This is a genomic window from Novosphingobium sp. CF614 (genome assembly GCF_900113255.1).
GTDB lineage: Bacteria > Pseudomonadota > Alphaproteobacteria > Sphingomonadales > Sphingomonadaceae > Novosphingobium.
Window position 1 is genome coordinate 392114 of sequence record NZ_FOOR01000001.1, and the last position, 57671, is coordinate 449784.

The following is a 57671-nucleotide window of genomic DNA, read 5'->3' on the forward strand; positions in this document are numbered from 1 at the left end:
CCGAGCGTCTTTGAGCCGATGGTCGAGATATTGGTGATCGCGCCGCCGCCGCTCTTGCGCATGAACGGCACCACGGTGCGCGAGGTGAGCCACTGCGAGCGCAAGTTGATGTCCATCATTAGCTGCCAGCCGTCGATATCCAGCGAGAGAGGATCGGCATCGACATGGTTGATCGCGACGTTGTTCACCAGGGTGTCGATACCGCCCATGGCGGCGGCCGATTCCTCGATGAGGCGAACGCAGTCATCGGCGTTGCCGACATCGGCGGTGATGACATGCGCGGTGCCGCCCGCCTGGCGGATGATCTCGGCGGTAGCCTCCGCGCGTGCCATGTCGCGATCGACGCAGCACACTTCGGCGCCTTCGCGCGCGAGGAAAGTCGCAATGGCGCGGCCGTTGCCCAGGAGATCGCTCTCCGGCTGCCCGGCGCCGACGACGACCGCCTGGCGGCCCTCCATCCGGCCGCTCACAGCGAAGGGCCCTTGAAAGCGTCGCACCGTATCGGATCGAGTTGATTTTCCAGCATTGGCATCCTTCCTCCTGAACTGTTGGCACGGCGGGGGCCGCACCGAATTGGGTCATACCCTCGCCGAGGGTGATTCTCGATTCATGCCGTTCCCGGGCCCGTGCAGGGATCGGTCCCATGACCGATACGCGCGATGAAACGGCCGTCATTGGCGGGAACATGGAATTCGGCCGTATTGAACGTACAGACCCGGCCCACGTCCGCTCCGACGCGCCACCGCGCGGTCACGCGCATTTCGGCGAAGACGTACCAGTCCTCGGCGATGCGGTCGAGCGGCTGGACCGACAGGACTTCGAAGGTCTCGAAGAAAGCGCGATAGTAGGCCCTGTGCGCCTCGATACCCTCCAGCATGGCGAGCGTGCCGGTCGGGTTCACATAGTCGCGGACCGCCGATGCGACGCCGGGGTTGAGCGTTTCGGCGATCGCTTCGGCGTCGTTGCCGCACAAGGCTTCGACGTAGCGGACATGCAGCTGAAACACCTGCTCCCGCTCGGCCGTGCCCGGCGGGCCGGAAACGAGTGCCCGCAACGGGTCCGCATCGACCGGCGGGGGCAGCACCCCGTCGCGCGCGCCCAGCATTTCACGCGGTTTACGCGCCCAGACCAGTTCGCCGGTAATGCCCGAATCCTGTCCGGTCGGAAACAGCGCCAGCGTCTGCGAAGCGCCATACCGGCCATTGTGGCGAAGCCGGGTGCGCGAGATGCTGTCCTGGAAGGTGTACCATTCGCCCCGCACCTCGGTCAGCGCCGAGACGCTCAGCAGTTCCGACATGCCGCGGATCATCTGATAGGCATCGCGAATCTGCTCGCGCGTGGTCAGGACCGGGAGCCTTACGCTCCCGTCGGGCCGAACCTCCGGCAGGATGGTGTAGGCATATGGCCCTTCCGGGCTGAGTGTTTCCATCAGCTCGGGAATCAGGCCGGCGATCTCGCCCTCGATGTGAATCCGCGTCTGTTCGCTGGCGTTGAACGATGCCTCCGCCACCTGCTCCAGCAGTTCGTCGCCGATCGCTATCAGTGGCATGAACCCGTCCCTTGCTCCCGACGCGCAAACGTCAGGCTGGTGTCGCGCCGATCGCGAATGCCATGAGCCGGCACCCTTGCGGACCGGGGCGCAGGCCGTGCGACGTGCCCGCCATGACGACGCAGTCTCCGGCCTGGACCGGATGCGCGCCATCGCCCAGCATCATGTCCCCACCGCCTTCCAAGAGGAAAATCAGGTCGATCGCATTGCGATAGTGCAGCTCCGTGGCTGCGGTCTCCTTCTCTCCGGGCCCGTAGGGCTCGTGATGGATCACATACCAGCTGACATGGCCCGGCGCGAGGCTGTCGGCGATCTTCTTGCCTTCACCCGGAGCAGAGGCCTGCGGCGGGCTTTCGCTCGTGCCGAACAGGCGCGCGATCGTCGTTCCCGGGACACCGGGAATGACGCTGAAATCAAGACTGTCCCGCTGCTCCGAAACGCACGAACGACCTTCGGCATCGACGCCGAGAACCAGAAGCCTCATCGCTTCACATCGCCCGTTCGTAAGTCGGAAGATCGGCGATTTGCTTGAGGAAGGCGTCGAGCACCTTGTTCGGGGCGTGGATCTTGCGCAGCGTGCGCGCCGGCCCGCCACCCTCGACGTAGGGCCGTCCGTGCTGCGCGAACATGTTGTCCCAAATCACCAGGTCGCCCGTGCGCCACTGGTGAGCCATGATGTTCTCGGGCCGGTACATGTGCTGGAACAACTGATCGAGCAGCGCGTCGCTCTCGGCCTTGGGCAGGCCGACGATCTCGCGCGTCTGCTGCTCGCAGATGTAGAGCATGGTCTCACCCGTGCGCGGGTGGGGCGTGGCGATAGGCTTCACCGTATCGCGCAGCTTTCCCCACTGCGGCTGGATCAGTTCGCCCTCGTATTCGGTGTCGCCCCGCCCCTGCTGACCGCTCTCGTGCCGGGCGCTGAGCCCTTTCAGGCGCTCCTTCATATCTTCGGGAAGCGTCTTCCATGCATGGACGGTATTGACGAAAATCGTCGGCGTCGCCGGCTGCTGCGCTTCCACCGCATAAAGCGAAGGCGTCTGGAACGCGATGTCCGACCACATCATGTCGGCATGGAAAAGCAGGCGGCCATAAGGCGCGCCGCCTTTCTCCTCCTTGTTGGAAACATAGGAGAAGCGTTCCGCATCGATGCCCTCGGGCGCCGACGTATCACCGCCGGCGTGGAGGATTTCGACGATCTCGTGCTGCCGCGCTACCGACAGGTCGATATTGCGAAATGCCAGCATGCCGCGTTCGTCGAACGTCTTGCTGAGCAGATCCCAGGTGTCCTGGTCGATTTCGGCATTCGGGTCGAAGCCGATGATTTCCGCGCCAACGGTCGGGCTCAGCTCACGGATTTCAAGCTGTTGCATAACTATGCTCTCCTCCCCCTGCGTCATTGGCAGAGGCATCGTTTGATCTCTGGGCGCTCGCCCTGGTCAGGCGGGCACCATAGCCCGGTTGCGGACGATCGCTTCGCCGACGGTGTGGGAGAAGCTGACCTTCGGCAGCTCGTCCGGCGTCACCGCAGTCGCCACTTCCTCCACCGTGGGGCCTACCCGGTCGGCGATCTTCTGCAGCTTTTCGAGATCGAAGCCGTAGAGCTTCGCCGCATTGAGCGAGGTCATCCGCCGCACTTCTTCTTCGGGCAGATCGTGGAAGAGCAGGCGCAAGGCGAGCTGGTTGTAGGGGAAGCTACCCTCGTGATGGGGATAGTCGGCGCCCCACATGATCCGATCGACGCCCAGTTCGTGGCGAACGTCCAGATCCTTCCGGACGAGCAGCGAAGGCGCGATATGCATGTTGGCATGCCAGTATTCCGACGGCAGCTTGTCCATCGTCTCGACCGCGCGGTGATAGAGCGGATAGGCGATCTCGCCCTTGGTCCGGCCCAGCCGCACCGACCAGTCGAGACGCTGCAGCTCCTGCGGGATCCAGGTGCAACCCACCTCGGTCATGACGAACTGGAGTTTCGGGAAGCGCTGGAAAACGCTGCCGAACATCAGGTGCGAGAGCGTGCGATAGAAGAACGAATACGTCTCATAGGCGCCAACGGCGATCGCGGCCGGGCCGGTTTCCTCGGTCTCGGGCGGGCCCACCGCGATCGAGTGGCGGTGGACCGGCATCTCCAATTCCTCGCAGACCGCCCAGAACGGATCGAGCCGGCGCTCGTAGAGACTGTGGAGGTGCAGCGCATGGTCCGAAGGGATCAGCACACCCGCCAGGCCCTGCTTCTTGGCCCAGCGCACTTCGGCGATGGCATCATCGAGATTGTTGAGGAACACCTGGACGAGGCCGGCGCGGCGACCCGGCGCCTTGGCGCAGAAATCCACCATCCAGCGGTTGTGCGCCTGCACGCCAGCCCATTGGCGGCGGTAGTCCTCCGCGCTGGTCGGCGCCGGCGCGGTCACCGCGCCCGAGGTGTAGAAGGGCGGCACGGTGTTGGGGAAGATGACCTCCGCGACGATGCCCTGCCCTTCGAGGATCTCGATCCGCTGCTCGCTTTCCCAGTTATAGGGAGAGGATGCCGAGGACACGCCGATGCGCAGTCCTTCATCGTCGGTATCGGCCAGTTCCTTGTCGAAATCGGCCCAGGGATCGTGGAATTCCTTGGCCCAGACTTCGAACTCCTCATGGAATTCCTTGGCCAGATAGGGTTTGTAGTCGCGGATGCTCGCGCCGGCATGACCGTCCGACGAGATCAGAAGATAACGACTCGACCCTGAACTTTCCGTTCCCATAACCTCTCCTCTATCGCGTTTCGCGCGATCTCCGCCTCCCGCAACCGAAGCTAATCGCGCGATGCTCCAGCCCCGGCTCCGAGTCCCGGGCAATGTCCGCATTCCAGTTTATAGTAATCGCTATGCATCGTGTGTCAAGCAATACGGATGGGCTCGCGCACCGTCACGGCGCTTGATGCCCTGGCCGATACCACGCTTGATAACCGGACCTCAGGTGACTTTCATTCCACGTTTTTGCGCTTCTGCGCGAATCGTTGCGGCCACGCCCTGGATCAGCAACCGGCGCTGAACCGCAGCCGCGTGGACGCCCGTCCTGCCCATCGGTTTGTTCAACGCGCCTTCGGGGAGCTTCGCGATGCGCCGCGTAAACGCGCTAGAGATCAGGAACCCCCGGAGAGCCAGGAACACGTAATAGACCAGATCCGGATCCGCGGCGACATCGCCGATCGCCTTGGCGACCAGGGGCTGGGCAAGCCGATCGAACGTGCCGCCGTTCTCGCGGTCGATCACGCGCTCGGCAAGCGCCGACATGCGCGGGTTCGCGGAAAGTTCGAGCAGTATCTGCATCTGGACGAGGTAGACATCCCCCTCATAGGTTTCGGCGAGAACGTCGAGGATATTCTCAAGCCGCTCTTCCAGCGTCCCGCCATCGACCCTGGCGGCGCCGACCGACGCCTCCATCTTGCCGGCAACGTAGTTGACGACATCCAGCATCAGCTGGTCGCGCGAGCCGAACAGGTGCTGGATAGTTCCCCAGGTCACGCCCGCGCGGCGGGCGATCTCGTTCGAGCTGGCCTTGTAGTATCCGATCTCGATCACGGTCTGAAGAACGACATCAAGAACCTTGCGCCGGGTATCCTCGGCGCTGTTCCGCCGCCGCACCGGCGGTTTAATCATGTTCAAGGCAGCGCCCCTTTGTTCCATTGCCATAGAAAGTCCGCGCATTCCCATTCGTAAATCGGGCCCATTCGTAAATCGGGCTACCCTAAGGACCGAACCGCGCATCGCACAAGCACAGAGTTTGCCGGCAGCTTCCGTCCATCGCGCCATCGCACGCTTATGCTTGACAGATAAACCATAGCGAGTACTATGCCAAACATAGTGATCGCAATGGCGATTCATGCCGGGCCGTGGGTGCGAAGGCGCCAGCGGCGAGAACGCAACTGACAGAATCATAACGGTGGAGGAACAGGCCATGGCAGAGTTGGTAGTCCGCGAACTGACCCCGACATTTGGCGCCGAGATCACGGGACTCGCTCCCAGCATCCCGCTCGACGACGAAACGCTGCGGCGGCTCAGGGAATTGTTCGACGAGAAGAGCCTGCTGGTCTTCCGCGATTTCCACATCGACCGGGCGTTCCAGTACTATCTTTCCTACGCCCTCATCGGCAAGGAGCCGCCGGCACAGGACCCGACGAACAATCCCAAGCGCGAATCGCTCATTTCCAACAAGGAAAAAGGCGCCATCGCACCGTTCGGCCGGCTGCTGTGGCACAGCGACATGATGTGGTGCGAAGACGCCTGCGAACTGCTTTCGCTCTACGGCCTCGACGTGGGGCAGCCGGCGCCGCCGACGCTGTTCGTCAGCGCCGCGCAGGCCTGGAAGACGCTGCCGGCGGATCTGCGCGCGCGGGTCGAGGGTCGCATCGCCGAGCATGTCCACGACATCAGCTACGAACGGTCCGGCGGCGATACCGATGTGCTGACCGCGAAGTTCGACGATGACGATTGCACGCGCCTGCCGGTCGCCCGTCGCCATCCGAGGACGGGCCAGACGCTGCTCTACGTCTGCCAGCAGATGACCAGCGCCATCGCGGACATGCCCAAGGCGGAAAGCGACGAATTGCTGGAGGCATTGTTCCAGCATCTCTACGATCCCCAGAACGTGTTCGAACACGCCTGGCGCAAGAACGATCTGGTGATCTGGGACAATCTGGCACTCCAGCATGCCCGCCCGAACGTGCAGGTTGAAGGGCCGTCCCGCACCTTGCGCAAGACTTTCGCGCCGATGCCGGATTCGCTCAAGACGAGGCTGCCGCAGTTCGCCAACGCCGGCGCGGTGTGAACCGATCCCGGCCGCTCCCTACCCGGTAGCGGCCGGTTCGAAATCGGGATAGCGGCTAAGCAGGGCGATGAGCAGCGCGGCGATCGCCACCGAGGGCAGCGTCGCCCAGATCGCCAGCGAATAGGACTTGGTCACGTCGTAGACATAGCTCGCGAGCACCGGGCCGACTCCGGCGGAAATCGCCGGTGCGATGCTGACGGTGCCGAACAGTGTGCCGAAACTCTTCGGCCCGAAATGGCGACTGACGAGGTAGACGATCCCGGAGTATTTGACTCCGCTCATCACGCTGCCGAACATGACCACGGCAAAGATCAGCGGGATGTTCCCCGGCTGCGTGATGTAGATCACCGGCACCGCCAGCGTGCACAGGGTCGCGCCGCAGACCAGCCACTTCGCGCGCATCCTGTCGAGCGCCCATCCGCCCATGAAGCGCCCCGCGATGCCGGACAGGCCTTGCGTTCCGGCGATGGCGGCGGCCTGCGCGGCGGACAGGTTGAACGATATCAGGATCGGAATGGTGTTCGCGGCCATCGCCACCCAGGCCACCGAACTAATCATCATGCTGCCGACGATGATGTAGAAATTCGGGGAGCAAAACCCTTCGCGTACCGTCATGCCAGGCAGGTCCACGGGGCCGCCGCCGGCCGACGCTTTTTCATGCGGGCGCTCCTCCGCGCCGTGCCAGGCGAACAGTGTCAGCGGCACGGTGATCGCGGCGAAGATCGCGCCGACCACGAAATAGGCAGCGCGCCAGCCATGGTGTTCCAGCACGTAGTTCGCAATGATCGGCAGCATCGTGCCGCTGATTCCCGTCCCGGCCAGGGTAATCGCGATCGCCAGCCCGCGGCTCTTGTCGAAACGGCCGGACACGGGCGTCAGCCAGACGGTCCCCGTCGCGGTCGCGGCCAGCGCGTAAAGCGTCCACAGGAACCACCAGTGCCAGATGTTGTCGGTGGTGGTTCCCAGCAGCATCAGAACGCTGCTCATCGTGACGGCGACGGCAATGCCGATACGGCGCGCGCCGATACGGTCTATCGCATAGCCGGCGGCGGTGGACAGCAGCAGTCCCAGAACGGAAACGATCAGCGATCCCGAGGAAATGCGCGCGCGGCTCCAGCCGAACTCGCGTTCGATCGGAACAATCATCACGCCCTGCATGATAATCATCGCCGCAGCCAGGGCCATGCCCATGCTGGCAGTCAGGACAATGGGCCAATGCGCGCGCAGTTCGCCGGCCGCCGAACTCTTGCCCTGGCTGTTCATCGACATGCCGCCTTCTGTTCTATTTCACTGGGAAGCGTGACGGCGATTACGCTTTCGCGATGGCCCCAATGTCAATGAGAGCCGATTTCGCCGCGCGGCGCAAGCGGCCACCGCGCGGCTGGAATCATTCCGAGCGGAAGACCACGGCCTCGCTACACCTTGTCGCAGGCGACGATGGCGCCGCGCAGTTCGTAGCCCTGGGTCTGCACGCTGAGCACCATGTCCGGCTTCCGCACCATCCGGATGCCCGGGACCCGCATCAGCCGGTCGAGGAACACGCGCGATTCGTGAAGCGCCACTTGCGAGCCCGGGCAGCGATGCGGCCCGTCGCCGAAGCTCATCCAGGAACCGGCGGCCTTCATGCGCTTGGGGCGATCGGGATCGAGCTGGTAGGGACATTCGCCGACCACGCTGGGGTCGGTATTCACCTCCCGCAAGTTGATGGCGAACACTTCGCCTTCGGTTACCGGCGTGCCGCTTACCGACGACGGAAGGTCGATGGTCGATTGCCGGTAGACGAAATTCGCCACTGGATCGAGCCGCAGGATTTCCTCCAGGATCGCGAACTGGTCCGCCTCGTCGCCCTCCAGGAAACGCTTCATGAGATCGGGGTGGTCGAACAGCTGCCAGGCGGCCAGGACGATGAACTCGCGCGTCGTCGAAACGCCCGCGCCGGCATAAGTCTGGCATTCGATAATCATGGCCTTCATGGAGTAGTTCTCCTTGACCATGTGCGACATGACGTCGTCCTTCGGCTCCTTGCGACGCGCCTCGGCGGCGGGGACGATATGATTGTAATAGAGATCCATCGTCAATTTCGCCCGCCGCTTCTCGTAAAGGCGCATGAGCAGCGGCTTGAGCAGCAACCGGGCGAACGGCGGCATGCGCAGGAAGAAGTTCGAATTCATCAGGTCACGGATGACCTGGGTCAGCTTCCGGTTATCGCTGTTGGTCAGGCCGACGATTTCCATCGCAACGTTGGAGGCAAGCTGCAGGCTCATCTCGTCAAGCACGCGCGAACCCTTGGCCTGCAGATCGGCGATCAGTTCGTCCATGGTGCGGTCCATCAGCGGACGATAGCGCGTGACCACCGCCTTGGGCGTGAAATAGGCCGCTACCGAAGCCCGGCGCTTGCGATGCCGTTCGCCGTCGAGAAAGAAGAACGATTCGTGATCGGGATTGTCCACGTTGGGTGCTGCCACCCCGGGACGGCCCTGGTTGATGCCCACCGTGCGCAGGATCTCGCGCGCGAAGGCGAAATCGCGCGCGATCCTGGTGACCTTGAACGGCTTGAGCTTGCTGGTGATGAATTCCGCGGTTTTGCGATCGTCCCGGCCGATCTGGCCAGCTCCGTTCGATATCCTGACTTCTGCGTTCATTTTCGTTCCACTCCCTCGACCATCGCGTTTCCTGCCGGACTCCGCATCGTCGCCTTGGGGAAGCGAGGGTATGCGCGTTCGACGGAGCCGCTATTCGCGACCGGCAAATTCAGGATCATGCCGCTACCTTGCGACGAGCATCACGACTGCGATCCTGATTGTCCATCGTAGTTTGGATCGCCGTCGCCATCAACTTATATTGTAACTGCTATGGAATTGCGCATTCCCCGGGACTCGCCATTTCGAGCCGATTCCTGCCGCCCGCGCCGTCCCCGGAACTGTCCGCCCGGCACGTTACATAGTTTCTACTATTGCATCGAAAACCAGGCAGGCTAGGATACCCGGCAAGCGCACGATCACGGGGCGCAGGGACGGGCGTCAGGCGTCGGCCGAACAGGAGAGGTGAGCGGGATGGAAGAGCAATCGCTGAACGAAGAGGCTGTTACCCATGCCCGCCTCGCCGAGCGGGCCGCCGAGCTGAGCTGGAAGCACATCTTCGCGGAATATACGCAGGACCCCGTCCAGATCGCCGCCACGCTGGCCACCGACGGGCCGATCGCCTGGACGCTGGCGCGCGAATCCGCCGCCGATGGCGGCGCCTATCGCTTCCTTGCCGGCACCACCGTCGATGAAGTGCGCGGCCAGTACGAAAACCTTCGCCAGGAACTGGAAATCCGCGGCTGGGAACCGCTGCTGGAAATCCGCTCCGGCTGGTACACGATGTGGTCCGGCGCCTCGAACATCAGGGTCGTGGCGAACGGATCGCAGCATAAGGGCCAGACCGTGGTCCTGTTTCCGATCGGACGTGACGGCATCCTGGGCGAACTGCAGATCGCAACCGTCGGCCGCCTGCCAGACGGCACCGCCCCGGCCGACGACGGACGCGTTCCGGAGCGCCGGCTGACCGCGCTTCACGAGCACGAAGCCCACCTCACCGCCTTGCGCGCGGGCGATGTCGACAGGATCGTGGCGGCCCACCGGGACGATGCCGCCGTCGCCATCCGCAGCTACCTTACCGACGAATCCAGCCTCCTGAACGTGGGCGGGACGCAGGCCATCCGCGATTACTACACCAGCCTGTTCGAACGCTTTCGCGTGATCGACCTGCAAGTGGTGAACCGCGCCGTCGACACCTGGTATCTCTTCGCCGAGCTGCACTGGATCGTCGAGGAGCGCGCGTCGGGCCGCCGGTGCGAGTTCTGCACCGCCGATCTCACTTCGATCGATGCCGATCGCAAGTACTGGGTACGCACTGGAGCGGGCACCGACCCCGTCGCGTGCAGGGGCCCCGCGTCCACCTCCACGCCGATCGGCGTGGAGGCCTTCGCCGGGTGACAGACCCCAAATCCCCGGCGGCCGACAGCGGCGGCGTGCGCTTCCTCGACGACGTGCGGGTGCTGGAGATCGCCAGCCTCTCTCCTACCCAGCTCGGCATGCATCTCGCCGACCTCGGCGCCGAAGTCATCAAGATCGAGCCGCCCGAACGCGGCGATGCCACCCGTCTGATCGGAACCCGGCCGGGATACACGGATTCGGGCCTTCATCGCCGCTGGAACCGAGGCAAGCGCAGCCTCGCGCTCGATACGCACAGTTCCGCCGGGCTTGACCTGCTGCGACGGCTGATCCCCACGATGGACGTCGTCATCGAAGGCCTGCGCCCGGGAACCCTCGCCAAGATGGGCCTGACCCGCGAGCTGCTGACTGAACTCAAGCCCAACCTGGTCACGGTCTCGCTGTCGGGCTACGGCCAGACGGGTCCATACCGCGACCTGCCGGGCCACGGCGTCGGCTTCGACGCCGTGGCCGGCCTCGCCGGTATCGAACAGGATGCGGACGGCCAGCCTTGCGTACCCTCGCGGCACGTCTATTTCGGAGCCTTGGTGGCGCCGCTGCTCGGCGCATCCGCGACGCTTGCCGCGCTATCATGGTGCCGCCGCACCGGGCAACCGGCGTTCCTCGACATCGCCCAGTCGGATGCCGCGGCTTTCGCCAACTATGCCATGGAAGAAGCCGTCGCCGAACAGCGCGCGGCCGCGGCCGGGACGGTAGCCCCTCCACCTGCTTCGCCCGCGGCAGCGGGTGAACGCGCGCGCGGCTCCACCATGCAGGCCTATCGCACCCGCGACGGCAAAGTGCTGATGGTCATGGCGCTGGAACGCAAGTTCTTCCTGCGCCTGGCCGAGGCCACCGGCCGCCCCGACCTGGCCGTGCATGCGGAGGGGAGCGGCCATGTCGTGCGCGGATCGCCGGAGATCGACGCGGCACTGATCGCGGCGATCGCCACCAGGGACATGGCCGATTGGATGGAAATCTTCGCCCGCGCCGACGTGCCGGTCGTTCCGGTCAACGAAGGCGCGGCAGTGGCGGACGATCCGCAGATGCTGGCCCGGATCGAATGGATCGAAGCCGATCAGGGCACCGTCACCATGAAAAGCCCCGTGCGTAGCGATCCGGCCATCGCGGCTCCCGCTCCGGCCCCGACGCTCGGCCAGGACACGGCGGAAGTGCTTGGCGCGATCAAGCTCGACCCCGCCGACCTGGATCGACTCGCCGCCGAGGGGATCATCCACATCGATGGCCCGGCCGGATCGCCATGCCGGACATCTTCACCGGCAGCGGATCTGGCCGGACCTATTCAAGCCACCCCTGACAGCAACCGAAGGAGAGAGCGATGGCCATCATGAAGACCCGCGCGGAAACGACCATCAGCAGGCCCGCCAGCGAGATCTGGGCCCGCATCGGCAATTTCGCCGACATCAGCTGGATTCCGGGCACCGAGCCGCACAACTGCCGGATGGACGGCAACATTCGCACCGTCACCAAGGACGCCTGGGACTTCAACCTGGTGCAGCGGCTGATCGAGCATGACGACACGCGCCACACCTACAGCTACGACCTTCCGCACGATGTGAGTTTCGAGGCGCTGGCCGGCCCCGGCAAGATCGCCAAGGTGCTCAACGGCACGCTCAAAGTCACGGAGACGGGCCCGTCGCAATCGACCGTGACCTGGGATCTGGAAACCGAGGATTTCATCTTCAAGGGCGCTTCGGTCGAATACCAGCACGCGCTCGATACGCTGAAGGCCGACATGGAGGGCTAAAATTATTGGGAAGGCTGAAATTGCTGGCCCCTTCGCTCGGAGCGAAGGGGCGGGCCCGGGGAAGGCGAAAACTATGCCCCGGGGACGCGCAGGACGAGGCCGTCGAGATCCTCGGTGACCTTGATCTGGCAGGACAGGCGGCTTTCGGACCGGACGTCTTCCGAGAAATCCATGGTGGCGATTTCGATGTCGGTCGGCGGGCCGACGCGATCACGCCACATGGCATCGACGTGAACGTGGCAGGTGCCGCAAATGCAGGCGCCGCCGCAATCGGCGGCAATGCCCGCGATTCCGACATTCCTGGCCGCCTCCATCACGCTGATGCCGACATCGGCATCGACCACCCGCCCATGCTCCTGCCCCGCTTCGATAAATGTAATCTTTGGCATTGCCTCTCAATTCCTTGCGTTTGACCGGCGCGTCTCGACGGCAACCGGCGACGGATCGCGTGATATCATCAGCCCGCACAGGCCCTGCCCCGCCCCCCGGATGAAGGGCGCGGCGACATCTTCAAAACCGCGCGTCATGCCAAACCTCATTGACCGGAACTCTTGTCCTCCTTCCTTTCGTCGTTGCGAACCGCCGAAGGCGATGTGGCAATTCAGGGCGTTTTGGTGCCGCCCTGGATTGCTTCGACGGTTTCGCCGTCTCGCAACGACGAAGGGAGAAGAGGAACCTCGGTCCGAGAGATCTGGTATTGCGAAATCTGATATCATACCAACGGTCTTAACTTCTGGTCTCTCTTCGTCATCCCCGCGAAAGCGGGGTTCCATCTCCCGGCCTTGCGTCAGGCCGGTCGCTCGAGAGATGGGTTCCAGCCTACGCGGGAATGACGAGCGATTCCTTTGAGCCGTTGATATCAGATATGAGCGGGCAGGGTTTCCCATCCCCGCACGGTCGCGGTCGAGGACATCTCCGCCCTGTCCATGTCGACTTCCCAGTCCGGGAAGCGCTTGAGCACTTCCTCCAGCGCGATACGCCCTTCGACCCGCGCCAGCGCATTGCCAAGGCAATTGTGGAAGCCGTAACCGAACGTCAGATGGGGGTGCCGCGCGCGGTGAATGTTGAACGTGTCGCCATCGACGAACTTCTGCTCGTCGCGATTGGCCGAAGCGACCAGCGACAGGACGATGCTGTTGGCGGGCACTTTCACACCGTGGAATTCCACTTCGCGCGCCGCAGTGCGGCCGATGTACGGCCCCGGCGATTCGTAGCGCAGGACTTCCTCGATCGCATCGGGAATCAGGCTCATGTCCTCGCGAATCGCACGCCGCTGATCCGGATGTTCGGACAACAGCTTGCCGGTCCAGCCGATCAGGCGATTGGTGGTTTCATTGCCGGCGCCGAACAACAGCGCGACCATGGTGAGGATCTCGGCACGGGTCAGCGTCCGGGTCACGCCGTTGGCGTCTTCGAACTCCGCCCGGATCAGGTCGGACATCAAATCGTCGGTCGGGTTCTTGATACGCGCGTCGACAAAATCCGCATAGGCTTCGCCGGTCATGCCCTTGCCCGATTCGGCAAGCGGCTGGCCCGGCTCGGTCCGCATATTGTCGTCGACCACGCGCTGCGCTTCCTTGAGGTGTTCCTCTGGAATGCCCAGCAGCATGCCGATCACCCGCATCGGCATTTCCGTACCGAGGTGCACGATGAAATCAAACTCCTTGCCACCGACCAGCGGATCCAGCGCCTGGGCACAGAAATCGCGGATTTCCGTTTCGAGCGCGCCCATCCGCTTCGGCGTGAAGATACGCGACAGCAGCCGGCGATGGATCGTGTGAAGCGGCGGATCCTCATAGATGAACATGCCCGAGGGCGCGCTCGCCTGCTGCTTCATGAACTCCAGCACGCCGCCTTTCGATGAAATGAAGTCATCCCGATTTCCCAGAACGCTTACACAATCATCGTAGTGGCTCAAGGCGTAAAAATCGAACTCCTCGTTATGATATACTGGCGATTCTTCCCGCAGACGGCGGAAAACCGGATAAGGGTTCGAAAAATAGGTGACATTATAAGGATCCCAATGAACGGGCTTCTGCTTCACTTCATCATCCGTGAAAATAGCTTCTGCCATTTTCTGTCTCCTATTTCGTTGGAACTCGCCAAATATACGTTCATAATTCACGCTGCGTGCGAATGAAGGCCCCACACCGTTTCACCGCGATCTCCGGCTTGCGCGCCATGCGCCGCCCGCGAACACGCGCCTCTCCGAATCTGACACTCGACCGTCATATGCATCTCGAATACCATAAATGAGCGAATATCAACAGACAAGTGACGTTCGCCCTGCGATTTCAGATTTGCGCCATGCCGCCATCCACTTGCAGATCGACGCCGGTGATGTAGCTCGATTCGTCCGATGTCAGGAAGAAGGCCGCGTTGGCGAGTTCTTCGGGAGTGCCCATCCGCTTCAGCGGCGTTAACGCCAAAGCGGCTTCGCGCGCCGCGTTGGCGATCGTCTGGGTGGCGAACTGGCCATCGAAAATCGGCGTGTCGGTGGAACCCGGGCTCAGCGCGTTCACCCGAATCCCCCTGGCGCTGAGATCCGGCACCAGGGCGCGGATCAGCCCGCGAGCGCCGGCCTTGCTGGCCGAATAGATACCCAGCGACGTAACGCTTTTCGAGATGCCGACGATCGAGGTGTTGACCAGGATCGAACCGCCCCGCGTCATCAGGGGCAAGGCCTTCTGGATGGTGAAGACCACGCCCTTCAGGTTGACGCCCATGATCCGGTCGTAATGCTCTTCGGTGATCGCATCGATCCGCACATGCTCCACCGCGCCGGCATTGGCGAAGACGATGTCGACCACGCCCTTTTCGGCCCGGACGGTCTCGTAGAGCCGATCGAGGTCCGCAAGGTTCGCGACATCGCCCTGGACGGGCGTGACGTTGCGGCCGATCTCGTCCCGCGCCTTGTCGAGTTCCGCCTGCCGGCGACCAGTGATGAAGACATGGGCGTCTTCATCGACGAATCGCTTGGCCGTCGCCAGGCCGATTCCGGTCGACCCACCGGTGATGACGGCCACTTTTCCATCCAGCTTCGACACTTTCTTCCTCTCCCGATGTCCGGCCTTTGTGGGTGCCTTAGGGGTGCCTTGTACCTACTTCGTGACCGTCTCTACTCCAGCTCAGCCAGCACTTCCTCGGTATGCTCGCCGACCAGCGGGGCGCGCCTGATCGCCTGCGGGATCGCCTCTCCGGCGAAAGGCAGGCCCGGATAGGTGAACGACCGGCCCAGCTCGGGATGCTCGACTTCGACCGGATAGCCTCGGAAGCGGAAATGCGCATCCGCCAGGGCCTCGTCCGGTGCATAGACCGCGCCGCAGGCGATGCCCCGCTGCTGGGCCTGGACGAAGAATTCGGGCGTCGTCAGCTGGGAAGCGATCAGGTACAGCGCCTCGCGCCCGGCGCGGTAGATTTCCGTCGCCTCGACATCCTGGCCCAGCACCTTCAACGAAACACCGCCGCGATCGATCCCCATCTGCAGGAAGAACGCCTCGGGGAATTGGTCCTCCAGCCCCAGTTCCCGCAGCCAGTCCAGCACCGCCTGGTAATTGCCGGCGGTGGTCAGGCCCAGCGGGTTGCTGGCATAGCCGCCGTCGCCGGTCATGGTCTGGATGCCCATGGTGTTGTGCTCGCTGGCATGACGGCCGGTCTGGCGCTGGTTGGTCGCGCGCCGATAGAGGAAATCGACCGAACTGACCTCCGTCGTGACATTGGTGGCGGCCAGCATGCTGACGTCGACATGCTGGCCAATGCCGGAGACATCGCGGTGAACCACCGCGGTGAGAGCGCCCATGACGGCAAAGGCGCTGGCCGTGTGCTGGGCATGGCCGCCGCTGGGGCGCACGGGAGGCAGGCTGTGATCGTCATAGCCGCAGTTCCATACGAGGCCGCCGGCGGCCAATATGGTAAGATCGGTGGTCGGCTCGTGCAGCTCCGGGCAGCGCCTTCCGTTCGGCGTGACCGATACCCACACTAGTCCCGGCAGATCGGCGCGGATCTGGGTATGATCGATGCCCAGCGCATCCAGCACGCCCGGATCCTCGCCTTCGAGCACGATGTCGGCGCTTCCGGCCAGGCGCCGGAAGTCCGCGCGGCCTGCTTCGGTGGCAAGATCGAGTACGACGCTACGCTTGGAGGTATTGTAGTTCCACCACCACAGGCAGCGATCGGGATCCGCCTTGTCGTCGACGAAGGGCCCATACCCGCGCGAGGCGTGTCCGCCCGGCGCTTCCACCACGATCACGTCGGCGCCCAGATCGCCCATCAGCTTGCCGGCATAGGCGGCACGGTCGCTGGCGAGTTCGACGACCCTGAGACCGCCAAGCAGCGCGGGCATCGCCGCGCCGGTCTTCGTCTGTGTTGCATCGGCCATGGTCAGATCACCTTCCGCGCTTTGAAGCCCGCGATCTCATCGACCGAAAGGCCAAGCAGCGAGCCGTAGACAAAATCGTTGTCATGTCCGAGGCACGGTGCCCCGCGGGCGATCGACCAGTCGGTTTCCGACATATGGACCGGGATGCCCTCCACGCGGACTTCCCCGATCTCGTCATGCTGGACTTGCGGCCACAAGCCCCAGGCCCGGGTGCGGGGGTCCTTTTCGATCCGGTCTTCCGGCCGCGCCACCTGGGCCACGGGGACACCCGCCGAGCGCACCAGCGCCTCGACCTGTTCGCGCTGCAATCCGCTGGTCCATGCGCCAAGCCGGCCATCGATCTCCTCGCGGCGCGCCATGCGTTCGGTGAACGCGCCCAGCACCGGATCGAGCGCCCAGGACTCGCCGATAGCCTCGGCAAGGCGCTGCCAGTCCGCGTCGCTGCGGCAGGCGATGGCGACCCAGTTGTCGCTCCCCGCCGCCGGATAGACGCCGTGCGGCACCATCGGCGGGAAATTGTCACTGTTCGAATTGGGCTTGCCCGGGCGGCGCATGGGCCGGCCGTTGACGGTCGAATCCAGCAGTTCGGGTCCGGCCAGGCCGATCCCCGCCTCGGTGCAGGAAAAGTCGATCCACTGGCCCTGACCCGTGCGGTTGCGGGCAATGATCGCACCCAGCACCGCGGTGGCCATCATATAGGCGCCATGGTGATCCATATAGGCAAAGCCCCAGCCGGCCGGGGGCTGGTCCGGCAGGCCCGAAACGAAGCTCAATCCGCTGACCGCCTGGACCACTTGTCCCACCGACTTGAAATCGGAATAGGGCCCGCTTTTGCCGAAGCCGCTGTTGGAAACGTAGATGATCCGTTCGTTGACCGAACGCAGCCAGTCGTAGCCATAGCCCAGGCGCTCCATCACATGCGCCGAGAAGTTTTCAGTCACCACGTCGGACACGGCGACCAGCTTCGCCAGCAGTTCCTTGCCTTCCGCGCTCTTGAGGTCGAGCGTGATGCTCAGCTTCTCGACGTTGTGGTTGTTGAAATTGCCGCCGAAATTGATGCCGCTACGCTGGCCGTCGGGGGAGAATCCGCCGCGCAGGAAGTCCCAGCGGTGCTTTTCGTGCGCGGGCTGCTCGACACGGATGACCTGCGCGCCGAAAGCGGCGAGGAAACGTGTCGCCCCGGCACCCGCGAGCAGGCCGGTAAGATCGCAGATGCGAATGTGCGAAAGCGCATTCGATCCCGATCGGGGCTGCGGAACATCGGCGGCCTGCGCCGCCTCCATCACACCTTGCGCCGTGTTCATGCCGCTCCTCCCATCACCGCTTGATTGGTCTTGACCGGTTGCCCGGGGCGTATTTCGCGATGCAGCCATTCAAGCCTGAGACTGCTGAGCCGCCAGGCGTCGCCCCGCTTCTCGTAGGTATTATGATAGTGGCCATAGGCATCGACCGACGAGCCGTCGGGTGTCTTGGCGAAAAGATGGACCGCCCAGATACCCGTCGCCGTGGTGGGCGATGTCAGCTCGATCTCCGGGAGCATCGCATGATGGACGGTCACCGCCGGGTTCGTGCCGACCCGGGCGATGAAGGCTTCGATCCCGGTCGTGGCGCCCTTGCCGCCGGCACCGGTATCGCAATGGAAACCATCCGTGACGGTCGGCCTTAGAAGGTCCCAGTTCCTGGTGTCGGCGGCCCTGCCATATTGGCCCTGGACCCGTTTGATCGCCTCGATATCGTCCATCGTTCTCTCCCGATAGCCTGCGCTTGTTTCAGCTCATGTTTTCAATTCTTCGCCACCTGTGCTCCAATGGCCAGGCCCATGAGACGGCAGCCGCCGGCATCGGGCCTGAAAGCATGTTCAGTGCCGGCCATCACGATGCAGTCGCCCGAACGCACCTGATGCGCGCCATCACCAAGCACCAACTGCGCGCTACCCTCGACGATCAGGATCAGATCGACGACGTCGCGATAATGAAGGTCTTTCGCCTGAGGCATCGGCAGATCCTCATCGCGCGGTGCATGGTCTATCACATACCAGTCGAGATGCCCCGGCGGAAGTACGCCGGGCCGATAGCGGCCAAGCCCCTTTGCCACCGGCGGCGGCGGGCTCTGGTCGATCGCGAAGAGCCTCGCGATCGACGCCCGCTCGAATCCCTCGATCGCGCTGGTGGCCACGGCGCCCGATTCGACGATGCAGGATCGCCCGCCTTCGTCGACTCCGAGCACCAGGCGCCGCATCGCCCTCAACCGGCCTGGATGTGACTCTTGAGGAATGCCACGGTTTTCGGCCAAGCTTCCTTCGACGAGGCTTCGTGATAGGAACTGCGGTCATTGCAGTGAAAGCCGTGATCGGCCTCGGCATAGCGGTTGACCTCGGTCGCCACACCGGCCTTGGCCGCCGCCTCGCGCAGCTGTTCCACTTCGGGAGTGGGGATCGACTGGTCGAGATCGCCGAAATTGCCCTGCCAGGGCGACTTGAGGGTCGGCGCCAGTTCCAGCATCGCCGGCAGGCCGAAACGGCCCTGCACGATACCACCCCCGTAATACGTCACCGCCGCGCCCAGTTCCCACTGCGCGCCCGCGAAGAACGAGATCGTTCCGCCCATGCAGAAGCCGATGATCCCAACCTGTCGGCCCGAAAAACCCAGCCCGGCCAGATAGTCGAAACAGGCCGTGAGATCCGCTTCGACATCGGTGCGGTTGAGCGCCATGATGTGAGGCATGACGTCCTTCATGTTCTCGTAGGAGATCAGCGGATCCCCGCTGCGGTGAAATACGTGCGGCGCCACGGCAAGGAAACCTTCGGCCGCGATTCGCGCGCAGATATCCATGATATGATCGGTAATGCCGAACGCTTCCTGGATGACGATCACCGCGCCCTTGGCCGCCCCTTCGGGCTTGACCTGGTAAAGCTTCATCTCGGCGCCGGCGCTGTCGACAACCACGGTTTCAGGCATCTCGATCCCCTTGCTTGCATTCACTTGCGAGTGACATAGTGCATACTATTTCAGTGCTTATAGCAGCCACTATGCTCGGCCCGTCAAGAGCCAAGTTAAACATTCGCCGCCTGACGAACATCGCTTGACGAAATCCCAACGCGGCCCCGAAAAAGGCGATCGAGAAAGGTGCCCCAAAAGCCCGTCCGCACCTGGACGGCGCGAAATGCACCTTCCGGGCGGGAGAGGCCATGACCTATTTCGAGGAACTACGGGCAAACTGGCGTCCGCTGCTTGCTGCGATGATCGGCCTGAGCACCGGCTTCACGGCCCTTGCCTTCACCAATTCGATCATGGGGCCGTATCTGCTTCGGGCCTTCGGCTGGTCGAAGGCGGACTTCGCCCTGCTCGGCATGCTAGGCCTGATGACGCTTGTGGGACTTCCCATCGCCGGACGGCTGGTGGACAGGTTCGACGTGCGGCGCACCGCCCTTGTCGGATTCGTCACCGGCCCGATCAGCTTCCTGGCGCTGAGCCGCATGTCGGGCGACTTCCAGTTCTATATCGCGGTCGTGGTCATCCAGAACCTGCTGTGCATGACCACGACATCGACGGTTTTCACCCGCACGGTGGTGCAGCATATCCACGGCGCGCGCGGGATGGCGCTGGCGATCGCGGCATCGGGGCCAGCCGTGACCATCGCGGTCGCGGGGCCCATGCTGAACAACTTCATCACCGCGCACGGCTGGCGCGCGGGATATATCGCGCTGGCGTTTTTCACCGCCATCGGCGGCTTCATCGCCATCGCTCTCGTACCGCCGCGCCGCGCGGCCCCTGCCCGGATCCCGCCGGCGAAGCGGAAGCCGGAAGGTGCATACAGGATGCTCGTGCGCATGCCGGCGTTCTGGATCTTGTTCGCCGGCATTACCTTGTCCAACGTCTCGCAGTTCATAACCAATACCCAGCTTGGCGTCGTGCTGCAGGCTTACGACGTGTCGCCGCAGCAGATTTCAGGCATGATCTCGATATTCGCCGTCGGCATCCTGGTGGGCCGATTCGCCTGCGGCCTTGCCCTCGATCGCTTCCCCGCGCCGGTCGTGGCGACAGTGGTCATGGCCATGCCGCCGATCGGACAGTTCCTGATCGCGGCCAACTTCGATGCCGCGGCGGTGCTGACCGGCGCCGTATTGCTTATCGGCCTGTCCTACGGCGCGGAGGGCGACCTGATCGGCTACCTGGTCGCGCGGTCGTTCGGGATCAGGATCTACGGGACCGTGCTCGGGCTGATGGCGGCATCGATATCGCTGGGCTCCGCCGGCGGCTCGCTGCTGCTCAGCATGACGTTGAAGGGCACCGGCGGCTATGGCCTGTTTCTGGTCGTCAGCGGCATCCTGGCGCTGACCGGCAGCCTGCTTTTCCTGTTGCTGCCCAAGCCGGCGCCACCGGAAGCCGAAGCCGCCGATCATGCGATCGCGGCATCGACTTCCTGAAGACGTCAGCTGCGGCTGGCCATTCCCACCTCGACATCGGCGGCTTCGGCCATGTCGGCGATACTGGCGATATTTTCTGCGATTTCCTCGACCGTCAGGTTCGCGCTGGTGAGGCCCTGGTTCTGCTTGAATCCCATGCGCATCACCTGCCCGCCGCCGCAAACGAGCATGGCCCCGTTGAGCGGACAAGCCTCATGCGCGAGATAGATCGCCGCGGGCGAACACAGTTCCGGCGGGAAAACATTGCCGAGCGGTGAAAAGCGCTCGGGCGGCAAGTCATGAACATGCCCCAGCACCGTGGGCGAAGACATGCGGCTGGCGACACGCGGCGCGAAGCCATTGACGCTGATCCCATACTTCGGCCCCTCGGCGGCGAGCGCCAGGGTCAGGCCGATCACCGCGCCCTTGGCGCCGCCATAGGCCGTCATCATCGGCAGCGTGCCCATCGCCCCTTCCGACACGGTGTTGACGATTCGTCCGCCGCCGTTTTGCATGAAATGGCCCCAGGCGGCCTGGGTGACGTAAACCGTGCCCAGGTAATGGACATCGATCATGCGCCGGAATTCATCGGCGGTGTGGACTTCGAATCGCTCCGGCTTGGCGATACCGGCATTGTTTATCACCGCATCGAGCCGCCCGAAGCTGTCGAGCGCGGCCTGAACCATGGCGGCGGCCCCCTGTTCCTCGCTGACGGATTCGTAGCAAGCCACCGCTTCCCCGCCCGCGGCCTTGATCTCGCTCGCCACCTCGTCGGCAGGGCCCGCCGAAAAACCCGAGCCGTCGATTGCCACGCCAGGATCGGCGACCACCACTTTCGCCCCGCGCGATGCCAGCGAGAGCGCATGCGAGCGCCCGGCCCCGCGTCCCGCGCCAGTTACGAGCACCACCTTTCCATCGAAGCGCAATTCTGCCATTTCATCCATCTCCCTACGTTTGACCGTCTGATCGTTCACCCGTCCCTGGGGGGCGAAGAACCCGGCGAACGGGCGGTGGCACGCTCGCCGGCAGGTGAACCGCACGGCCGAACCCGGGAATCGCCCGCGACCGTGCGAGCGGCATCATAGAGCGGCTTGACACTCCGCGCATAGTGATTACTATTTTTTGCCAAGGATACGTCCCGATCGGCCGGCACATGCGCGGCGCGGGAGCGCCTAGAGGGAAGGATGAATGAATGACCAATGTCGTGATCGGCGCCGCGTCTGGCATGGGGGCCGCGACAGCACGTAAGCTTGCGCCACGCGGCAGGCTCATCGTTGCCGACTACAATCTTGAAGGCGCCGAGAAGATCGCCGCCGAAATCGGTGGCGACATCAAGGCCATGGCCTGCGACATCTCCAACCAGGCGCAGATTGACGCGCTGATGGCGGAAGTGAGCGATCTCAAAGCCCTGGTCGTGACCGCCGGCGTATCGGGATCGCAGGCGCCGGGCCGGCGCATCCTCGAAGTCAACCTCGTCGGGCTCGAGCGCATCGTGCGTGCTGCGGAACCCCTCGTCCAGGAGGGCACGGTCGGCATCCTGACCGCGTCGCAATCGGGCTACATGGTTCCCGATACGCCCGCGATGTTCGCGGTGATCGACGATCCGCTGGCACCGGGCATGATCGATCGGCTGGCCGAATTTCTCGATGTCGACACCCCCAGCCTTTGCTACCAGCTTTCCAAGCGCGGGGTTCACCGCATGGCGCGCCGGCATGCCAAGGCATGGGGCCTGCGCGGCGGACGCATTCTTTCGGTTTCGCCCGGCATCAGCGATACCCCGATGGGCCGCGAGGAAATCGACGGTCATCCGGTGATGCTGGACATGATTAATGCCTGCCCGCTCGGCCGGCGCGGCACGCCCGAAGACATCGCCAACGTGATCGCGTTCCTGACTTCGGACGAAGCTTCATACATGACCGGAAGCGACGTGCTGGTCGATGGCGGCATGTCCAACGTCCTGCCGACCACCGCGTGGAACGGCAAGATCCGCATTCCCGAAAACGCCTGAGCCTGTCGCGCAGGACTGAAGAACCCACATTTAGAGGATCACGCCATGACTCACCTGGAGGTCAAGGATCTGGCCCCGGCATTTGGCGCCGAAATCATAGGTTTCGACCCCAAGGCCCCGCTGGACGATGAAACCCGCACCCTTTTGCGGCATGCGTTCGATACGCGCGGACTGCTGCGTTTCCGCGACATCGATCTCACCCACGCCGAACAGGTCGCCCTGTCGCGCATGCTGATCCGCAAGGAAGGCCTTGCCGAAGACGGCGAGACACCGCCCGAGGACAAGTTCTACGTCTCCAACCGCAGGCCCGATTCCGCGGCGCCCTTCGGCCGTCTTCAGTTCCACTCGGACACCATGTGGTGCGAACAGCCGTTCGAAGTGCTGTCGCTCTATGGCGCGCAAGTCGAGCAGCCCTCGGCGCCGACCACTTTCGTCAGCGCCGTCCATGCGTGGAAAACGCTGCCCGATGCCTTGCGCAAGCAGATCGAAGGGCTTGAGGTTCTCCACACCGCCGGCGTCGTCCGGCGCGGCGATCTCTCCGAAGTCCTCGTCACCGAGGTCGTCAATCCGCCGACGGCGATCACCAAGCTCGGCATGCGCCATCCGCGCACGGGCGAGACCGTCCTCTATGCCTGCGAACAGATGACCCGGGAAATCGTCGGCCTCTCGCATGAGGAAAGCGAAGCGATCCTGGAGCAGGTGTTCGATCATCTCTATGCCCCGACAGCACAGTGGGACCATGAATGGCGCGAAGGCGATTTCGTGGTCTGGGACAACATCGCCATGCAGCATTCCCGCAAGACCGTGACGGTCGAAGGGCCGACCCGCCACTTGCGAAAGGCCGCCAGCCCGATGCCCAAGCTTCGTCCCGATCAACGTCCAGTCTATAGTGCGCCCGCCCAATGAAAATGTTCTCGCTTGAAGGAAAAGTCGCCATCATCACCGGTGGCGGACGTGGCATCGGCGCGGCCATCGCGCGGATCTATGCCGAAGCCGGCGCCGCCGTCGCGCTGACGGCGCGCACCGTGGAGCAAGTCGAATCGGTCGCCGCCGAAATCCGGGCGGCCGGCGGGCGTGCCCTGCCGATCGCGGCCAACCTCTATGACAATGCCCAGCTACCGGCGGTGATAGACAAGACCGTGGCCGAGTTCGGCGGCATCGACGTGCTGGTCAACAATGCCGGCGCGGGCGGTTCGCCGTTGTTCATGGACACGCGCGCGGAACACATGCAGCAGGCTTATCAGCTGATGGTGGTGGCGCCGTTCGAACTCGCGCGCCTGGCCGCACCGTCGATGCTTCAGCGCCCCGGCGCCTCGATCATCAACATGACGTCGGTCGGTGCGTACCGCCACACGCGCGGGAACCTGGCCCATCATACCGCCAAGGGCGCGATGGCCCAGTTCACGCGGCTCCTGGCGGCCGACCTCGGGCCCAAGATCCGCGTCAACGCCATTGCCCCCGCCGCGGTGGAAACCCCCGGCCTGCGCGAGGTTTTCGATTCGCGCGCGCCGGGCATGCGCGAGACGATCATCGAGCATACGCGCCTGCGCCGGATGGGAACCCCTGAAGACATTGCCTATGCCGCGCTCTATCTCGCCTCGCCGGCGGCGTCGTGGATCACTGGAACCGTGCTCGACATCACGGGCGGCCCGGTCGACGAACTGTTCCAGAACGCACCCGACCTTTGACCCGGAACCGTGTCCCGCAAGAACCCAGCGCAGCGCCTGCCCGCTTGGCCCTTGCGGGACATGCGAATGCCCCCTGACGTGGGGGGAATTCATGACTCGCGCGAAAGGCCCATGGCACGCGAATGACGGTAGTCGAGGGCTGAAAATTGCTCCAGACTGTCGGCTTGGCGGGCAAGTTTGGAAATGCAGGGGCCCAATTTTGCGGAGAGGTACGAAATGAATTCCTATCTGGGCGAACTACGCACCCAGTGGCGCCCGCTTACCTCGGTCATCGTCGGTCTTTCGAGTGGCCTTGTGATGTCCAGCTACGTCATCGGCATCATGGGCCCCTATCTGGTCACGGAGTTCGGCTGGGCCAAGGAAGACATGGCGCTGGTCGGCATTCTTGCCCTGGGGGCAGTGCTCCTGCTGCCGTTGATCGGCCGGATGACCGACGTCTTCGGCGTCCGCAAGACCGCCATGATCGGCGTCATCGCCTCCCCGGTCTCGTACTTCATACTGAGCAGGATCGACTCGTTCGCGGCCTATGCGATCATGTTCGCCCTCCAGGCCTCCATCCTCGCGACAACCACGCCGCCGGTCTATTGCCGGATCGTGGTGCAATATTTCAAGCGCGCACGCGGACTGGCACTCGGCATCGCCGCTGCCGGGCCCGCCATGGCGGTCGCCGTGGGCGGACCGCTACTCAACAATTTCGTCGACGATTACGGCTGGCGCGCCGGCTACATCGCAATGGCGATCTATACCGCAATCAGCGGCATCCTGGCCATGGTACTGCTTCCGCCCGAGCGCCGGGACGGGCAAGCGAAAGCGGCCAAGCCCAAGCGGGCGAAAGAGGATTATCGGATGATCTTCCGTTCCTCGGCCTTCTGGATCCTGTTCGCCGGCATCCTGCTGTGCAACCTGCCTCAGTCGATCATGATGAGCCAGCTCAGCCTGATCCTCGCCGAAAACGGCGCTTCGGGCAAATCCGCCTCGATCATGATTTCCTCCTATGCCGTCGGGATGATCGTCGGCCGGCTGGTGAGCGGCGTGGCGCTCGATCGCTTCCCGGCGCCGCTGGTGGCGACGATCGGCCTGGCGCTGTCCGGCATCGGCTTGCTCATCATCGCCTCCGGGCTGGACGCACGCCCCGTGGTGTTCTTCGCCGTCCTTACCTTCGGCCTTTCGCTCGGTGCGGAAAGCGACGTGATCGCCTATCTGGTGGTGCGCAACTTCGGGGTGAAAATCTACAGCAGCGTCCACAGTATCCTCGCCACCTCGACCGCCCTCGCGGCCGTGCTCGGCTCGGTCATGCTCAGCATCACTTTGCGGTATTTCGTATTCTACGCACCGTTCCTGGGCGTTACCGGCGCACTGGCAGTGCTGGGCAGCCTGCTGTTCCTGTTCCTGCCACGCAATCCGCAAATGGAGGACGAACCGGCCGGGTCGACCGATCATGCCGAACGCGGCGATACGGCTCCGGTGGAAGGCAAGGTCGCGGCGGCCTGAGGCGCGCTGCGCATCGCGTGGAGTTCTTCTATGCTTCGACGGCCGCCGCAGCACTACTGCGCGCGCGGCCTGCGAAGCGGCGGGCGGCGTCCTCGAAATGCCGGCGCGGATTGACGATCTGCATCGTATCGACTTCATCCTGGGTGATCCCGGCTTCGAGCAGGGCGGGCACCGCAGTCTGCGGTATGTAGCAATAGCTGTGCTCGGGAAAATATCGCACGCGGTCTTCCTCCGATGGGAAGAAATCGCTCCAGCAGAAGCAATCGTGCGACAGCGTCAGGCGATCGACATAGCCTCGCCCGACCAGTTCCACGATCGTCGCCACCCGCTTCTCTAGCGGCAGCAATGTGTTCATGCCGAACCGGTCCATCGCCAGGATCGAACCCTCATCGGCCAGACGCATGAGATAGTCGATGTCGGTCGTGTCCCCGCAATGGCCGATGATGACGTCCCGCAGGTCGACCCCTTCCTCCTTCAGCACCCGCTGCGCCACCAGACCCATTTCCTGACGGGCAGCCGTGTGGACGGTGATCGGTGCCCCGGTCCGCACATGGGCATTGCCGACGGCACGCATCACGCGTTCCACCCCCGGCCGCAGGCCCGGCATATCGATCGCGCACTTGAGAATGGCGGCTTTCACCTGAGTGCCGTAAATTCCCTCCTCGATATCGCGCACGAACATGTCGGGCAGCGGATCGGGCCGGTCGAACATGAGCCCGGGGCCGACCTGGGCGAGCGGCCTTGGCACGTCATCGATGGTGTAGCAGCCGGTCGCGACGATGATGTTGACCTGCGTAAGCTTGGCGACCTCGACGATGCTCGGGACGTTCCGGCCAAGGCCCAGAACCGTGAGATCCATGATCGTATCGATCCCGCAAGCCTTGACCGCATCGAGCCGCCTCGCGGCCTCGACGATCTGCTGGTCCTCAACGAAATCGGGCCGGTAGTTGAGCGTGTATTCCAGGTCGTTGGAAAAAACATGCTCATGGACCAGCACGCGCCCCAGAGCACTTGCAGCGATCGGTCCCCTGGCCGTTTGAATGACGGTCATGCATCAGCTCTCCCGATGAACAACGCCGCCGAAATTTCGGACTTCGTGCCGCATTGATCCCGCGGCGCAGCGGCGAAATTCGCCATACCGCGCCGCGTATCGGAGCTTACAACGACCGGGGTTGGTTTTATACCGATTTCGGGCAATATCGCTACGCGGGCGCAAGCCGGAGCGACCGGTTGGCGCTGCCGGAACCCGGGCGCACTCGGCGCCGGGCGGACCGGGGCAAATTCTCCTAGGCGGCTTCCTTATTGCACAGGCTGCGCGGCCAATTGCCGGTTAAACCAAGGCTCACCTTGGCCTAGGGTTTTGATTGGATGGGGGCGCTTGTCGCGCGGTGGGCGCGCCATGTGAGCATGCGGTCGCTTTGGAATTGGGCCGCTAGGAAATTGGTAAGAAGCGAGGGGACGATGACAGGTACAGGACCGCTGATCTCGCTAGAGGGCAAGGTTGCCTTGGTTACCGGCGGCGGCGGCGGCATCGGGCGCGCGGCGGCGCTTTCGCTTGCCGGGGCGGGAGCCGACGTGGCGGTGATCGACGTCGTGCCCGAACGCTGCGACGAAGTGGTCGCACTGGTCGAGGGAATGGGCCGCCGCGCGCTCGGCATTTCCGGCAATGTCATGGACGTGGAAGCCGTCACTGCCGCGGTTGAAACCACCGCCGCTCACTTCGGGCGCTTCGACGTGCTGGTGAACAATGCCGGGGGCGTGACCTGGCGCCCCTTCGCCGAGTTGAAGCCCCGCAACTGGCAGCGTCATATCGACATGAACCTGACCAGCAATCTTGCCGCGACTTCCGCCGCGATCCCGCACATGATCGCGGCCGGCGGCGGATCGATCATCGCGGTCACCAGTATCGAGGCCAGCCGTGCCGCCCCCGGCTATGCGGTCTATGCCGCCTGCAAGGCGGGGATCAACAACCTGACGCGTACCCTGGCGCTGGAGCTGGCCGAGCATGGAATCCGGGTCAACGCCATCGCTCCCGACAGCACGGCGACGCCAGGCATGAACGGCGTCTTCGATGGCTCCGCCGATCCGGCGCGCTGGCCAGCACCCTCGCCCGAGCGCCAAGAGACGATCCGTCGCCGCATTCCGCTCGGCCGGCAAGGCACGGCCGGCGAATGCGGCGATCTGATCGCGTTCCTGGCCTCGCCGCTTGCCAGCTATATAACCGGCACCATCATCCCGATCGATGGCGGCACCTGGGCCGGGGGCGGATGGATCCGCGACCGCGCCGGCAAATGGGTGCTGCCGCCGGACCTGTCACCAGCCAATTAGAAGCGTTTCACGGAGAACAAGAACATGGTCTTTCCCGTCAGCGTCACGCTGCCTTTCGACAATATCAACCAGCCTGGCGAATTCGATACGATGGACGCGGTTCGCGACGTCGGCCAGGCGCTCGAAGAGGCAGGGTTCACCACCGGCACCGTCACCGATCACCCGGCCCCGAGTTCGCGCTGGCTGGATGGCGGCGGGCACTATGCGCAGGATCCCTTCGTCATGCTGTCGCTGCTTGCGGCGGTGACCACCAAGCTGCGTCTGCAGACCAGCATCCTTGTCCTGCCCTACCGCAACCCGTTCATCACCGCGCGTTCGGTCTCCAGCCTCGATGCCTATTCGCAGGGCCGCGTGTCGCTTGGCATCGGCGCCGGTTATCTCAAGGCTGAATACAAGGCCTTGGGCGTCGATTTCGATTCGCGTAACGCGTTGATGGATGAATACATTCAGGCCATGAAGCTGGCCTGGACGGGCGAGGACTTCACGTTCGAGGGCACCGGCTACACCGCGCTCGGCAACCGCATCCGCCCCGCGCCCGTGCAGACCCCTCATCCGCCGCTGCTGATCGGCGGCAACAGCCGCATGGCGATCCGCCGCGCGGTTGAACTGGGCGATGCCTGGAACCCGTTCTTCGCTCCCGCCGCGGTCCTCAGCATGGCCCGGACGGCTTCCATCGCCGAAGAAGAAGATGTGGATGCCGCGCTCGCCTATATGCATGCCCACTGCGAGAAGGTTGGCCGTGAAACTCCACCGAAGCTGTATTTCGCCGGCACGGGCATGATTAAGGAAGGCTACAGCCCGCAGGAATTCATCGACCAGATCGGTGCGTTCCGCGCGAAGGGCGCCGTTGGCGTCGGCGTGGGCATTTCCGCCGAAAGCCGGGCCAAATGGTGCGACCTTGCCCGCGACTTCGGCGAGAACGTACTGCCGAAGCTGGACTGACGGAAACAGGGTAAGGACGATATGACGACAAGCAACGAGGCCGCCCCTGAGCACCTCCACTACGAGGAGCGGGGCAATGTCGCGGTCATAACCTATGACCGGGCCGATTGCCGCAACGCGATGAACACCCAAAGCTATCGCGAGCTTGTCGCCGCCGTCGAGCGGGCGAATGCCTCGGAAGCCGTCGGCGCCATCGTGCTGGCGCACAAGGGGCCGGTATTCTGCGCCGGAATCGATCTCAAGGCCCAGCCCGAGCCCAAGGACCCCGTCACCGGCATCCGTCCGACAGTCGCCACCATGGGCATGGCCAACGACACCAGCTGGGTCCACCTGATGAAGCGCTCCAAGCCGACGGTCGCGGCGATCAACGGCGCGGCGATCGGGCTTGGGGCAACGCATGTGCTCGCCGTCGACATCCGCATCGGCACGCGCGCGGCGAGCTTCTCGTTCCCCTTCCTGACGCGCGGGTCGATGCCCGAATTCGGTTTTTCGGCCTTGCTGCCGCAGATCGTGGGCTTCGGCGCGGCGATCGATATGTGCCTGACCTCGGCCAAGCTCGATGCCGAGGCCTCGCTCGCCAAGGGCCTGCTGACCCGCTTGACCGAGGCCGACGATGCCCTGCCCGAAGCGATCGCACTGGCGTCGGAGATCGGCAAGCATTCGCTGCTGCAGGTCTCCCTGACCCGGCAGCTGATCTACGACAACGCCGGCGAAGGGGACTGGAACGTCATCCTCACGCGCGAGCGCGAAGCGTTCATCCAGCTTTTCCGCGCCCAGCGCGCCGCCCGCCAGGCGCGTGAAGCGGCGGCGGGCGGCGGCTGACTCAAACCGGCGGGGATCAGAGCCAGGCTTCGTCCGGCAACGGATTCTCGCCGGCCAGAAAGCGCCGCAGGTTGTCGATGAAAAGCTCCGTAATGCGCACGTGCCGCCCGTCGCCATGCCCCGCGCCATGCGGGCTGAGCATGATCTTGGGATGAGTCCAGAGCGGGCTGTCGTCCATTCGCTCCTTGCGATAGAGCCAGGCTTCCTCGACCGAATGCACATCGAGCACCGCATAGTCGAGATGTCCGCTATCGAGCGAAGCAAGTAGCGCCGCTTCGTCCGTCAACGCGGCGCGCGCGATATTGACGAACACCGATCCCGGCTTCATCCGCGCGAAAAAATCGGCATTGGCGATATTCTGCGTTTCGGGCGTGCTCGGCATCGAGAAGACCACGACATCCGCTCGCCCCAGGGTATCGAGGACCTGGGACGGTGCGATCATCTCGTCCACCGGCTCATTGCCGGTAGGGTTGCGGCGCACGCCGATGACGTGAGCCCCGAAGGCGCGCGCGCGTTCCGCGATGCAGCTGCCAATGGCGCCCATGCCATAGATCAACCATGTCGTGCGGTAGATTTCGCGAAAGTCGTCGCGCGGATATTCCTTGGCGGCGCGTGACATCCGGCGCTCGTCCGAGCGGTGAAAGCGCTCCAGCACGGTGCGCATGACGAATTCGGCGATGGAGATCGAGCTGACATGCGCCGTGGTGAGGCGCGCGCCCCGCTTCAGCACGTCCTGAAGAAGCGGTATATCGGTTCCCGCACCCAGCGATTGCACCCACTGCAGGTCAGGCGCGGTTTCCAGCAAATGCTTGAACGTGCGGCGCAGCGGGCCGCGCAGGGCCTCGATCGTAAGCCAGACCGCATTGGCGGGCACATCAGCCGGCGCCACTTCCTTGCCATCGAGAATGGCGACCTCTGGACTTTCGATCAAGGCATAGCGGACTGGCAGGTTGGCTGCGTCGAATGAAGGTTTCCAGACATCGTAGGCAGGCTTGGCAATGACTACGCAAGGTTTGTCCATAATCGTTCCTCTCGAATTGAATATTATCCCGGTCGCTTTGTACCCTCGGATAGTTTCTCAACTCGGTCGGCATCAAAATGATGTTTTTCACCATTGGCCATGTGAAACGTGATCGTTGACCGTCACAGCGTGCAAGGACAGGCTTTGGATACAAAGTCTTACGACCTGACGGCGCAATGCAATGGAGGCACGGCATGGGTTACGAAACGATTCGTTATGACATGACCGAAGGGATTGCCACCATAACGCTTGACCGCGGCGACGGCCTCAATGCGATGAACAAGCAGATGACGCTTGATCTGCTCGACGTGTTCGACGTGACCGACGACGACGACGCGGTGCGCGCCGTGATCGTGACCGGGGCGGGCGAGCGCTCCTTCTGTGTCGGAGCCGACCTGTCATCGGGGGGCGAAACTTTCGACTTTGGCGATGACGCAGCGTGGAGCGATGCGGGATCGCCCCTCCGCGCGGATGGCACGGTCGACTATTCCCACCCCGGCGCACGCGACGGCGGCGGCCTGATCGCCTTGCGGATATTCGCTTCGCGCAAGCCGATCATCGCCGCTTTCAACGGCGTCGCCGCCGGCGTCGGCACGACGATGACACTGCCGATGGACTTTCGCCTGGCCAGCGACAAGGCGCGTTTCGGCCTGGTCTTCGCTCGCCGGGGCATCGTGCCCGAAGCGGCATCGAGCTGGTTCCTGCCGCGCCTGATCGGCATCGGCAAGGCGCTGGAATGGTGCTATTCGGGCCGCATCGTTCCCGCCGACGAGGCGCTGAAGGCCGGATTGCTGCGCAGCATACATGCACCTGACGAACTGATCCCCGCCGCCCGCGCGCTGGCGCGCGAACTGACGGCGCATGGCGCGCCCGTCTCCATCGCGATGACGCGGCGGATGATGTGGGCCGGGCTTGCCATGCAGCATCCGATGGAAGCGCATCGCATGGACAGCCGCGCCGTCTGGATACGCGGCCGCTCGGGTGACGCCTTCGAAGGCGTGACGAGCTTTCTCGAGAAGCGAGACGCCAGGTTCCCGGACGCGGTCAGCCAAAAATGGGCCGAGTTCGCCGCCTTCTTCGACGAACCCGACTATTACTGAACGGAGGCACTGAACGGAGGCGCCCGCCTTATTCGGCGAGCTGTGCAACCTCGTGCGCGAACATCCGGTCGATGTCCTCTTCAGCCGGACGCGGCAGTTCGACGGCGGCCTCGCGGCTCGGGAGCAGGACCACGGCATTGCCGGGCGTCACCACCGTTCCCGCGTGGTTTTCCACCCAGACATTGAGGTGGACCTCGTTGCGGCCGCCTTCCTGCTTCTTGTCGGTGACCTTGCCCTTGATCCAGTAGGTATCGCCGAGATAGACGAACTTGCGGTGCTGGCAGCTCATCTTCCACAGCCAGCCGTCATCGCCCATCCAGTTGGTCAGGATGTTGGTGAGGAAGGTTTCACGCAGACCGCCGTAATCGTAAGGCAGCGGGATACCGAGTTCGTTGGCCCAGTCCTTCTCCCAGTGCAGCCGCTGCGCCGTGTCGGGCACGTTGAGCGGGTTGCGGGTATAGAAACCGGGAACCTTCTTGCGGATCTTCCACGATTCGCGGAACGCACCGGGAGGCGTGAGCTGCATGCCCCAGCCAACGTGCCAGACGATCAGGTCGCTGACCCGCAGCGGGCCGCGCACGATAGTCTGCAATTCCTCGCCGACCGTGACATCCTCGAAATAGCGAGTCTCGGCCCCGCGCAGCGTTTCCGCCTCGTAGGTCGCATCGATCCGTTCCAGATCCTCGTCGCTGTACGGCTTGGGCAGGTCGTATTCCTTCTTGCGCTCCTTGGAGGCATGGCGTTCGACCCGGATCCACGATCCGCGCTGGATGGCGACGAGTTCGTCATTCTGGTTGCGAAAGATGTAACCCTGGATTTCAGTGACGGAGCGCCCGCCGAACGAGCTCTTCTCGTTCACCTGCACGCCGACCAGCGCCGAACGACGCTTCAGCTTGTCGCCCAGGCGCAGCGGCCGCCACCATTCGAACGACATTTCCGCCTGGTAGGACCCAAGCCCGACCAGGGGATCGCCCTTGAGCAGCGCCTTGAGTTCCGGCGTCAGCTTGGCGGCGTCCTGTTCACCCATGGTGTAAAGGAAATTGGGCGGCGCGATCAGGCCGTCCCAGCGAGTCGACTTGCCGTACTCGGGATCGCACCACAGCGGGTTGCCGTCCCCATAGCCGTTGGCGAAGTGCCTGACACCGTCGATGGTCACCTCGTAATTGTGCGGCAGGGTGGGCTTGTTGTACTGCACGCCCACGCGCTGGCGCAGCCGGGCAATCCCTTCCTCGGTCAGAACGCCATAAGTGGAATCTGTCTTTTCAATGGTTTCCGTCGTCATCTCACTGAACCGATCAATCAAGGAGCCTGCGCCGGTGGTCCGGCCTTGGTCACGGCATACGCTTAAATCATCCAAAACGCTAGCGATATAAATTCAAGACACGCGAACGTTCCCGCGCCCGCCGCCATCGCATCCGCGATGGTCTCAGGCGGGAACGCCGAACAAGGCCTTGAGCTCCGGCTGGCTGACTTTCATCGACGGTGTGCGCGGAAATTCGTCAAGCCGCAGGAAGCGGACCGGCACCTGGTAGGCCAGCAGGTTCTGCTTGAGAAAGGCCTGCAACTCCTCCGCGCTCGGATCGGCCGCGTCGCGGCGCAGGACATAGGCTGCGGCGGGCACCTGCCCCAGCCGCTCGTCCGGCAAGCCGACGACGCAGGCCTCGCGAATGGCGGGGTGCGATTCCATCGCCCGCACGACGTCGTCGGGCTGGACCTTGAAGCCGCCGCGAATGATGGCGTTGTCGTGGCGTCCCTTGATCCACAGGTAATCGTCGGCATCGAGCACCGCGAGGTCCGAGGTGCGTACCCAGGCGGCCTCGTCGCCAAGCTGGGCGGAACGCAGCTCCAGCAGTCCGACTTCGCCGAACGGCAGCTCGGCACCCGTCTCGGGATCGACGATCCGCGCCTTGACGCCCCGGTTGATCTTGCCCACCGCACCCTTCTTCTCGGCGAAGCGTTCCTTGTATTCCGCAAGGGTCCAGCCGGCGATGGCACCGGCGAATTCGGTCGCGCCGTAGTTCTGGAGCAACGGCAGTTCGTAGCGGTCGTAGAGATCCTCGGCCAGCTTCGGATCGACCGGCGCCGTGCCGGTGCGCAGCGTGACCAGGCTTTCGAGATCTGCCTTGGGCACCCCGGCATCGAGAATCATGCGCAGGCCCGAAGGCGGCGCCCAGGCGACCTTGAGCTTGTGGCGGCGCACCGCATCGACCCAATCGTCTACCGTGAAGCGCTCCAGCAGGCACATCTGACGGCCCGAGGCCACGCAGTTCACGACGTTGAACACGCCGCTGAGATGGGTGAAGGGTCCGCAGACCAGCAGCACCCCGCGCCGCAGGCGAGGCGGCTCGCCGGGGCCGCGACCCTCGAACACGCCCGCCTCGTCGATGCCTTGCGCGAAGGACGTCGCCTTGAGCGGGATGCGCTTGGGCGTGCCGGTGGTGCCGCTCGACAGCATCTCGATGACGATACCGGGCGACGACCGAAGCAAGTCCGCGCCGCTCGCCTGTTCCAGCCCCGCCACCATTTCCGCCGGGGCGCCCGAAGGCCCGCCCAGCATGATGCCGGCGCAGCCATTGCCGGCCACCGCCGCGCGAACCGGCTCTCGTTCCCAGTCGCGTGCCATGCCGACAACGACCGGCACCTTCTGGGCAATGATGTCGGCGGCAAGGCGCTCGTCGGGCAGGTTGGCATTGAGCGTGACGATGCAGCGATCCGAAGCGACGATTTCAAGCAAGGCGGCGGCCGTGAGCACGTTGTTGCGCATCATCACGCCGACGCGCGTTCCCGCCGGCAGTCCCGCGCCTTCCAGCAGCGAATCGATCTGCGCCATGATCGCGGCGAGTTCGCCCCAGGTGGTCCATGCCTTGTGGAATTCGATCGCCGGCGCAGCGGGATCGAGCGCGAGGACGGCGTGAATCTGTTCGGAAAGAGTGCTCATGACAATCCCTGCAAGCTGTGCCGGTCAGTCCGGCTTGAATTCGTGTGCCTGTTCGACCAGCCGGGCGACATCCGCCATATCGGGGACCTGGCAGGCGGCGACATATTCGCGGCGAAGGCGGCGGATCAGTTCCGCGGCGGGCGGAATGTCGTCGATCAGTTCGATCCCCTGCCCCGCGCTCCAGATCGTGGCCCAGGGCCGCGCGCCTTCGGGCAGGTGGCCGCGCCGTCCGTCCGGCCCCGGCCTGGGCAGGTTGTCCGGATCGAGCCCGACGCGCGCCAGCGATGCCTTCAGCCAGTTCGCCGCCGTTCCCGCCACTCTTGGCGTAAAGATCAGGTCGCGCGCGGATTCGCTGACCAGCATCTGCTTGTATTCAGGTGCCGCGTTCGATTCCTCGGTGGCAATGAAGCGCGTGCCGAGATAGGCCAGGTCCGCCCCCAGGATTTCCGCCGCGCGGATCGCCGCGCCGGTGCTGACGCAGCCGGCCATGACGATCGTGCCATCGAACATCGCACGCACGCGCGGAACGAAGGCGAGATGGCTGATCTGTCCGGAATGACCGCCGCCGCCCGACCCGATGCAGGTCAACCCGTCGGCACCGGCGGCAATCGCCTTCTCCGCGAAGCGGATGGTCGTGACATCGTGGAACACCTTGCCGCCCCAGTCATGAACCCGGCGAATCAGCTCGGTAGGATCGCCCATCGCGCTGATGATGATCTCCACCCCGTGCTTGCGGCATACAGCAAGGTGATCCGCCATCTGGTCTTCGGGCAGACGCGAGAGATTGACCGCGATCGGGCCGATCCGGGCGGAAGGGTTCTCCTCCGCATGCGCGCGCAGGGCCGCTTCGATTTCCGTGAGCCAGGCATCGAAGGTTTCCAGATCACGCGCGTTCTGGCGCGGCAGCGCGCCGACGAGGCCGCCCTTGCAAGCCTCTCGCACCAGCGCCGGGCTCGACACGCGGTACATCGGCGCACAGACGGCGGGGAGAACCAGACGGACGCGAATTTCAGGATCGAGGCTCATTCTCAACTCTCAGCAAGCTGCCCGGCACTGCCGGCACCTTGCAGACCGCGGCCAGCCGAAAACCCGACTTTCCTCGTGTAGGGCTGGCCTCGTGTCGGGCCGGTGGCCGCATGCATGTTCCGAACTGGGGATCGTCCGTTTACATGCCCGCCGCATGAATGGCTAGCAAGCGCATGAGGTCAGGGTAACTAGCCTGACCTCATGGGAATTCATTCGCCGGCTCAAACGATCGCGCTTACCAGCCGTTGGATCTGCGGGGCGATCAGGCCGTCCTTGCGATCGCGGAAATAGATTTCGTTGGCGCGATCGGCACTGAGGTGCTCGATCCGGCTGAACCCGGCATTTTCCAGAAGACCGGTCATTTCCGCCGGCGAGAAATAAGTCAGCCTTCCCAGTCCGGACATGACCCCGGCCTGCAGGTGCAGGGCCTGTTCGTTCTCCTCCAGGAAGGTCAGTACGATCTCGGAGCCCGCCGGCCGCGCCGCGGCCCAGGCCAGGGTCCCCTTGACGGCGTCGGGCGTAAGATACTGGGTAACGCCCAGCCACGAGATGAAGCAGGGCTGGTTCGGGTCGAAATCGCTGGCGGCAAGCGCGTCTTCCAGGGACGTCACCTCGAAATCGCACGGCACGTAGTGCAACTGGGCGGGCGCCGTCAGCCCCAGCTCCGCGGTCCGCTGGCGCTTCCATTCCTGGAACGGCGGATCCTCGACTTCGTAGACAGCGAGATCGCCGAGACCATCGCCCTGCCGCAGGGCAAAGGAATCGAGCCCGGCACCGAGAATGACGTACTGGCTGACCCGATCCCGGGCGGCAGCGAGCCGGTCCTCGGTAAAGCGGCTGCGCAGGATGCAGGTCGATGCGCTTGCGGGCGATACCCGGCCCATCATCGCCACGGCATCGGCATCGGGCATTCCAGCCAGTCGCAGCGCCAGTTCGTCACGGAATATCTTGGGTTCGTCGCCGCAAAGAGTATGCGCGCCGCGCAACGCCGCCGAAGCCAGCGCCGTCTGGTGCACGCCCGACAATTCGATTTTCTGCGCCGACGCCATCCCAATTTCCTCTCAATATTCGCGGTTCGGTCCGGCCGCGCGAACACTCGTCCGCTTTCGAGGCTCAAGCCCCTGCCGATGACAACTTGCCGCTTTGCATAGTTGCTTTTGCGATTCCGGCAAACGCAATGCCTCTGCCCGAGGGCGCACGGCGCTTGTGACATGGAACGAATCGGAGTCTGGTTCCGTTGCGTTGCCATGATGGATCGGCGATCAAGGTTCCAGAACCCGAGCACCCGGTCAACCGCAGGCTCTCGCCCTTTGCCCGTGAAGCGCCCGCGACAAAAATGTGAAAAATCATGCCCTCCCGATCAGCCGAGACCGCCGCGCCGGCGACAAGCGAGGCGGCTTGCTCCCGCCGGGTCGATCGCCGCAGCGCCGCTCGACTCATGGGGATCGTTTTGTTCCAGATTCATCTGTATCCAGTTGATTTCAGCATAGCCGCAAGCGAGCCGCCGTTGGGAACCGACAAAGAGAACCGAGGCATGCGCGCGAGGATTTACGGCGAAGTCGACGCGAGATTGCACCGTATTGGGTCGAACCGGAAACTCGGACGAGAATCCGGCTGGCGACGCGGCTCGGTCCAAAGCGATTCGGAACAATTCGGGGCGAGGCCTACGGGAATACGACCCGGATTCCGGCGCGACGAACCCAGCCAGGCGGGGCGAACCCGCATGACCTGCCGCCAGACCACACGTCCGCGCCGTTTGCCGTTGATTTTCTGTCAGTCCACTGGCAGAAACCGGGAGGACTGCAGAGCACACGAGATGCGGCGGGCCGCCATGCCACCGCGATGCCGGCTCGGCACATCTTTAGAGAGGATATAATGAGCACTCAGGTAATCGAAAAAGGTGGCTGTCCCGTCCACGCCGGTCGCGACGATCGCAAGACCGGCGACTCGTTCAAGGCAGGGCTGCCCGTCTTTCCCAATTCGCGCGTTTCGAAAAGCTTCCGCTTTGCCCGCGAAGTGCTGCGTTCGCCCGAAATGCGTCAGGCCGCGAGCAGCGCGGACTCGATGGACTACAGCAAGCCCGACGAGATCTCGTTCTTCTTCCTCTATGGTGAGGAGCACAAGAAGCGGCGGGCGTCGGTTGCCGCCCATTTCGCGCCCAAGGCGATCGTCAGCCGCTATCATCCGCTGATGCAGGCGACGATGGACCGCCTGATCGCCGACTTCCAGAAAAAGGGGTCGGGCGTGCTGGACGAGATGACCCTGCAACTGGCGTCCGACGTGACCATGGAAATCGTCGGGCTGACCAATACCGATCGCCAGGACCTCACCCGGCAGATCAAGGCGATCATGGGCAGTCACAACAGCTTCGACAAGCGCCCACTCTACCGCTTCATGCATGACGTGGTGTTCGGCTGGTTCCACAAGGCGGTCTATGCCTCGCGCGTGATGAAGCTCTACAAGGAGCACATCGCCCCGGCAGCCGAGGCACGCCGCGCCAATCCCGGCAACGACGTCATGACTTACATGGTGCAGAACAACTATTCGATGAAAGGCATGATCGTCGAGGTCATGACTTATGCCGGCGCCGGCGTCTCCACCACGCGCGAATTCATGGTCATGGCGACCTGGCAGCTGTGGGATCACCCCGACATCAGGGAGCGCTTCCTTGCCGCGAACGAGGAGGAGCAGTTCGCGATCATCGAGGAAATTCTTCGCCTCGATCCCATCGCCGGCTACCTCTATCGCAAGCCGGTCAGCGACATTCCCGAAACCACCGAAGGCGCGGTTCCGGCCGGCCAGTTGCTGGCCGTCGATATCCGGGGGGTCAACAGCGACGAAACGGTGGTGGGCGAATGCCCGTTCCAGATCGATCCCGACCGTGCCAAGCGCCAGAAAGTCGCGGGTTCGTGGCTGAGCTTCGGCGACGGGCCGCATCGCTGCCCGGGCGCGCAAGTCGCGCTTCACGAAACGCGCATTTTCCTTGACCGGCTGCTGCGCGTGCCTGGCTTCAAGCTTGCGAAGCCGCCGACGGTCGGCTGGAGCCTTTCGACCCAGGGCTACGAACTGCGCGAAGCCGTGGTGACCTGCGACAAGGTCTGATCCATCTTTCGGCGGACCTTGTGGCGAACCGATGCCGCAAGGTCCGCACGATCGACAAGGGTTTCGCGCAGGCCTGGGCAAGGCACGCGAAGCTCCAATAAAATGGGCCGCGATGGACGGCCACAAGGGAGAGAGCAGGCACGATGGCAGTGATCGACAGCCAGGTTCACGTCTACGAGGCCAACCGACCCGAACGCCCCTGGGTGAGCACGATCACCGGGCCCGCGCACGTGACCGGAGACGAGCAGGTCGCCGCCATGGATGCGCTGGGCATCGATGGCGCAATCATCGTCTCCACGTATACGACTTATCGCTATGACAGCAGCTATGCCCAGGAGGTTCACACCCGCCATCCGGGTCGCTTCGCACTGGTCAAGCCAGTCGACACCACCGATCCCGCCGTTGCCGAGGACATCGCCCAATGGGCAAGCGCGCCGGGCGCCGTCGGCATCCGGGTGATGCTCACATTCGCGGAAACCAAGGACCCGCTCGATCCTGGACTGAACCTCGCGCTGACCGCAGGGGCCCGTCACGGCATGGCAGTAAACCTCTTCGCCTGGCACCACCTCGACGAAGCCAGGGCATTGGTCGCCCGCCATCCCGATACACTGGTCGTCATCGACCACGTGGGTCTGCCCCAACCCTATCGGCCCGATGGCCCCGACATCTGGGCGGATCTGCCCAAAGTGCTCGCCCTCGCCGAACATGACAACGTCCGGATCAAGCTGAGCGGCGCGGGCACCATGTCGGCACAGGCCTTCCCCTATGACGACATCTGGAACCCGCTCCTGCGCATCATCGATGCCTTCGGTGTCGAACGCTGCCTGTGGGGCACCGACTGGACGCGCGCGGTCAAGTCGCTGAGCTACGAGCAGGGAGTCGAAGCTTTCCGCACCACGCCACATCTCTCCGACAGCGACCGCGCCATGCTGATGGGCGGCGCGGCGGAGCGGACCTACGGCTGGTCGCCAAGCCCGGGCGCTTGATGAAAAGCCAAGACGAACACCAACCAACCGGGCTACGCTTGGATCCATTGCAAACTGAAAGGACATGGGATGAGTGAACTGCGCTTCGATGGCAAAGTCGCCATCATCACGGGGGCCGGCCGCGGTGTCGGCCGCACGCATGCTATCGAGCTGGCGAAGCGCGGCGCGCGCATCGTCGTCGTCGATCCGGGCGTCGCGCTCGACGGGTCGGGCGCTTCGGCCGCTCCCGCCGAGGAAGTGGTCAACGAGATCAAGGCCCTTGGCGGCGAGGCGGTCGCTTCCTTCGAGAAGGTCAACGATGTCGCGGGCGCCGCGCGCATGGTGGAACTGGCGCTCGACAGCTTCGGCGGACTGGACATCCTCATCAACAACGCCGGAACCAGCGTTCCGGAGCTGTTCGACATCCAGACGCTCGACCAGTTCCGCATGCTCAACGAAGTGCATTACCTCGGCACCGTCTATGTAACGAAAGCCGCCTGGCCGCACCTTTGCAAGGCCCGGAACGCCCGCCTGGTGAACACCATCTCGGAAGGGCCGCTTGGCATCCACGAGCGGGGCACCGGCTATGGCGGCGCCAAGGCCGGGGTCATCGGCCTGACCCTGACGCTGGCGGCCGAGGCAAAGTATCACGGCGTCGGCGTCAACGGCTTCGCACCGCGCATCGCCACGCGCCTGTCGGCGCCCGATGTCCTCGCCCACGTGTACGATCGTCCGGCCGCGCTGTTCGAGAAGAACATGGCGATGTTCCCGCCCGAACTGTCATCACCCGCGGCGCTCTATCTTGCGCACGAATCCTGCAAGCTGAACGGCGTGCTGCTGGCTGCTGGCGGCGGCCTTGTGCTGCGCATGTCGATCATGGAAAACGCCGGTTACAAGACGGACGACATCAGCGTGGAATCGATCGCGGCAAATATCGACCAGATCCTCGACATGTCGAGCGCGACGCAATTCGGGATCGGCGCCACCCCCTTCCTGCCCGAACCCGTAAAGGCCTGAAACACGAAGGCCTGAAACGGGCAGTCCGAAAGCGAAAGAGGCGGTCGTTCAGTCCAGCCGAAGCTGGCCGACCGCCTCCATGAAAACGCGCACGTCCGCGTCCGGCAGCAAACCGTAATTGTAAAGCGACAGTTCGCGCACGCCGACGTCGGCTGTCGCCTGCAAGTTCTGCAGCATCTTGTCGACCCCGGATTCGGCCACTTGCGCGGCGCTCGTCACGGTCGGATTGCGGATCGTGACGTAAAGGGCGGAAAGCGGGCGCGGGCTCTCCACCGCCGCATTGAGAGCGGCGACCAGCCGGTTGCCCGCAGGATTGAGCACGTTGAGATCGACTTGCGTGCCGGCTGTGATGAACCCGGTCAGCAAAGCATCGTCACGCGCATCACCCAGCAGCGAGCGATAAGGCGTAATGGCGTTGGCCGAAACCCGCGCCGCGTGGCCCACGCGCGCCGCCACTTCACCCACCAGTTCGATCGAGGCGCGCGCATGACTTTCGGCGAAGGCCATCAGGTCCGCATCGAGAGCAAGCGCGGCCGCCCGTTCGTCACTGTTCGGTTCACCGACAATCTCCGCCTCGATCGTGCGGACCACCCGGGCCTGCAGCGCCGAGACATCGATGCCCGCCGCCTTCCCCCGCGCCTTGCAGCTGCCGCAAAAACACAGGTTCGAAAGCGTGCGCGCCAATGCCGATATCCGCACCAGCGCGCGCGGACGCAGCCAGTCAAGGTCGAAGGTGTGCGGCAACACGCCTTCAAGCCGGAACAGGTCTATGCCGAACTGGTCGGCCAGGTCGGCGCAGAGTTCGACGATGTAGGTCCTGACGTCGGGGTTCGCCGCGCAGACGCCCGAACCACTGCTATCGCCCCAGGGCAGTACCCGCGCGCAATCGGGATGGGCATCGCGGATCCAGGGCTGGAACAAGGTGATCGTCCACGAATTGAGCCCCAGCCCGATCCGCGCGGCCTCTTCTGCGGCCAGCGACCAGGCCCCCGCGATCTCGGGCGAATGAATCAACGGCTTGATCCGGCCATAGCGCCCGGCCCGCGCGGGGAAATAGACCGCGCCGCGCGCGTCACTGAACAAGTTCACCCCGCCGCGCGGGGAAAGCGCATCGATCGGGTGATAATTGGCCGCAAGGTCGATCGCCTGGATACCGTGCCCGGCAATTTCACCCAGGGCCCGCGCAACCCCCAGCCGCGCCAGGTCCCAAGGGTAGCAATAAGTCGTCGTGCGCATCAATATCTCCCCCTCGCGCGGCATCGGCTTGGTCCGCAAGGCGCTACGCCGAACGCAGCTTGATCTTGGGAAGCAGGGCCGTGGAAAGCAGAATGGCCACGCCGTAGAAGATGAACGGCGTGGCATACGAGCCCGTCACATCGCGCAGCTTGGCGAACAGCACGGGCGATATCACCGACAGGACCATGGCGATCGACATCACGAGCCCCATCGCCTTGCCGACGACCGCCCGGTCGAAAGTCCTGGCGATCAGCACGCCCCACAGAGGGTTCAGCAGACCCGAACCAAAGGAAAACAGGGCTCCACCGGCAAACAGCCCCGGAACCGACGCGGCCGAGGCAAGCGTCAGCAGGCCCGCAGTGCTCAACACCATGCTGGTAAACTGGATCAGGCGAATATCGAACCGGTCGCCTACGAATGCGAACATCAGCTTGCCCGACGCGCTGCTCACCGCGATGGTCGACATGGCGAGCGCGGCGATCTTCGCCTGAATCCCAAGATCGCCCGCGAAAAGAACGATGTTGCTGGTCGTCCCCGTGCCGGACGACATCGGGATGCCCAGCGAGAAGGCGACCAGCCAGAAATTGAGATCGCCGACCACTTCGCGAATCGAAACCGGTTTGCCCTTGGTCCGGGTAGAGGGCTGTTCCGGCGGCGGTTCCGAGGCGCCGTCGGGGTGAAGACCGCGATCCTCCGGCCGACTGACGATCAGGAACAGCCCGGCCGGGATCATCGTGAGGGCGACGAACAACGCGAGAATGCGCAGCGCCATGCGCCAGTCGAGAACTTCGATGACCTGCTGGACCACCACCGGGAAAACGAAGCTTCCTGCTGACAGACCGGCGATCGCGATGCCCATGGCCAACCCGCGCCGCTTCACGAACCAGCGCATGATGAGCACCGATGCCCCCATCGGCCCGCAAACCGAAATCGGAATGGTCATGAACACCGCATAGACCGCGATGACATGCCACATCGTCTGCACGAACGAGAGCGCGAATAACCCGCTCGCCAGCAGCACCGCCGCGGCGGTCGTCAAGACCTGGAAGGGAAAGCGATCCATCCACCCGCCGATGATCGGCGACATGACCACGCCGAACAACAGGATCGCCCCCATGCCCATCATGGTCATGGTATGCGTGGCGTGGAATTCCTTGCCGATCGGCGCGGAAATGATCCCATACGAACTGAAGACGATGCCGCTGGCCAGCGCCAGCATGAAGAATATGGTGGCGACCTGCCGCCAGCCGACCGCGAAATTCATTGGATCGCACTTTCGATTGGCGCAAGCCGGGGATCGAACGATCGTGAACCCCGACGGGCCATGCTCAACTCAACAGGCCGAGATTGCGGTTCCAGGTGTAGCAATCGTCCAGCGCCTTGAAATCCTCGGGCTCAAGCCGCACCTCCAGCGCGCCGATCGCGGAATCGAGATGGCTCAGCTTGGTCGCGCCGGTAATGGGCGCGGTCACGCCGGGGCGGGACATCAGCCAGGCCAGCGCGATCTGCGCCATGGGCTTTTCGTGCCGCTCGGCCACTTCGATAAGGGCATCCAGGACTTTGTAGTCGGCGGGCTTTTCATAGGCCTTGGTAACGTAGAAGCCCGTCTCGCGCGTGCGCTCGGAATGCTTTTTTTCGGTCTTGCGCCAATCGGTGGAGAGGAATCCGCCGCCCAGCGGCCCCCACGGGATCAGGCCCACGCCGGTCTGGACGCAAAAATCGTTCATCTGCCGCTCTTCCTCGCGCCAGAGCAGATTGTAGAGGTTCTGCATCGAGATGAACTTGGTCCATCCGTTCATCTCGGCGACGTACTGCATCTGCACGAACTGGAAAGCATACATCGATGAAGCGCCGATATAGCGCACCTTGCCCGCCCGCACGAGATCGTCGAGCGCGCGCATGGTTTCCTCGATCGGCGTGCCGCGATGGAAACGGTGGATCTGGTAAAGGTCGATGTAGTCGGTTCCCAGGCGCCGCAGGCTGCCGTCAACCGCTTCCATGATGTGCTTGCGCGACAGGCCGACGCCGTTCGGGCCCGGCTTTTCCGCCGCGGGATTGAACACCTTGGTGGCGATGACGGCCTGATCGCGCGGCATGAATTCGCGGATCAGCTTGCCGGTCACTTCCTCGCTCACGCCGAACGAATAGGTATCCGCGGTATCGAAGAAATTGATGCCCGCCTCGATCGCCTTCTGGAAGAACGGCCGCGCCTCGTCGATTTCGAGGATCCAGCTGCGCTGACTCTTGTCACCATAGCTCATGCAGCCGAGGCAAAGCGGGCTGACCCTGAGCCCGGACTTCCCGAGGCGCTTGTATTTCATGTTCTCTCCCGCGAAATCGATCTGCAAACCGGCGTCACTCCGACAACCGGGGCCGAAAATCTGCGCGCCCCCGGCCGCGAACGGCCAGGGGCGCCACCTGATGCCTGGTAGCTTACGCCATTACGGGCGTGGGAGTGGGAGCGGGTTGCCGGCCCCGGATCAGGCGGCCGGGCAGGCGCCCCGTTTCCTGATCGTTGAGCCGGGTGATCTCTCCGCTCACGATCGTCGCGCGATAGCCGGTGGTGGGCATGATGACCCGGCCGGCCCCGGCCGGCATGTCCTTGACCAGCAGCGGCCGGTAGAGCGTGATGTTGTCCATGTCGATCACGTTGAGATCGCCTTTGTAGCCCACCTTAATCACGCCGCGATCGAGCATTCCCGCAGTGACGGCAGGATCAAGCGTTATCATCTTGATCCCCTCGGTGAGCGAGATCGAACGCCCATGACGGCCCTTGATCCAGCGGGTGAGCATGTAAGTCTGCGCGCTGGCGTCGCAGATCTGCGTCGAGTGCGCACCGCCGTCGCCCAGCGCCAGCACCGTGTTGGGGTGCTTCATCATGCGTTCGATGGCATCCATCGCCACGTCGATCATCGATGTCGAAGGCAGCATGAACATGGTCAGGCCATCGTCCGCGATCAGCCGATCATAGGCATATTCCTTGGCCGGAACGCCCAGCTTCTCGGCGATGGCGGCAAGGCTGTTTTCCTTGAACGGTTCAAGCTCCGGCTCGACCGCCTTGAGTTCGTAGATGCGATCGAGCATGGTGAACGCCTTCGACGCGCGATGCTCGGTGATGGTCGGGAATTCGTCGAGGATCGCCTTGCGCACCTCGGGCTTCTTCATTTCCGCGACCCGTTCGGCGAGCGGCAGATGCGCGATCGCCTGATAGCTGGGGCTGAAAGTGAAAGGATGCCCGAAGACGGTCAGCCCGAACAGGGTCGTCGTCGGCCGGCTCAGCACCTGGCCGCGAATTTCCAGCCCTTCCGCATTGGCCTTCTCGATCATCTCCATCGTCTTTTCGTGACGCTTCAGGTTGTCTTCCTTCTGCGTCATCGTGAAGGATACCGAGCAGCCCGATTCGCGCGCCATGGCTTCGATCAGCGCGAACTCGCCCTCATGGTCCTTGAAGTCGGTGATGAGCTGAATCGCCCCGCCACCGCCGCGCTGCACGCCCTTGGCGATGCCCACCAGCTCTTCCTCGGAAGCGGTAAGGCCGGCGGTGTTCTTGCCGTCGCGGCTCTGGTGGTGCGAGGTGCGCGAGGTGGAGAAACCGATCGCTCCGGCGCGAACCGCATCCTCGACGATCCGGCCCATCTCCTCGATTTCCTCGGGAGTCGCCGGTTCGCGGTCGATCCCCCGCTGGCCCATGACGTAGGCGCGCAGCGGGATGTGTCCAATATGCGCGGCGACGTCCATGTCGAGATGACGGTCGGCAACCGCATCGAGATATTCGGGGAAGCTCTCCCAGTTCCAGGCCAGGCCGGCTTCCATGACTTCCTTGGGAATGTCCTCTACACCCTCCATGAAGTTGAGCATGGCCGGGCGCGTTTCCGGCTTGCACGGCGCGAAGCCGACGCCGCAATTGCCGATCAGCGCGGTGGTGACGCCGTGATTGGACGATGGCTTCAGATGCGTGTCCCACAGGACATGGCCATCGTAATGCGTGTGCAGGTCAACGAAGCCCGGAGTGACGATGCAGCCCGTGGCATCAAGCTCTTCCTTGGCGCTGCCGCTGACTTTGCCGACCGCGATGATCTTTCCGTCCTTGATGGCAACGTCGCCGGCGTAGGGTTCCCCCCCGGTGCCGTCGACGATCAGCCCGTTACGCACGATAAGATCGGCGTCGGAATTGGACTGGGGCATCGATCTGTTCCTTTTTCGCTGACCGTGCACTGACGCTGGCAGAGGAGCCTTCAATCCTCGTCCGCCGTGGTTCTGCGCCACGTGCAGGTGTGGTCCCAATGTGAATATCACGTTTGCGGCGCTTATATAATCCGCTGGCGAAGTTGTCTATTAAATTGAACCGTCACGGCGCCATTCGCGAAGCGGCCCACGGGGCGGATGGCGCTTGCGCCAGGCACCATTGGCGACGGCGCCGATTCGCCGAATTCTTTAGCCTTGTTAGCGATATTTCTGCTATGCAGCAGCCAATATGCCGTGGGGTTTGGAACCGTGCGGCACGGGGCCGCGCCCGGACGCTGCGACATACGAATTTACTGGTGCCAGGATGCTCTTTCCGAACGAATCCGAATCGATCCGAGTCCCCAAGGCGGCCGAACTGGTCGCCAATCGCATCCGCCGCGCGATCGTAACCGGTCATCTCAAGGACGGCCAGAGCCTGCCCTCGGAAAGCCGGCTGATGGAGGAATTCCAGGTTTCGCGCCCGACCGTGCGCGAAGGCATCCGCGTGCTGGAATCGCTGGGCCTGGTCAAGGTCGGCCGCGGCGCACGCGGCGGCGCACGCGTGACGCGGCCCGATTCCGGCGTTGTCGCCAGCGCGGCGGCCATGGCGCTGCAAACACGGGGAGCGACGATCGCAGACTTGTTCGAGGCGCGCGCCCTGATCGAACCGCGCGCCGCGCGGCTGGCCGCACAGCGCCGCCCCAAGGCGGCCGCCAGTGCCCTGCGCGCGCATATCGAACTCGAACTGAGCGTGATCGACGATTTCGTCGCCGTGACACGCGCCATCGCCGAGTTTCACACGCTGTTGATGGAAGAGTGCGGGAACGAGACCCTGGCGGTATTCGGCACGGCGCTGAAAAACCTGTTCGAACGCGCGATGCTGGCCGCCCAGTCCGGCATCCAGCCGCTCGACGATACCGAGCGGATGGCCTCGCTGCGCTACGGCCTGCGCTCGCACGGCAAGCTCGCCGACCTGATCGAAGCCGGAGACGCCGACGCGGCCGAGGCGCATTGGCAGGTGCACGTGACCAGGGCAGGCCGGGTGTGGCTCAAATCAGTCGGCGCGACCGAGGTGATCGACCTGTTCCGATAGGAATGATCGACCCCGGCGCACCAACCCGCCTCAACGCTTCATGTATTCATCGACCATCCGGTGAAGGTTGCGGCAACGCACTTCCAGATACTGGCTGAAATGGACAGGTTCGTCGCCCATGGAGGTGAGTCCCTGCTGAACCGGCCCCATGTTGGAGTAGTCCTGGTCATAGACCGGAGCGAGCGCGCCCAGTTCGGGCACGCCGGTCCAGTCCTCGTCCTCGCTCAGCATGCGCAGCTGGGCGGGCTTGGGCCGGGGGCCGTCCTTGGGGGCAAGCGTGAACAGGAACACTTCCATCAGCGTGCGATCATGGCTTATCGGACGGAAACGGTATGAAATCTTGTCCTTGAAGCCACCCCAGAGGTGGAAATTGGGGAAGATGTCATAGCCCTGCCCGTCAAGCATATCGGCATCGGAATATTCGCTGAAATCATAGCCGGTACGCTCGCCGACCATCTTGCGCACCGATTCGGCGGCGAAAGCCCGGGCGCTCATGCCTTCGGGCAGTTCGATCTTCTTCGACGTGTCGAACGCGCGGTTGCCTGCGGCGAGCATCAGCGACAGGCGGCGCTCATCGTCGATACCGCGATCGAGGAACGGCCCCGGCGTGATCCCGTTCGGCGCCAGGAACCGCGTCACGTGATCGGAGAGCACGTCATGCTGGCCCGAATCGTAGCCGGAGAACAAGTTGTATTCCGGATGCGTGCAAATGACGTGGTGCGCTTCCAGGAAAGCCTCGGCACAGACCTTCCAGTTGGCATGGGCGATCTTGGCGACGTGGGCGGACTTGTAGCAATTGTCGATCTTCCAGTGCGCGAAGTGCTCGGGCATGGGAGCGATCACTTCAAGCAGCGGCGCGGCGGCGTGATCGAAGTTGATGAAAATGAACCCGCCCCAGCTCTCGCAGCGCAGATCGAACAGCGGAATGTCGTCCGCCCCCAGTTGCGGGAAGTCCCAGGCGAAGGGATTTTCGATCAGCTTGCCGTCCAGGCCCCATGTCAACCCGTGATAGGCGCAGCGGAAGCTGGTCTTGCAGCCCGAAGCGTTCACCAGTTTGCGGCCACGATGCCGGCAGATGTTCTTGAAGGCGCGAACCTGGCCGTCCTTCTGACGAACGATCAGCACCTGCTGATCCAGCAGTTCATAGACATAAGTATCCCCGACCTCGGGAATATCCTCATCGCGGCAGGCCATCTGCCAGGTCTTCATCCAGACCTTCTCCACCTCGCGGGCGAAGAATTCCGGACTGGTGTAGCGACTTGCGGGGACCGGCTCGATACCCAGGTCGCGGGTCATCGGCGCGTAGAACGCGGGCGAGGGCCGGGTATCGCGGGCCAGCAGCTCCTGGTAGGAGATGACCGGCGGCTCACCCATGCGCACTTTCTGATGGACCGTCATTCTCAGTTCCTCCTCAATCCGGGTCACGGGCAGAGCCCACGTGAACCGGGACAATGGCAATATGGGGCCACAAGCCAACCATGCTCATACCAAGCATAATCCATATGATGACTTTTTGACTTCACGCAAATTCGCACGAGAAATCGAAAGCGCGGTCGACCGCATCCTCATCTATATCTCAAAGATAGCGCCGCGCCGACTTTCGTCAAATCGCAATGGACGTTCGTAGGACGTATCGCGGCGATCACGGCTGGCATGAACCCCCGCGTTCAGCGCGAGGCGCCCCTCCGGCGAAAGCCATGCCTCGCCCGGCTTGCCCCACCAGTCGCTCACAACCTTGCGCAGCACGATCCCCCAGCGCCCCCCGCGCCGCTCGAACCGGTCGATATAGCGTCCGCCCGACAGCGTCAGCGGCGCGCCATCCCGGTTCATCGCCGCGAACATGTAATACGTTTCGGCATGCGCCACATCGCCGTCCAGTTCGCACACATGATTGGTAATCACATGCTGCGTCGCGTGCTGCGCGCGCGCGTGAAAAGCGATCACCCAGTCGGCAAAGGCCTCTCGATCACCGACGAAGACACCGTGATCGTCGATCGCGTCCTCGTGATAGACGCTGAGCAGGAGTTCGCGATCGAGCCGGTCCACGGCGCGGCAATACGTCATCAGGCAGTCGCGGATGGCCTGCCGGTCCGCCAGCATTCGAACCGTCGCCGCAAGACCGGACATATCGTCGACATCGGACATGGTCACACTCCCGTTTCCATCGCCCGCGCCGAGTCCGGTCATCCCCTGTCCGTCACCCCCGCGGCATGCCCAGGCCGCGTTCGGCGATCAGGTTGCGCATGATCTCGTTGGAGCCGCCCGAAATGGTCATGCCGAAGCTTTCGAGATATTCGTACATCGGCGCGCGCCAGGCGGGATCGATGAACTGGCTCGACAGCCCCGCCGCGCGTATGCGGAAGGAATGGATGCGGTTGTTCAGCGTGGTCTTGGCAACCTTGATGAGCGAGGGCAACATCGACCAGGTCGGCGCGTCCGCCGGCTCGCGCAGCAATACGCGGATCTGCTGGCGCAGCGACTGAAGTTCGCCGAACAGGGTCATGAATTCGCGTTGCAGCTCGGGATCGTCAAGCCAAGCCGCACGCTCGTGCCGCGCCTTGGCATAGTAATCGACCAGGAACATCATGTCGCGTTCGGCATAGTTGAAGCTCAACACACCTCGTTCCGACGCCAGGGTCGACTGCGACACCATCCAGCCGGTGTTCTCTTCCCCGATGCGGTTCGCCACGGGAATGCGTACATCGGTGAGGAATATTTCGCCGAAATTCGATCCCCCCGTCGATTTGCGGATCGGCCGCACCTCGACGCCGGGGGTATCCATGTCCATGATGAGGTAAGTGATGCCCTGGTGCTTCTTCACGGCCGGGTCGGTACGAACCAACAGCAGGCACTGGCTGGCATACATGGAGTTCGTGGACCAGATCTTCTGCCCGTTCACCACATAGTGATCGTCATCAAGCACCGCGCGGGTCTTGAGGCCCGCGAGATCCGAACCGGCCGCCGGCTCGGAGAAACCCTGACACCACAGGGCGCCCGCGGCCACGGCGGGAAGATAAGTCTTCTTCTGCGCCTCGGTCCCGTGGGGGATCAACGTGGCGGGCACGTGGTTCAGGCTGATGACGAACATCTCGCTGCCCGGCGAATGGCCGCGCGCGAATTCGTCCTCCATGATGATCTGGTGTTCAAGCCCCAGTCCCGCGCCGCCGTATTCCACCGGCCAGTGCGGTGTCGCCAGGCCCACCTTGCGGCGTTCGTCCATCCACCACTTCTGGACTTCGACCAGTTCCGGCCCCTTGGCCCGCTGCCATTCATGCGCGCGCTCGGGCGGCGCCGTCTCGCGCGTCCAGGTCCGCACCGCCTCGCGAAAGGCCTTCAGATCGTCCTTGTGTTCGAGGATCACGCGTTCAACTCCGTTGTCGTGCGGCCTTCGTCGAGCGCCTGATTGAGCAGGCCCATCGCCGCTTCGCGCAAAGCGCGGTTGCTGCCCAGCAGCGCCTCGTTGAGCCGCGCGCGTTTGATGTAGATATGCGGATCGTATTCCCAGGTATGGCCAACGCCGCCGTGCAACTGGATGCAGTCGGCCGCGACGAAGACGAAAGCCTCGCTCGCTCCGGCCTTCGCCAGCCGCGCCCACATGTCGGCATCAGGCGATCCGTTGTCCAGGCATTGCACCGCCTGTTCCAGCAGCGATTCCTGCGTCGCGATCTTGATGAACAGATCCGCCGCACGGTGCCGCAACGCCTGGAACGAAGCTATCGGCCGATCGAACTGGAAGCGTTCCTTCATGTATTCGATCGTCCTGAGCGCAATGCCCTTGGCCGCGCCGACGCTGTCCGCCGCCAGGGCGAGCGCGACATAGGATCCCAGCAGCGCACCCGCCTTGCCGTCCCCGTCCGGGATCAGCGCCACCACGGGCGCGTTGCTGCACTCAAGGCGGGAAAGGTTGCGAGTCAGATCCCAGGCCTCGATCGGATCCAGCCGCGCCGCGACGCCGTCGACATGCACGATGGCCCAGCCCGAAGCCACCGGGACAACCACGTAAGTCGTTCCGGCCGCTTCCGGCACCCCGCCCAGGACCTCCAGCGAGCCGCTGACCGTCCCGCCATCGGCGGACTGCGCCAAAGGCTTCGCCTCTTCGAGCAGCGCCGGCACGGCAAAGGCGGCTTCGCCCGAAACGACTGCCCCCAGCAAGGCCTCGCGCTGGTCGAAACCGGACACGTGGGAAAGCCACTGCGCCACGCACAGCGTCGGGATGAAACCACCCGGTGCGGCGTGCGCCCCCAACTCGGCGTTGAGAAGCTGCAAGCCCCTGGCCCCCAGGCCCAGGCCGCCATCGGCTTCGGGCAGCGACAGGCCCAGCCAGCCCAGGTCCGTCGCCTGCCTCCAGAGCGAGGACCCCAGGTCGTTTTCCCGATCCAGCCAAGCGTGCACCGCCCGACTGTCACATTCCGAAGTCAGTACATCCGCAATGCTCTCACGCAGCGTCGCAAGCTCCGCTTCGTCCAGCACCATCTCCGACCCAGCGCTCATATCCGCCTCTCACCGGGGCCCACAGGCCCAAACATTCCATTCGCTCTTGATCGAGCGATGGGTCGTTTCTTCGGCCAAGCTCTGACGACACGCCAATGACGATCAAACATGGCCCCATGTGCGCAGCTTGCGCCCGCGCGATGCGGCCAAAGCGCCCGCCGCCCATCAATCGCCGCGAAACTGGCCCTTGCGTTTGCCAATCATCGCCTGGGTCGCTTCGCGGAAGTCGTTGGTGCGCATCGTATAGATTTCGTAGCCCAGCGACATTTCAAACGCGGCGCCGGTCATCTGGCGCATCGCCACATTGAGCGCCGCCTTGGTGTAGTTCACCGCGTGGGGCGGCAGGTCCCGCAACCGCTCGGCCAGCGCCTGGACATGCGCATCGAGCTGGTCGTCCGGGATGCAGCCATTAATCAGGCCGATATCCGCCGCCTTTTCCGCCAGCACCGGCTCACCCGTCATGAGGTACTCCTTGGCCCGGTGCATGCCGACCAGCAAAGGCCAGAGCAGCACGCCGCCGTCCCCGGCGACCAGCCCCGCCTTGACATGCGAATCGCAGAAGCGCGCACCGGGGGCCGCGAAGACCATGTCGCAGGCCAGCGCCAGGTTCACGCCAAGACCATAGGCGACACCGCGCACTTTGGCGATGATCGGCTTTTCACATTCCAGGATGCCGTAGACGTGCTTCCGTGCCTTGCGGAACGTGGGGTTCACCGGCTTCACGCGAACGTCGGGATCTCCGGGCTGCTCCGCCCGGCGAACCAGCCCGGAAACGTCCGCTCCCGAACAGAAGTCCCCGCCGTCACCGGTCAGGATGATGACGCGCACGTCAGGATCTTCCCAAAGATCCTCCCAGATCGTGACCAGCTCGTCGCCCTGCAGCGTGGTAATGGCGTTCTTGCGTCCGGGATTCGACAGCGTAACCGTCATGATCCCATCGGACAGCGAAAGGCCAAGGCCGCTGTAGCGCGAATAGTCGTGGCGCGTTGCGTCCGCGTTGTCGGACATCGATCTTCTCCGCTTCTATCTTGAGCCGGTGATTATCTTGAGCCGGCGATCGGGGCGATCAGTTGGAGCCGGTCCAATGTTCGACGATCTCGTCCAGCACCGGCCGCGGTCTCTCCTCCAGCGGAGCCGTGCCCGTGCCGATGTAGATGAAGCCGGCGATCTTCTCGCCTTCCGCCAGGCCCAGCTTCTCCGTGACGAGTTCGTCATAGGCGCACCATTCGGTCAGCCAGTTAGCGCCAAAGCCCGCCGCTGCCGCCGCGACCAGCACCGTCTGGCATACCGCGCCGGCGGAAAGGCGCTGTTCCCATTCCGGGATCGGCTTTTCCGTTTTCAGCGAGGAAATGACGGTTACGATAACCGGCGCCCTGAGAAAGCGATTGCGCTCGAACCGCTTCAGCGATTCGCCAACCCCCGCGTTGCGGACCACCAGCGCCTCTTCAAGCACTTCACCCAGCTTGGCCCGCGCGTCGCCTTCGATGACCAGGAAGCGCCAGGGGAACAGCTTGCCGTGATCGGGAACCCGACTGGCGGCCTGGAGTATCTGGCGAAGCTGCCCGGCATCCGGCCCGGGTTCTCCCATGGCCTTCGCCGAAGTGGAACGGCGGCGGTGCAACAGGTCCAGCGTTTCCGGAGAGCTGCCCTGGAACAATTCAATCATGTGGTTTCCTTCCTGGCGATGCCGGCACGGAGCCGGCATGCGCGATGGTTATGATCCGTTCGGCGAATGCGCCGGCAGTCCCCCGGCCGACAACAGCCCGCGATGGCGAGCCCCCAGGCAATTCCGCTCCCACGGCCGTGATCCACGGCAGGACCACCGGTCCACCATTGCACCGGTGGTCCCGAAACAATCAGGCCTTGGCGTAACGGGGAGCTTCCGCCTTGATATTGGGGATGGGCGCGATGACCTTGCGCAAGGTCCGGGTCGGACCGTCACGCTCCACATTGCCGCGGGCATGCTGCATCGCGATGTTGTCGAACACCAGCAGATCGCCGTTCTGCCATTCGTGTTCGTACACCATGTCCGGTGCATAGAGATGGTCGAAAACCTTGAGCAGCAGTTCCTCGCTCTCGTCTTCCGGCAGCTCGACGATGTTGTGCGTCATCTGCTGGCTGACATAAAGCAGGGGCTTGCCTGTGCGGGGATGAATCTCGGGAATCGCCTTGACAGTGGACTGTTCCACCGAGCGCTGCGGCATCAGCAGATCGTCCCCGCCGCGGTGATAGACCTGCCCGGTCTGATGGCGCGCGTGCTTTCCTTCGATCCGCTTGCGCAGATCCTCCGGAAGGGTTCGCCAGGCATATTCGGTGCTGGTGAGCGACGTCGTCGCCGAACCCGGCTCGACATTGATCGCGTAAAGCGAAAGAACCTGGAAGGGCTTCTCGTGCCACATCATGTCCGCGTGGAACATAAGCCGGCCGCTGGGCGCAAGTCCGTCGTCCTCCTTGTTGGAAACGTGATTTTCCTTGCGAGTCTCCGTCGATCCCGGCGTCTCGTCACCGATCAGCATCCGGCACAGGCGATCCTGCCCGGCAAAGTCGATGTCCAACTTACGGAACAGCAGGGCACCACGTTCATCGAATGCCTTGCGCAGCGCCTGGCGCGTTTCGGCATCGATCTCGCCGGTTGTCTCGAGGCCGATCACTTCGGCGCCGAAGCCTGCGCTGAGATTGCGAATCTGGCAGCTTACCATGTCCATCCTTCCCTCGATGCAGCCCGAGGCGACTCCGGCCGACCATCGTTACGGTGGTTCGTGTCAGCGCCTGCCCCGTTGTCCCATATTTAGGTGAACAACGCGTCCAAGCAACCACCCGAACCGATTCTGTCACTCAAGTGACACGTTTAAATTTTCCAATGCCCAGCGTCAATCGGTTCGCTCGGGCGCAGACGATTTGGCTTTACCGCGCAGCATGGCATCGAAATGCCGGGCCGCTCCACAGCCGGCGAGGGATCGATCAGGATCCGGCCTGGCCAAACAGAACGACGAGTTCGTCCGCGCTCAACCGCCGATCGTTCGCGTCGCGACCGAAACCTTCCAGGCATTTGAGCATGCTCTTGTACCGCCCGACCACCGGCACGCGCGAATCCAGGGCGGACCTGCCCTCGAACATCGGGAACAGCTCCATGCGATCGGTCATGAACCGGGCAATGCTCTTGTAGTTCGCCTCTTCGGCGCTACTCCAGCCCGGGAATTGCGGATCGCCGGAAAAGCCGGCCTCTTTCCGGACCCGCTCTTTTTCCGGAACCGCGAGCTGATCGAAACTCTCCTCGATGCGCTTCCACATCGAAAGGACGCGGACCACGAAGTCCGCCGTTACCTGCGAATTGATATGTCCGTGCGACAGGCTGGGATGCTGCCATTCGATCGCCCAGTTGTGCCCGCCCTGGATGGCGGCCTCCAGGAAGTCCGAATCGATCATTCCTTCGCCGCCGACCTTGCGGTTGATCTCGCACAGGATGGTCAGTGTCAGTTTGTCCCCCAGGGACAGGGCGGAACTCGCCGAGCCGCGCAATCCGGCCTTGATGAGCTCGACGACCGCTTGCGAGCGGGTCGGGCGCGCATCCTGCACGCTGCGCCAGGCATCGATTCGCCCCAGCAATTCCTCGCCAAGGGCGAATTCAGACTCCGCGTGAGACAAACCTAGCTTCCTTGCATCCTGCGATAACGAAATAACGAAAAGGCGATGACGATCGAGGCGCAGCCATCGAACCTCTTCTCCGGCTACGCCTCCTGTGACCGCCCATTCAAGTCAAGATTTTATTTCCGCGGAATCGGGCGAGGCGCCGTCAGATGCGAAAGAACCTGCCCCGTGAAACGAGCAGGCAGGGACTGCGGGAGGCAGGGCGATCCCGGAAGATCGCCCTGCCCATTCCCTCAGTTCGAAATGCCCTCGCCGAAGCGGACACGCAGGCGCGCGCCGAACATCCGGGGCTCGCCAAGCTGGCGGGCGTCGAAACCGAGGACATTGACCAGGCCGTTCACGGTAACGACCGTGACTTGCTTAGTCAGGTTGCTGACGAACATCGACAGGTCGACGGGAGCACCGCCCACATTGGTCCAGTCAAGATTGAGGTCGACCTGCTTGACCGGCGTCGCGCGAACCGAGGTGATCGTCGGCGGGGCCACCTGGTAGCTCGACTGGAAGCGATAGGTGGCGGAAAATTCCACCTTGCCTGCCGATTCGGGGATCGGCAGCTTGACCGCGCCGCCGACCGAGCCCGACCACTTCGGCGAATACGACAGTTCACCGCCCTCGATCGCGGTCGGGATGATGGTGGCGTTGGACACCGTCGGCACTTCCGCCTTGAGCAACTTCGTATTGAGGTAGTTCACCGCACCGTTCACGCGGAAATACTCGCCTATGTTCACGAGCGCTTCGGCTTCGGCACCATAGATACGCGACTTGCCTGCATTGATGATCGACGTGCGGCTGGACGTATTCGAATCCTTCGGCACGAAAGCATATTGCAGCTGCTGGTCGCGCAGCGTGTTGTAATAACCCGCCGCGTTGAAGTGGCCAGAGAGGCCCGAACCACCGAAGCTGGCCTTCACGCCGCCTTCGAACGCATCCACGGATTCCGGATCGAAGGTGTTGAATTCCGGGCTCGCCGCCGGGTTCGCCGCACCCTGGCGATAGCCTCGCGACCAAGTTCCGTAGATCATCACATCGGGAATCGGATTGTACGCAAGGTTGAGAGTCCAGGTGGCGCGTCCGCTCGAAGTCTTCGCGGTCGTCGTGCAATCCGTCTCCGCGCTGAAACCAGCCTCGCATTGTTCCGGCCCGGCCTGCGAAAGACCCGCCGGGTTGAGCAGGAACGGGAAGTACCGCAGCTTCGCGATCGCGGTGCCGCGCGACCGGTCATAAGTATAACGCAGCCCGGCAGTGGCCTTGAGCTGATCGGTCAAGGCATAAGTGCCCTGGGCATAAGCGCCCATGTTGATGTACTTGACCTTCGCCGACGGCAGGTTGATCGACGCCAGGTTTGACGGGTTCGCGGAACGGCACAGCAGGTCATCCGCCGTCTCATAGGGCTCGAGCGAGCAGAGCGCGCCGGTCGATGGACCGGTGGTCCGGGAGAACGTGACGGGCGAGCTGTTCTCATAATAGAGGCCCGTCTGCCAGTTCAGCTTGCCTCCGGCCGAAATACCCTGGACCTGGATTTCTTCGGTGACGTTGCGCTGGTTGTTGAGCCAATCGCCCTTGGCGGTGAAACCGCCGGAGGTATAGACGACGCGGTCAGGGATCGGAGGGAACGCAAAGGCAAGCGCCCCGGTGAAGTTGAACGGTCCAACGA

Annotated in this window: 53 protein-coding genes (2 of these 53 running past the window's edge); 17 read left to right on the forward strand and 36 right to left on the reverse strand. The window is 63.7% G+C overall.

The window, feature by feature from the left end:
• The 6 genes from BM052_RS01860 to BM052_RS01880 form a co-directional block, all read right to left on the reverse strand.
• On the reverse strand, window positions 1-470 hold the 5' portion of the coding sequence (locus BM052_RS01860; RefSeq protein WP_143084720.1) for an SDR family NAD(P)-dependent oxidoreductase. 373 nt of this gene lie to the left of the window's left edge; 470 of the gene's 843 nt are visible here — the first part of the coding sequence; its start codon is at window positions 468-470; its stop codon lies beyond the left edge, outside the window.
• 137 nt (window positions 471-607) lie between these two features.
• Window positions 608-1549 carry a nuclear transport factor 2 family protein gene (locus BM052_RS01865; RefSeq protein WP_143084721.1) on the reverse strand — a complete coding sequence of 314 codons (942 nt, stop codon included), beginning with the start codon at window positions 1547-1549 and terminating at the stop codon, window positions 608-610.
• A 31-nt stretch (window positions 1550-1580) separates the two neighbouring features.
• On the reverse strand, window positions 1581-2033 hold the full coding sequence (locus BM052_RS19325; protein ID WP_143084722.1) for a cupin domain-containing protein: 453 nt from the start codon (window positions 2031-2033) through the stop codon (window positions 1581-1583).
• A gap of 4 nt (window positions 2034-2037) precedes the next feature.
• Entirely contained in the window at window positions 2038-2919 is an 882-nt protein-coding gene (locus BM052_RS01870; RefSeq protein WP_177198271.1) for a TauD/TfdA dioxygenase family protein, read from the reverse strand.
• Window positions 2920-2985: 66 nt separating this feature from the next.
• The gene (locus BM052_RS01875; protein WP_177198272.1) at window positions 2986-4287 is read right to left on the reverse strand and encodes an amidohydrolase family protein; all 1302 of its coding nucleotides are present in this window, start codon (window positions 4285-4287) and stop codon (window positions 2986-2988) included.
• 210 nt (window positions 4288-4497) lie between these two features.
• Window positions 4498-5184, reverse strand: a complete 687-nt coding sequence (locus BM052_RS01880) for a TetR/AcrR family transcriptional regulator (RefSeq protein ID WP_255405915.1) — start codon at window positions 5182-5184, stop codon at window positions 4498-4500.
• 298 nt (window positions 5185-5482) lie between these two features.
• On the opposite strand from BM052_RS01880, the gene BM052_RS01885 reads away from it, so the two are divergent.
• Window positions 5483-6352, forward strand: coding sequence for a TauD/TfdA dioxygenase family protein (locus tag BM052_RS01885; RefSeq protein WP_177198274.1), 870 nt, complete (start codon window positions 5483-5485; stop codon window positions 6350-6352).
• 18 nt (window positions 6353-6370) lie between these two features.
• On the opposite strand, the gene BM052_RS01890 is transcribed toward BM052_RS01885, so the two are convergent.
• The gene (locus tag BM052_RS01890) at window positions 6371-7621 is read right to left on the reverse strand and encodes an MFS transporter (RefSeq protein WP_091142536.1); all 1251 of its coding nucleotides are present in this window, start codon (window positions 7619-7621) and stop codon (window positions 6371-6373) included.
• A 146-nt stretch (window positions 7622-7767) separates the two neighbouring features.
• A complete protein-coding gene (locus BM052_RS01895; RefSeq protein WP_091142538.1) occupies window positions 7768-8994 on the reverse strand; it encodes a cytochrome P450 in 1227 nt (408 codons plus the stop codon).
• Between the two features lie 411 nt (window positions 8995-9405).
• On the opposite strand from BM052_RS01895, the gene BM052_RS19790 reads away from it, so the two are divergent.
• The 3 genes from BM052_RS19790 to BM052_RS01905 are packed head-to-tail and all read left to right on the forward strand — an operon-like array spanning window position 9406 to window position 12094.
• Entirely contained in the window at window positions 9406-10329 is a 924-nt protein-coding gene (locus BM052_RS19790; protein ID WP_177198275.1) for a nuclear transport factor 2 family protein, read from the forward strand.
• On the forward strand, window positions 10326-11678 hold the full coding sequence (locus tag BM052_RS01900; RefSeq protein WP_177198276.1) for a CaiB/BaiF CoA transferase family protein: 1353 nt from the start codon (window positions 10326-10328) through the stop codon (window positions 11676-11678). The genes BM052_RS19790 and BM052_RS01900 overlap by 4 nt, the downstream gene beginning before the upstream one ends.
• A complete protein-coding gene (locus BM052_RS01905) occupies window positions 11666-12094 on the forward strand; it encodes an SRPBCC family protein (RefSeq protein ID WP_091142542.1) in 429 nt (142 codons plus the stop codon). The genes BM052_RS01900 and BM052_RS01905 overlap by 13 nt, the downstream gene beginning before the upstream one ends.
• Window positions 12095-12165: 71 nt before the next feature.
• Here BM052_RS01905 and BM052_RS01910 read toward each other — a convergent pair whose 3' ends face one another.
• The 8 genes from BM052_RS01910 to BM052_RS01945 all read right to left on the reverse strand — a co-directional run bounded on the left by BM052_RS01910 (window position 12166) and on the right by BM052_RS01945 (window position 19429).
• Window positions 12166-12483: a 2Fe-2S iron-sulfur cluster-binding protein gene (locus BM052_RS01910; protein ID WP_091142544.1), complete on the reverse strand. Its 318-nt coding sequence runs from the start codon at window positions 12481-12483 to the stop codon at window positions 12166-12168.
• 470 nt (window positions 12484-12953) lie between these two features.
• Window positions 12954-14168, reverse strand: coding sequence for a cytochrome P450 (locus tag BM052_RS01915; RefSeq protein WP_091142546.1), 1215 nt, complete (start codon window positions 14166-14168; stop codon window positions 12954-12956).
• Between the two features lie 220 nt (window positions 14169-14388).
• Entirely contained in the window at window positions 14389-15141 is a 753-nt protein-coding gene (locus tag BM052_RS01920; RefSeq protein WP_091142548.1) for an SDR family NAD(P)-dependent oxidoreductase, read from the reverse strand.
• 71 nt (window positions 15142-15212) lie between these two features.
• Window positions 15213-16472, reverse strand: coding sequence for a CaiB/BaiF CoA transferase family protein (locus BM052_RS01925; RefSeq protein ID WP_091142550.1), 1260 nt, complete (start codon window positions 16470-16472; stop codon window positions 15213-15215).
• A gap of 2 nt (window positions 16473-16474) precedes the next feature.
• A complete protein-coding gene (locus tag BM052_RS01930) occupies window positions 16475-17776 on the reverse strand; it encodes a CaiB/BaiF CoA transferase family protein (RefSeq protein ID WP_177198277.1) in 1302 nt (433 codons plus the stop codon).
• Window positions 17773-18213, reverse strand: coding sequence for a nuclear transport factor 2 family protein (locus tag BM052_RS01935; protein WP_091142555.1), 441 nt, complete (start codon window positions 18211-18213; stop codon window positions 17773-17775). The genes BM052_RS01930 and BM052_RS01935 overlap by 4 nt, the downstream gene beginning before the upstream one ends.
• Window positions 18214-18254: 41 nt before the next feature.
• A complete protein-coding gene (locus tag BM052_RS01940) occupies window positions 18255-18647 on the reverse strand; it encodes a cupin domain-containing protein (RefSeq protein ID WP_218151499.1) in 393 nt (130 codons plus the stop codon).
• 68 nt (window positions 18648-18715) lie between these two features.
• Complete coding sequence (locus tag BM052_RS01945; RefSeq protein ID WP_218151500.1) at window positions 18716-19429, reverse strand: dienelactone hydrolase family protein; 714 nt, start codon at window positions 19427-19429, stop codon at window positions 18716-18718.
• A 230-nt stretch (window positions 19430-19659) separates the two neighbouring features.
• Here BM052_RS01945 and BM052_RS01950 point away from each other — a divergent pair, with 230 nt between their 5' ends.
• Entirely contained in the window at window positions 19660-20898 is a 1239-nt protein-coding gene (locus BM052_RS01950; RefSeq protein ID WP_091142559.1) for an MFS transporter, read from the forward strand.
• A gap of 5 nt (window positions 20899-20903) precedes the next feature.
• Here BM052_RS01950 and BM052_RS01955 read toward each other — a convergent pair whose 3' ends face one another.
• Complete coding sequence (locus tag BM052_RS01955; RefSeq protein WP_177198279.1) at window positions 20904-21812, reverse strand: SDR family NAD(P)-dependent oxidoreductase; 909 nt, start codon at window positions 21810-21812, stop codon at window positions 20904-20906.
• A 257-nt stretch (window positions 21813-22069) separates the two neighbouring features.
• Here BM052_RS01955 and BM052_RS01960 point away from each other — a divergent pair, with 257 nt between their 5' ends.
• From BM052_RS01960 to BM052_RS01975, 4 genes are all read left to right on the forward strand, one after another.
• The gene (locus BM052_RS01960; RefSeq protein WP_091142563.1) at window positions 22070-22885 is read left to right on the forward strand and encodes an SDR family oxidoreductase; all 816 of its coding nucleotides are present in this window, start codon (window positions 22070-22072) and stop codon (window positions 22883-22885) included.
• 45 nt (window positions 22886-22930) lie between these two features.
• Window positions 22931-23791, forward strand: a complete 861-nt coding sequence (locus tag BM052_RS01965; protein WP_091142565.1) for a TauD/TfdA dioxygenase family protein — start codon at window positions 22931-22933, stop codon at window positions 23789-23791.
• Window positions 23788-24573 (forward strand): SDR family NAD(P)-dependent oxidoreductase, encoded by a 786-nt coding sequence (locus BM052_RS01970; protein WP_091142568.1) that lies wholly within the window; start codon window positions 23788-23790, stop codon window positions 24571-24573. Before BM052_RS01965 ends, BM052_RS01970 begins: the two co-directional genes overlap by 4 nt.
• Window positions 24574-24789: 216 nt before the next feature.
• Complete coding sequence (locus BM052_RS01975) at window positions 24790-26064, forward strand: MFS transporter (protein WP_177198280.1); 1275 nt, start codon at window positions 24790-24792, stop codon at window positions 26062-26064.
• A gap of 28 nt (window positions 26065-26092) precedes the next feature.
• Here BM052_RS01975 and BM052_RS01980 read toward each other — a convergent pair whose 3' ends face one another.
• Window positions 26093-27115, reverse strand: coding sequence for a phosphotriesterase family protein (locus BM052_RS01980; RefSeq protein WP_091142572.1), 1023 nt, complete (start codon window positions 27113-27115; stop codon window positions 26093-26095).
• Window positions 27116-27525: 410 nt separating this feature from the next.
• On the opposite strand from BM052_RS01980, the gene BM052_RS01990 reads away from it, so the two are divergent.
• Genes BM052_RS01990 through BM052_RS02000 form a run of 3 tightly spaced genes read left to right on the forward strand, consistent with a single transcriptional unit; the run spans window position 27526 to window position 30156 of the window.
• Window positions 27526-28392 (forward strand): SDR family NAD(P)-dependent oxidoreductase, encoded by an 867-nt coding sequence (locus BM052_RS01990; RefSeq protein WP_091142576.1) that lies wholly within the window; start codon window positions 27526-27528, stop codon window positions 28390-28392.
• Window positions 28393-28416: 24 nt separating this feature from the next.
• Window positions 28417-29334, forward strand: coding sequence for an LLM class F420-dependent oxidoreductase (locus BM052_RS01995; RefSeq protein ID WP_091142579.1), 918 nt, complete (start codon window positions 28417-28419; stop codon window positions 29332-29334).
• A gap of 21 nt (window positions 29335-29355) precedes the next feature.
• Window positions 29356-30156, forward strand: coding sequence for an enoyl-CoA hydratase/isomerase family protein (locus BM052_RS02000; protein WP_091142581.1), 801 nt, complete (start codon window positions 29356-29358; stop codon window positions 30154-30156).
• 16 nt (window positions 30157-30172) lie between these two features.
• On the opposite strand, the gene BM052_RS02005 is transcribed toward BM052_RS02000, so the two are convergent.
• A complete protein-coding gene (locus BM052_RS02005) occupies window positions 30173-31177 on the reverse strand; it encodes an NAD(P)-dependent oxidoreductase (protein WP_091142583.1) in 1005 nt (334 codons plus the stop codon).
• Between the two features lie 194 nt (window positions 31178-31371).
• On the opposite strand from BM052_RS02005, the gene BM052_RS02010 reads away from it, so the two are divergent.
• Complete coding sequence (locus tag BM052_RS02010) at window positions 31372-32277, forward strand: crotonase/enoyl-CoA hydratase family protein (RefSeq protein WP_091142585.1); 906 nt, start codon at window positions 31372-31374, stop codon at window positions 32275-32277.
• A 28-nt stretch (window positions 32278-32305) separates the two neighbouring features.
• Here the strand turns inward: BM052_RS02010 and BM052_RS02015 are convergent, their stop codons facing one another.
• The 4 genes from BM052_RS02015 to BM052_RS02030 form a co-directional block, all read right to left on the reverse strand.
• Window positions 32306-33559 (reverse strand): FAS1-like dehydratase domain-containing protein, encoded by a 1254-nt coding sequence (locus BM052_RS02015; RefSeq protein ID WP_091142587.1) that lies wholly within the window; start codon window positions 33557-33559, stop codon window positions 32306-32308.
• A gap of 144 nt (window positions 33560-33703) precedes the next feature.
• Complete coding sequence (locus tag BM052_RS02020; RefSeq protein WP_091142589.1) at window positions 33704-35215, reverse strand: class I adenylate-forming enzyme family protein; 1512 nt, start codon at window positions 35213-35215, stop codon at window positions 33704-33706.
• 24 nt (window positions 35216-35239) lie between these two features.
• The gene (locus BM052_RS02025; RefSeq protein ID WP_091142591.1) at window positions 35240-36241 is read right to left on the reverse strand and encodes an NAD(P)H-dependent flavin oxidoreductase; all 1002 of its coding nucleotides are present in this window, start codon (window positions 36239-36241) and stop codon (window positions 35240-35242) included.
• A 221-nt stretch (window positions 36242-36462) separates the two neighbouring features.
• The gene (locus BM052_RS02030) at window positions 36463-37290 is read right to left on the reverse strand and encodes a class I SAM-dependent methyltransferase (protein WP_091142593.1); all 828 of its coding nucleotides are present in this window, start codon (window positions 37288-37290) and stop codon (window positions 36463-36465) included.
• 826 nt (window positions 37291-38116) lie between these two features.
• Between BM052_RS02030 and BM052_RS02035 the strand changes: the two genes are divergently transcribed.
• The 3 genes from BM052_RS02035 to BM052_RS02045 all read left to right on the forward strand — a co-directional run bounded on the left by BM052_RS02035 (window position 38117) and on the right by BM052_RS02045 (window position 41325).
• Window positions 38117-39343 (forward strand): cytochrome P450, encoded by a 1227-nt coding sequence (locus BM052_RS02035; protein ID WP_091142595.1) that lies wholly within the window; start codon window positions 38117-38119, stop codon window positions 39341-39343.
• 143 nt (window positions 39344-39486) lie between these two features.
• On the forward strand, window positions 39487-40329 hold the full coding sequence (locus BM052_RS02040) for an amidohydrolase family protein (protein ID WP_091142597.1): 843 nt from the start codon (window positions 39487-39489) through the stop codon (window positions 40327-40329).
• 69 nt (window positions 40330-40398) lie between these two features.
• Window positions 40399-41325, forward strand: a complete 927-nt coding sequence (locus BM052_RS02045; RefSeq protein ID WP_091142599.1) for an SDR family NAD(P)-dependent oxidoreductase — start codon at window positions 40399-40401, stop codon at window positions 41323-41325.
• A gap of 48 nt (window positions 41326-41373) precedes the next feature.
• On the opposite strand, the gene BM052_RS02050 is transcribed toward BM052_RS02045, so the two are convergent.
• The 4 genes from BM052_RS02050 to BM052_RS02065 all read right to left on the reverse strand — a co-directional run bounded on the left by BM052_RS02050 (window position 41374) and on the right by BM052_RS02065 (window position 46746).
• Window positions 41374-42561 carry a hypothetical protein gene (locus tag BM052_RS02050; protein ID WP_143084723.1) on the reverse strand — a complete coding sequence of 396 codons (1188 nt, stop codon included), beginning with the start codon at window positions 42559-42561 and terminating at the stop codon, window positions 41374-41376.
• A 43-nt stretch (window positions 42562-42604) separates the two neighbouring features.
• On the reverse strand, window positions 42605-43825 hold the full coding sequence (locus tag BM052_RS02055) for an MFS transporter (protein WP_091142604.1): 1221 nt from the start codon (window positions 43823-43825) through the stop codon (window positions 42605-42607).
• Between the two features lie 64 nt (window positions 43826-43889).
• The gene (locus BM052_RS02060) at window positions 43890-44882 is read right to left on the reverse strand and encodes an aldo/keto reductase (protein WP_091143036.1); all 993 of its coding nucleotides are present in this window, start codon (window positions 44880-44882) and stop codon (window positions 43890-43892) included.
• A gap of 112 nt (window positions 44883-44994) precedes the next feature.
• Complete coding sequence (locus BM052_RS02065) at window positions 44995-46746, reverse strand: N-acyl-D-amino-acid deacylase family protein (RefSeq protein WP_091142606.1); 1752 nt, start codon at window positions 46744-46746, stop codon at window positions 44995-44997.
• A 364-nt stretch (window positions 46747-47110) separates the two neighbouring features.
• Between BM052_RS02065 and BM052_RS02070 the strand changes: the two genes are divergently transcribed.
• A complete protein-coding gene (locus BM052_RS02070; protein ID WP_177198281.1) occupies window positions 47111-47878 on the forward strand; it encodes a FadR/GntR family transcriptional regulator in 768 nt (255 codons plus the stop codon).
• 30 nt (window positions 47879-47908) lie between these two features.
• Here the strand turns inward: BM052_RS02070 and BM052_RS02075 are convergent, their stop codons facing one another.
• The 9 genes from BM052_RS02075 to BM052_RS02115 form a co-directional block, all read right to left on the reverse strand.
• Complete coding sequence (locus BM052_RS02075) at window positions 47909-49276, reverse strand: aromatic ring-hydroxylating oxygenase subunit alpha (protein WP_091142610.1); 1368 nt, start codon at window positions 49274-49276, stop codon at window positions 47909-47911.
• 171 nt (window positions 49277-49447) lie between these two features.
• On the reverse strand, window positions 49448-50023 hold the full coding sequence (locus BM052_RS02080; protein ID WP_255405916.1) for a nuclear transport factor 2 family protein: 576 nt from the start codon (window positions 50021-50023) through the stop codon (window positions 49448-49450).
• 52 nt (window positions 50024-50075) lie between these two features.
• Complete coding sequence (locus BM052_RS02085; protein ID WP_177198282.1) at window positions 50076-51239, reverse strand: acyl-CoA dehydrogenase family protein; 1164 nt, start codon at window positions 51237-51239, stop codon at window positions 50076-50078.
• Window positions 51236-52369 carry an acyl-CoA dehydrogenase family protein gene (locus BM052_RS02090; protein ID WP_091142615.1) on the reverse strand — a complete coding sequence of 378 codons (1134 nt, stop codon included), beginning with the start codon at window positions 52367-52369 and terminating at the stop codon, window positions 51236-51238. The genes BM052_RS02085 and BM052_RS02090 overlap by 4 nt, the downstream gene beginning before the upstream one ends.
• A gap of 165 nt (window positions 52370-52534) precedes the next feature.
• A complete protein-coding gene (locus BM052_RS02095; RefSeq protein ID WP_091142617.1) occupies window positions 52535-53377 on the reverse strand; it encodes an enoyl-CoA hydratase/isomerase family protein in 843 nt (280 codons plus the stop codon).
• A gap of 58 nt (window positions 53378-53435) precedes the next feature.
• The gene (locus tag BM052_RS02100) at window positions 53436-54035 is read right to left on the reverse strand and encodes a nitroreductase family protein (RefSeq protein ID WP_091142620.1); all 600 of its coding nucleotides are present in this window, start codon (window positions 54033-54035) and stop codon (window positions 53436-53438) included.
• Window positions 54036-54225: 190 nt separating this feature from the next.
• Window positions 54226-55068, reverse strand: coding sequence for a TauD/TfdA dioxygenase family protein (locus BM052_RS02105; protein ID WP_177198283.1), 843 nt, complete (start codon window positions 55066-55068; stop codon window positions 54226-54228).
• 262 nt (window positions 55069-55330) lie between these two features.
• The gene (locus tag BM052_RS02110; RefSeq protein WP_177198284.1) at window positions 55331-56014 is read right to left on the reverse strand and encodes a YfbU family protein; all 684 of its coding nucleotides are present in this window, start codon (window positions 56012-56014) and stop codon (window positions 55331-55333) included.
• Between the two features lie 236 nt (window positions 56015-56250).
• Window positions 56251-57671 carry the 3' portion of a TonB-dependent receptor gene (locus BM052_RS02115; protein ID WP_177198285.1) on the reverse strand. It continues 1006 nt past the right edge of the window, so 1421 of the gene's 2427 nt are visible here — the last part of the coding sequence; its start codon lies beyond the right edge, outside the window; it ends in the stop codon at window positions 56251-56253.

Coding starts and splice junctions, on each gene's coding strand:
- BM052_RS01865 (WP_143084721.1), bottom strand. CDS start 1,549: ATGCCACTGATAGCGATCGGCGACGAACTGCTGGAGCAGGTGGCGGAG.
- BM052_RS19325 (WP_143084722.1), bottom strand. CDS start 2,033: ATGAGGCTTCTGGTTCTCGGCGTCGATGCCGAAGGTCGTTCGTGCGTT.
- BM052_RS01870 (WP_177198271.1), bottom strand. CDS start 2,919: ATGCAACAGCTTGAAATCCGTGAGCTGAGCCCGACCGTTGGCGCGGAA.
- BM052_RS01875 (WP_177198272.1), bottom strand. CDS start 4,287: ATGGGAACGGAAAGTTCAGGGTCGAGTCGTTATCTTCTGATCTCGTCG.
- BM052_RS01880 (WP_255405915.1), bottom strand. CDS start 5,184: ATGATTAAACCGCCGGTGCGGCGGCGGAACAGCGCCGAGGATACCCGG.
- BM052_RS01885 (WP_177198274.1), top strand. CDS start 5,483: ATGGCAGAGTTGGTAGTCCGCGAACTGACCCCGACATTTGGCGCCGAG.
- BM052_RS01890 (WP_091142536.1), bottom strand. CDS start 7,621: ATGTCGATGAACAGCCAGGGCAAGAGTTCGGCGGCCGGCGAACTGCGC.
- BM052_RS01895 (WP_091142538.1), bottom strand. CDS start 8,994: ATGAACGCAGAAGTCAGGATATCGAACGGAGCTGGCCAGATCGGCCGG.
- BM052_RS19790 (WP_177198275.1), top strand. CDS start 9,406: ATGGAAGAGCAATCGCTGAACGAAGAGGCTGTTACCCATGCCCGCCTC.
- BM052_RS01905 (WP_091142542.1), top strand. CDS start 11,666: ATGGCCATCATGAAGACCCGCGCGGAAACGACCATCAGCAGGCCCGCC.
- BM052_RS01910 (WP_091142544.1), bottom strand. CDS start 12,483: ATGCCAAAGATTACATTTATCGAAGCGGGGCAGGAGCATGGGCGGGTG.
- BM052_RS01915 (WP_091142546.1), bottom strand. CDS start 14,168: ATGGCAGAAGCTATTTTCACGGATGATGAAGTGAAGCAGAAGCCCGTT.
- BM052_RS01925 (WP_091142550.1), bottom strand. CDS start 16,472: ATGGCCGATGCAACACAGACGAAGACCGGCGCGGCGATGCCCGCGCTG.
- BM052_RS01930 (WP_177198277.1), bottom strand. CDS start 17,776: ATGAACACGGCGCAAGGTGTGATGGAGGCGGCGCAGGCCGCCGATGTT.
- BM052_RS01935 (WP_091142555.1), bottom strand. CDS start 18,213: ATGGACGATATCGAGGCGATCAAACGGGTCCAGGGCCAATATGGCAGG.
- BM052_RS01945 (WP_218151500.1), bottom strand. CDS start 19,429: ATGCCTGAAACCGTGGTTGTCGACAGCGCCGGCGCCGAGATGAAGCTT.
- BM052_RS01950 (WP_091142559.1), top strand. CDS start 19,660: ATGACCTATTTCGAGGAACTACGGGCAAACTGGCGTCCGCTGCTTGCT.
- BM052_RS01955 (WP_177198279.1), bottom strand. CDS start 21,812: ATGGCAGAATTGCGCTTCGATGGAAAGGTGGTGCTCGTAACTGGCGCG.
- BM052_RS01960 (WP_091142563.1), top strand. CDS start 22,070: ATGACCAATGTCGTGATCGGCGCCGCGTCTGGCATGGGGGCCGCGACA.
- BM052_RS01965 (WP_091142565.1), top strand. CDS start 22,931: ATGACTCACCTGGAGGTCAAGGATCTGGCCCCGGCATTTGGCGCCGAA.
- BM052_RS01970 (WP_091142568.1), top strand. CDS start 23,788: ATGAAAATGTTCTCGCTTGAAGGAAAAGTCGCCATCATCACCGGTGGC.
- BM052_RS01975 (WP_177198280.1), top strand. CDS start 24,790: ATGAATTCCTATCTGGGCGAACTACGCACCCAGTGGCGCCCGCTTACC.
- BM052_RS01980 (WP_091142572.1), bottom strand. CDS start 27,115: ATGACCGTCATTCAAACGGCCAGGGGACCGATCGCTGCAAGTGCTCTG.
- BM052_RS01990 (WP_091142576.1), top strand. CDS start 27,526: ATGACAGGTACAGGACCGCTGATCTCGCTAGAGGGCAAGGTTGCCTTG.
- BM052_RS01995 (WP_091142579.1), top strand. CDS start 28,417: ATGGTCTTTCCCGTCAGCGTCACGCTGCCTTTCGACAATATCAACCAG.
- BM052_RS02000 (WP_091142581.1), top strand. CDS start 29,356: ATGACGACAAGCAACGAGGCCGCCCCTGAGCACCTCCACTACGAGGAG.
- BM052_RS02005 (WP_091142583.1), bottom strand. CDS start 31,177: ATGGACAAACCTTGCGTAGTCATTGCCAAGCCTGCCTACGATGTCTGG.
- BM052_RS02010 (WP_091142585.1), top strand. CDS start 31,372: ATGGGTTACGAAACGATTCGTTATGACATGACCGAAGGGATTGCCACC.
- BM052_RS02015 (WP_091142587.1), bottom strand. CDS start 33,559: ATGACGACGGAAACCATTGAAAAGACAGATTCCACTTATGGCGTTCTG.
- BM052_RS02020 (WP_091142589.1), bottom strand. CDS start 35,215: ATGAGCACTCTTTCCGAACAGATTCACGCCGTCCTCGCGCTCGATCCC.
- BM052_RS02025 (WP_091142591.1), bottom strand. CDS start 36,241: ATGAGCCTCGATCCTGAAATTCGCGTCCGTCTGGTTCTCCCCGCCGTC.
- BM052_RS02030 (WP_091142593.1), bottom strand. CDS start 37,290: ATGGCGTCGGCGCAGAAAATCGAATTGTCGGGCGTGCACCAGACGGCG.
- BM052_RS02035 (WP_091142595.1), top strand. CDS start 38,117: ATGAGCACTCAGGTAATCGAAAAAGGTGGCTGTCCCGTCCACGCCGGT.
- BM052_RS02040 (WP_091142597.1), top strand. CDS start 39,487: ATGGCAGTGATCGACAGCCAGGTTCACGTCTACGAGGCCAACCGACCC.
- BM052_RS02045 (WP_091142599.1), top strand. CDS start 40,399: ATGAGTGAACTGCGCTTCGATGGCAAAGTCGCCATCATCACGGGGGCC.
- BM052_RS02050 (WP_143084723.1), bottom strand. CDS start 42,561: ATGCGCACGACGACTTATTGCTACCCTTGGGACCTGGCGCGGCTGGGG.
- BM052_RS02055 (WP_091142604.1), bottom strand. CDS start 43,825: ATGAATTTCGCGGTCGGCTGGCGGCAGGTCGCCACCATATTCTTCATG.
- BM052_RS02060 (WP_091143036.1), bottom strand. CDS start 44,882: ATGAAATACAAGCGCCTCGGGAAGTCCGGGCTCAGGGTCAGCCCGCTT.
- BM052_RS02065 (WP_091142606.1), bottom strand. CDS start 46,746: ATGCCCCAGTCCAATTCCGACGCCGATCTTATCGTGCGTAACGGGCTG.
- BM052_RS02070 (WP_177198281.1), top strand. CDS start 47,111: ATGCTCTTTCCGAACGAATCCGAATCGATCCGAGTCCCCAAGGCGGCC.
- BM052_RS02075 (WP_091142610.1), bottom strand. CDS start 49,276: ATGACGGTCCATCAGAAAGTGCGCATGGGTGAGCCGCCGGTCATCTCC.
- BM052_RS02080 (WP_255405916.1), bottom strand. CDS start 50,023: ATGTCCGATGTCGACGATATGTCCGGTCTTGCGGCGACGGTTCGAATG.
- BM052_RS02090 (WP_091142615.1), bottom strand. CDS start 52,369: ATGAGCGCTGGGTCGGAGATGGTGCTGGACGAAGCGGAGCTTGCGACG.
- BM052_RS02095 (WP_091142617.1), bottom strand. CDS start 53,377: ATGTCCGACAACGCGGACGCAACGCGCCACGACTATTCGCGCTACAGC.
- BM052_RS02100 (WP_091142620.1), bottom strand. CDS start 54,035: ATGATTGAATTGTTCCAGGGCAGCTCTCCGGAAACGCTGGACCTGTTG.
- BM052_RS02105 (WP_177198283.1), bottom strand. CDS start 55,068: ATGGTAAGCTGCCAGATTCGCAATCTCAGCGCAGGCTTCGGCGCCGAA.